The 54,973-nt window shown below is 63.1% G+C and carries 57 protein-coding genes and 1 tRNA gene (1 of these 58 cut by a window edge); 34 read left to right on the top strand and 24 right to left on the bottom strand.

The genetic code is table 11. The features are described from left to right. Nucleotides 1-68: 68 nt before the first annotated feature. Nucleotides 69-641 carry a TetR/AcrR family transcriptional regulator gene (locus AC2FMN_RS09085; RefSeq protein WP_496687561.1) on the top strand — a complete coding sequence of 191 codons (573 nt, stop codon included), beginning with the start codon at nucleotides 69-71 and terminating at the stop codon, nucleotides 639-641. 125 nt (nucleotides 642-766) lie between these two features. Continuing rightward, complete coding sequence (gene gyrB, locus AC2FMN_RS09090) at nucleotides 767-3,184, top strand: DNA topoisomerase (ATP-hydrolyzing) subunit B (RefSeq protein WP_496687563.1); 2,418 nt, start codon at nucleotides 767-769, stop codon at nucleotides 3,182-3,184. A gap of 242 nt (nucleotides 3,185-3,426) precedes the next feature. Here gyrB and AC2FMN_RS09095 read toward each other — a convergent pair whose 3' ends face one another. The 5 genes from AC2FMN_RS09095 to AC2FMN_RS09115 are packed head-to-tail and all read right to left on the bottom strand — an operon-like array spanning nucleotide 3,427 to nucleotide 7,600. Beyond that, on the bottom strand, nucleotides 3,427-3,984 hold the full coding sequence (locus tag AC2FMN_RS09095) for a PqiC family protein (RefSeq protein ID WP_496687565.1): 558 nt from the start codon (nucleotides 3,982-3,984) through the stop codon (nucleotides 3,427-3,429). Between the two features lies 1 nt (nucleotide 3,985). Then, nucleotides 3,986-6,070: an MlaD family protein gene (locus AC2FMN_RS09100; RefSeq protein WP_496687567.1), complete on the bottom strand. Its 2,085-nt coding sequence runs from the start codon at nucleotides 6,068-6,070 to the stop codon at nucleotides 3,986-3,988. Beyond that, nucleotides 6,067-6,702 (bottom strand): paraquat-inducible protein A, encoded by a 636-nt coding sequence (locus tag AC2FMN_RS09105; RefSeq protein ID WP_496687568.1) that lies wholly within the window; start codon nucleotides 6,700-6,702, stop codon nucleotides 6,067-6,069. The genes AC2FMN_RS09100 and AC2FMN_RS09105 overlap by 4 nt, the downstream gene beginning before the upstream one ends. Further along, nucleotides 6,669-7,286, bottom strand: a complete 618-nt coding sequence (locus tag AC2FMN_RS09110; protein ID WP_496687569.1) for a paraquat-inducible protein A — start codon at nucleotides 7,284-7,286, stop codon at nucleotides 6,669-6,671. Before AC2FMN_RS09110 ends, AC2FMN_RS09105 begins: the two co-directional genes overlap by 34 nt. A 26-nt stretch (nucleotides 7,287-7,312) precedes the next feature. Continuing rightward, nucleotides 7,313-7,600 carry a hypothetical protein gene (locus AC2FMN_RS09115; RefSeq protein ID WP_496687571.1) on the bottom strand — a complete coding sequence of 96 codons (288 nt, stop codon included), beginning with the start codon at nucleotides 7,598-7,600 and terminating at the stop codon, nucleotides 7,313-7,315. An 82-nt stretch (nucleotides 7,601-7,682) separates the two neighbouring features. On the opposite strand from AC2FMN_RS09115, the gene mgtE reads away from it, so the two are divergent. From mgtE to AC2FMN_RS09135, 4 genes are read left to right on the top strand one after another with little or no spacing between them, the layout of a single operon-like run. Next, nucleotides 7,683-9,056, top strand: a complete 1,374-nt coding sequence (gene mgtE, locus AC2FMN_RS09120; protein ID WP_496687572.1) for a magnesium transporter — start codon at nucleotides 7,683-7,685, stop codon at nucleotides 9,054-9,056. A 3-nt stretch (nucleotides 9,057-9,059) separates the two neighbouring features. Next, nucleotides 9,060-9,545: an ATP-dependent zinc protease family protein gene (locus AC2FMN_RS09125; protein WP_496681863.1), complete on the top strand. Its 486-nt coding sequence runs from the start codon at nucleotides 9,060-9,062 to the stop codon at nucleotides 9,543-9,545. Then, entirely contained in the window at nucleotides 9,542-10,447 is a 906-nt protein-coding gene (gene rimK, locus AC2FMN_RS09130; RefSeq protein WP_496681862.1) for a 30S ribosomal protein S6--L-glutamate ligase, read from the top strand. The genes AC2FMN_RS09125 and rimK overlap by 4 nt, the downstream gene beginning before the upstream one ends. 3 nt (nucleotides 10,448-10,450) lie before the next feature. After that, nucleotides 10,451-11,494, top strand: a complete 1,044-nt coding sequence (locus tag AC2FMN_RS09135; protein WP_496687574.1) for a succinylglutamate desuccinylase/aspartoacylase family protein — start codon at nucleotides 10,451-10,453, stop codon at nucleotides 11,492-11,494. 292 nt (nucleotides 11,495-11,786) lie between these two features. Here the strand turns inward: AC2FMN_RS09135 and AC2FMN_RS09140 are convergent. Both AC2FMN_RS09140 and hemC read right to left on the bottom strand, forming a co-directional pair. Next, a tRNA-Ser gene (locus tag AC2FMN_RS09140) sits at nucleotides 11,787-11,876 on the bottom strand. 554 nt (nucleotides 11,877-12,430) lie between these two features. Next, entirely contained in the window at nucleotides 12,431-13,393 is a 963-nt protein-coding gene (gene hemC / locus AC2FMN_RS09145; protein ID WP_496687576.1) for a hydroxymethylbilane synthase, read from the bottom strand. 106 nt (nucleotides 13,394-13,499) lie between these two features. Here hemC and hemE point away from each other — a divergent pair, with 106 nt between their 5' ends. Beyond that, the gene (hemE, locus tag AC2FMN_RS09150) at nucleotides 13,500-14,534 is read left to right on the top strand and encodes a uroporphyrinogen decarboxylase (RefSeq protein WP_496687577.1); all 1,035 of its coding nucleotides are present in this window, start codon (nucleotides 13,500-13,502) and stop codon (nucleotides 14,532-14,534) included. 80 nt (nucleotides 14,535-14,614) lie between these two features. On the opposite strand, the gene AC2FMN_RS09155 is transcribed toward hemE, so the two are convergent. After that, nucleotides 14,615-15,709 (bottom strand): CaiB/BaiF CoA transferase family protein, encoded by a 1,095-nt coding sequence (locus AC2FMN_RS09155; RefSeq protein ID WP_496687579.1) that lies wholly within the window; start codon nucleotides 15,707-15,709, stop codon nucleotides 14,615-14,617. Between the two features lie 172 nt (nucleotides 15,710-15,881). Here AC2FMN_RS09155 and AC2FMN_RS09160 point away from each other — a divergent pair, with 172 nt between their 5' ends. The 8 genes from AC2FMN_RS09160 (at nucleotide 15,882) to uvrC (ending at nucleotide 24,538) form a co-directional block, all read left to right on the top strand. Continuing rightward, complete coding sequence (locus AC2FMN_RS09160; RefSeq protein WP_496687581.1) at nucleotides 15,882-17,174, top strand: TAXI family TRAP transporter solute-binding subunit; 1,293 nt, start codon at nucleotides 15,882-15,884, stop codon at nucleotides 17,172-17,174. A 74-nt stretch (nucleotides 17,175-17,248) separates the two neighbouring features. Further along, the gene (locus AC2FMN_RS09165) at nucleotides 17,249-17,773 is read left to right on the top strand and encodes an SRPBCC family protein (RefSeq protein WP_496687583.1); all 525 of its coding nucleotides are present in this window, start codon (nucleotides 17,249-17,251) and stop codon (nucleotides 17,771-17,773) included. Nucleotides 17,774-17,863: 90 nt separating this feature from the next. Further along, nucleotides 17,864-18,793, top strand: coding sequence for an ABC transporter ATP-binding protein (locus tag AC2FMN_RS09170; RefSeq protein ID WP_496687586.1), 930 nt, complete (start codon nucleotides 17,864-17,866; stop codon nucleotides 18,791-18,793). Continuing rightward, nucleotides 18,790-19,551: an ABC transporter permease gene (locus tag AC2FMN_RS09175; protein ID WP_496681845.1), complete on the top strand. Its 762-nt coding sequence runs from the start codon at nucleotides 18,790-18,792 to the stop codon at nucleotides 19,549-19,551. Before AC2FMN_RS09170 ends, AC2FMN_RS09175 begins: the two co-directional genes overlap by 4 nt. 104 nt (nucleotides 19,552-19,655) lie before the next feature. Then, nucleotides 19,656-20,453, top strand: coding sequence for a S49 family peptidase (locus AC2FMN_RS09180; protein WP_496687588.1), 798 nt, complete (start codon nucleotides 19,656-19,658; stop codon nucleotides 20,451-20,453). A gap of 168 nt (nucleotides 20,454-20,621) precedes the next feature. Continuing rightward, nucleotides 20,622-21,572: a calcium/sodium antiporter gene (locus AC2FMN_RS09185; RefSeq protein WP_496687591.1), complete on the top strand. Its 951-nt coding sequence runs from the start codon at nucleotides 20,622-20,624 to the stop codon at nucleotides 21,570-21,572. A 21-nt stretch (nucleotides 21,573-21,593) separates the two neighbouring features. Beyond that, nucleotides 21,594-22,373, top strand: coding sequence for an SDR family oxidoreductase (locus tag AC2FMN_RS09190; protein ID WP_496687593.1), 780 nt, complete (start codon nucleotides 21,594-21,596; stop codon nucleotides 22,371-22,373). A 290-nt stretch (nucleotides 22,374-22,663) separates the two neighbouring features. Further along, nucleotides 22,664-24,538, top strand: coding sequence for an excinuclease ABC subunit UvrC (uvrC, locus tag AC2FMN_RS09195; protein WP_496687595.1), 1,875 nt, complete (start codon nucleotides 22,664-22,666; stop codon nucleotides 24,536-24,538). On the opposite strand, the gene AC2FMN_RS09200 is transcribed toward uvrC, so the two are convergent. Continuing rightward, a complete protein-coding gene (locus AC2FMN_RS09200; protein WP_496687675.1) occupies nucleotides 24,523-25,422 on the bottom strand; it encodes a DMT family transporter in 900 nt (299 codons plus the stop codon). The genes uvrC and AC2FMN_RS09200 overlap by 16 nt on opposite strands. Before the next feature lie 190 nt (nucleotides 25,423-25,612). Between AC2FMN_RS09200 and pgsA the strand changes: the two genes are divergently transcribed. From pgsA to AC2FMN_RS09215, 3 genes are read left to right on the top strand one after another with little or no spacing between them, the layout of a single operon-like run. Further along, complete coding sequence (pgsA, locus tag AC2FMN_RS09205) at nucleotides 25,613-26,281, top strand: CDP-diacylglycerol--glycerol-3-phosphate 3-phosphatidyltransferase (RefSeq protein WP_093963574.1); 669 nt, start codon at nucleotides 25,613-25,615, stop codon at nucleotides 26,279-26,281. Nucleotides 26,282-26,284: 3 nt separating this feature from the next. After that, nucleotides 26,285-26,530 carry a molybdopterin converting factor subunit 1 gene (gene moaD, locus AC2FMN_RS09210; protein WP_496687597.1) on the top strand — a complete coding sequence of 82 codons (246 nt, stop codon included), beginning with the start codon at nucleotides 26,285-26,287 and terminating at the stop codon, nucleotides 26,528-26,530. Nucleotides 26,531-26,534: 4 nt separating this feature from the next. Continuing rightward, nucleotides 26,535-26,978 (top strand): molybdenum cofactor biosynthesis protein MoaE, encoded by a 444-nt coding sequence (locus AC2FMN_RS09215; RefSeq protein WP_170342340.1) that lies wholly within the window; start codon nucleotides 26,535-26,537, stop codon nucleotides 26,976-26,978. Nucleotides 26,979-26,982: 4 nt separating this feature from the next. Here the strand turns inward: AC2FMN_RS09215 and AC2FMN_RS09220 are convergent, their stop codons facing one another. From AC2FMN_RS09220 to ubiA, 3 genes are all read right to left on the bottom strand, one after another. Then, entirely contained in the window at nucleotides 26,983-27,303 is a 321-nt protein-coding gene (locus AC2FMN_RS09220) for a hypothetical protein (protein WP_496681830.1), read from the bottom strand. A gap of 1 nt (nucleotide 27,304) precedes the next feature. Then, the gene (locus AC2FMN_RS09225; protein ID WP_496687598.1) at nucleotides 27,305-29,236 is read right to left on the bottom strand and encodes an OmpA family protein; all 1,932 of its coding nucleotides are present in this window, start codon (nucleotides 29,234-29,236) and stop codon (nucleotides 27,305-27,307) included. Nucleotides 29,237-29,301: 65 nt separating this feature from the next. Beyond that, on the bottom strand, nucleotides 29,302-30,264 hold the full coding sequence (gene ubiA / locus AC2FMN_RS09230; RefSeq protein ID WP_496681826.1) for a 4-hydroxybenzoate octaprenyltransferase: 963 nt from the start codon (nucleotides 30,262-30,264) through the stop codon (nucleotides 29,302-29,304). A gap of 12 nt (nucleotides 30,265-30,276) precedes the next feature. Between ubiA and AC2FMN_RS09235 the strand changes: the two genes are divergently transcribed. From AC2FMN_RS09235 to pheT, 7 genes are all read left to right on the top strand, one after another. Further along, nucleotides 30,277-31,002 (top strand): 16S rRNA (uracil(1498)-N(3))-methyltransferase, encoded by a 726-nt coding sequence (locus AC2FMN_RS09235; RefSeq protein WP_496687600.1) that lies wholly within the window; start codon nucleotides 30,277-30,279, stop codon nucleotides 31,000-31,002. Between the two features lie 157 nt (nucleotides 31,003-31,159). Then, a complete protein-coding gene (locus AC2FMN_RS09240) occupies nucleotides 31,160-31,687 on the top strand; it encodes a hypothetical protein (RefSeq protein ID WP_496687601.1) in 528 nt (175 codons plus the stop codon). Nucleotides 31,688-31,764: 77 nt separating this feature from the next. Continuing rightward, on the top strand, nucleotides 31,765-33,135 hold the full coding sequence (locus AC2FMN_RS09245; RefSeq protein WP_496687603.1) for a glutamate--cysteine ligase: 1,371 nt from the start codon (nucleotides 31,765-31,767) through the stop codon (nucleotides 33,133-33,135). A 112-nt stretch (nucleotides 33,136-33,247) separates the two neighbouring features. After that, nucleotides 33,248-34,315: a Hint domain-containing protein gene (locus AC2FMN_RS09250; protein WP_496687605.1), complete on the top strand. Its 1,068-nt coding sequence runs from the start codon at nucleotides 33,248-33,250 to the stop codon at nucleotides 34,313-34,315. Between the two features lie 73 nt (nucleotides 34,316-34,388). Continuing rightward, nucleotides 34,389-35,462, top strand: coding sequence for a phenylalanine--tRNA ligase subunit alpha (gene pheS / locus AC2FMN_RS09255; protein WP_496687606.1), 1,074 nt, complete (start codon nucleotides 34,389-34,391; stop codon nucleotides 35,460-35,462). Continuing rightward, complete coding sequence (locus tag AC2FMN_RS09260) at nucleotides 35,459-35,962, top strand: hypothetical protein (RefSeq protein WP_496687608.1); 504 nt, start codon at nucleotides 35,459-35,461, stop codon at nucleotides 35,960-35,962. Before pheS ends, AC2FMN_RS09260 begins: the two co-directional genes overlap by 4 nt. Further along, nucleotides 35,963-38,359 (top strand): phenylalanine--tRNA ligase subunit beta, encoded by a 2,397-nt coding sequence (pheT, locus tag AC2FMN_RS09265; RefSeq protein WP_496687610.1) that lies wholly within the window; start codon nucleotides 35,963-35,965, stop codon nucleotides 38,357-38,359. 46 nt (nucleotides 38,360-38,405) lie between these two features. Here pheT and AC2FMN_RS09270 read toward each other — a convergent pair whose 3' ends face one another. Continuing rightward, entirely contained in the window at nucleotides 38,406-39,290 is an 885-nt protein-coding gene (locus tag AC2FMN_RS09270) for a LysR family transcriptional regulator (protein WP_496687612.1), read from the bottom strand. A gap of 84 nt (nucleotides 39,291-39,374) precedes the next feature. Here AC2FMN_RS09270 and AC2FMN_RS09275 point away from each other — a divergent pair, with 84 nt between their 5' ends. From AC2FMN_RS09275 to AC2FMN_RS09290, 4 genes are all read left to right on the top strand, one after another. Beyond that, nucleotides 39,375-40,007, top strand: a complete 633-nt coding sequence (locus tag AC2FMN_RS09275; protein ID WP_496687614.1) for a class I SAM-dependent methyltransferase — start codon at nucleotides 39,375-39,377, stop codon at nucleotides 40,005-40,007. Between the two features lie 89 nt (nucleotides 40,008-40,096). Continuing rightward, nucleotides 40,097-40,546 carry a YtoQ family protein gene (locus AC2FMN_RS09280; RefSeq protein ID WP_005979113.1) on the top strand — a complete coding sequence of 150 codons (450 nt, stop codon included), beginning with the start codon at nucleotides 40,097-40,099 and terminating at the stop codon, nucleotides 40,544-40,546. 261 nt (nucleotides 40,547-40,807) lie between these two features. Beyond that, the gene (gene mscL, locus AC2FMN_RS09285; protein WP_496687616.1) at nucleotides 40,808-41,236 is read left to right on the top strand and encodes a large conductance mechanosensitive channel protein MscL; all 429 of its coding nucleotides are present in this window, start codon (nucleotides 40,808-40,810) and stop codon (nucleotides 41,234-41,236) included. A gap of 57 nt (nucleotides 41,237-41,293) precedes the next feature. Continuing rightward, nucleotides 41,294-42,100, top strand: coding sequence for a mechanosensitive ion channel family protein (locus tag AC2FMN_RS09290; RefSeq protein ID WP_496687618.1), 807 nt, complete (start codon nucleotides 41,294-41,296; stop codon nucleotides 42,098-42,100). Nucleotides 42,101-42,199: 99 nt separating this feature from the next. On the opposite strand, the gene ald is transcribed toward AC2FMN_RS09290, so the two are convergent. Then, a complete protein-coding gene (ald, locus tag AC2FMN_RS09295; protein ID WP_496687620.1) occupies nucleotides 42,200-43,318 on the bottom strand; it encodes an alanine dehydrogenase in 1,119 nt (372 codons plus the stop codon). Between the two features lie 135 nt (nucleotides 43,319-43,453). On the opposite strand from ald, the gene AC2FMN_RS09300 reads away from it, so the two are divergent. Both AC2FMN_RS09300 and ppk2 read left to right on the top strand, forming a co-directional pair. Continuing rightward, on the top strand, nucleotides 43,454-43,912 hold the full coding sequence (locus AC2FMN_RS09300; protein ID WP_490359842.1) for an Lrp/AsnC ligand binding domain-containing protein: 459 nt from the start codon (nucleotides 43,454-43,456) through the stop codon (nucleotides 43,910-43,912). Nucleotides 43,913-44,045: 133 nt separating this feature from the next. Next, entirely contained in the window at nucleotides 44,046-45,008 is a 963-nt protein-coding gene (ppk2, locus tag AC2FMN_RS09305) for a polyphosphate kinase 2 (protein WP_496681800.1), read from the top strand. Nucleotides 45,009-45,044: 36 nt separating this feature from the next. Here the strand turns inward: ppk2 and AC2FMN_RS09310 are convergent, their stop codons facing one another. Both AC2FMN_RS09310 and rpsU read right to left on the bottom strand, forming a co-directional pair. Continuing rightward, nucleotides 45,045-46,199, bottom strand: a complete 1,155-nt coding sequence (locus AC2FMN_RS09310) for a CAP domain-containing protein (RefSeq protein WP_496687623.1) — start codon at nucleotides 46,197-46,199, stop codon at nucleotides 45,045-45,047. A 302-nt stretch (nucleotides 46,200-46,501) separates the two neighbouring features. Further along, entirely contained in the window at nucleotides 46,502-46,708 is a 207-nt protein-coding gene (rpsU, locus tag AC2FMN_RS09315; protein WP_007818122.1) for a 30S ribosomal protein S21, read from the bottom strand. 112 nt (nucleotides 46,709-46,820) lie between these two features. On the opposite strand from rpsU, the gene AC2FMN_RS09320 reads away from it, so the two are divergent. Then, a complete protein-coding gene (locus tag AC2FMN_RS09320; protein ID WP_496687625.1) occupies nucleotides 46,821-47,513 on the top strand; it encodes a COQ9 family protein in 693 nt (230 codons plus the stop codon). Between the two features lie 64 nt (nucleotides 47,514-47,577). Continuing rightward, complete coding sequence (locus tag AC2FMN_RS09325) at nucleotides 47,578-48,564, top strand: NAD(P)H-quinone oxidoreductase (protein ID WP_496687627.1); 987 nt, start codon at nucleotides 47,578-47,580, stop codon at nucleotides 48,562-48,564. Nucleotides 48,565-48,584: 20 nt separating this feature from the next. Here AC2FMN_RS09325 and AC2FMN_RS09330 read toward each other — a convergent pair whose 3' ends face one another. Then, complete coding sequence (locus tag AC2FMN_RS09330; RefSeq protein ID WP_496687630.1) at nucleotides 48,585-49,442, bottom strand: DUF2189 domain-containing protein; 858 nt, start codon at nucleotides 49,440-49,442, stop codon at nucleotides 48,585-48,587. 192 nt (nucleotides 49,443-49,634) lie between these two features. On the opposite strand from AC2FMN_RS09330, the gene AC2FMN_RS09335 reads away from it, so the two are divergent. Further along, the gene (locus AC2FMN_RS09335) at nucleotides 49,635-50,618 is read left to right on the top strand and encodes a quinone oxidoreductase family protein (RefSeq protein WP_496681786.1); all 984 of its coding nucleotides are present in this window, start codon (nucleotides 49,635-49,637) and stop codon (nucleotides 50,616-50,618) included. A gap of 47 nt (nucleotides 50,619-50,665) precedes the next feature. On the opposite strand, the gene AC2FMN_RS09340 is transcribed toward AC2FMN_RS09335, so the two are convergent. From AC2FMN_RS09340 to AC2FMN_RS09370, 7 genes are all read right to left on the bottom strand, one after another. Beyond that, nucleotides 50,666-51,187 (bottom strand): outer membrane protein, encoded by a 522-nt coding sequence (locus tag AC2FMN_RS09340; RefSeq protein ID WP_496687632.1) that lies wholly within the window; start codon nucleotides 51,185-51,187, stop codon nucleotides 50,666-50,668. A gap of 244 nt (nucleotides 51,188-51,431) precedes the next feature. Next, on the bottom strand, nucleotides 51,432-51,905 hold the full coding sequence (locus AC2FMN_RS09345) for a YHS domain-containing (seleno)protein (RefSeq protein ID WP_496687635.1): 474 nt from the start codon (nucleotides 51,903-51,905) through the stop codon (nucleotides 51,432-51,434). A 172-nt stretch (nucleotides 51,906-52,077) separates the two neighbouring features. Beyond that, a complete protein-coding gene (plsY, locus tag AC2FMN_RS09350; RefSeq protein ID WP_496687637.1) occupies nucleotides 52,078-52,683 on the bottom strand; it encodes a glycerol-3-phosphate 1-O-acyltransferase PlsY in 606 nt (201 codons plus the stop codon). Continuing rightward, a complete protein-coding gene (gene pyrC / locus AC2FMN_RS09355; protein ID WP_496687639.1) occupies nucleotides 52,683-53,963 on the bottom strand; it encodes a dihydroorotase in 1,281 nt (426 codons plus the stop codon). Before pyrC ends, plsY begins: the two co-directional genes overlap by 1 nt. Next, nucleotides 53,960-54,346 (bottom strand): hypothetical protein, encoded by a 387-nt coding sequence (locus tag AC2FMN_RS09360; protein WP_496684328.1) that lies wholly within the window; start codon nucleotides 54,344-54,346, stop codon nucleotides 53,960-53,962. Before AC2FMN_RS09360 ends, pyrC begins: the two co-directional genes overlap by 4 nt. Further along, nucleotides 54,331-54,849: a hypothetical protein gene (locus AC2FMN_RS09365; protein ID WP_496687641.1), complete on the bottom strand. Its 519-nt coding sequence runs from the start codon at nucleotides 54,847-54,849 to the stop codon at nucleotides 54,331-54,333. Before AC2FMN_RS09365 ends, AC2FMN_RS09360 begins: the two co-directional genes overlap by 16 nt. Beyond that, nucleotides 54,846-54,973, bottom strand: the 3' portion of a protein-coding gene (locus tag AC2FMN_RS09370) for an aspartate carbamoyltransferase catalytic subunit (protein ID WP_496687644.1). 808 nt of this gene lie beyond the right edge of the window; 128 of the gene's 936 nt are visible here — the last part of the coding sequence; the start codon falls outside the window, past its right edge — the gene reads right to left on this strand; it ends in the stop codon at nucleotides 54,846-54,848. Before AC2FMN_RS09370 ends, AC2FMN_RS09365 begins: the two co-directional genes overlap by 4 nt.

Genomic DNA, 54,973 nt, shown 5'->3' on the forward strand with positions numbered 1-54,973 from the left:
CGAAATAGGCTTTATTGAGCGATCACTCAAGTATATATTTGAGTAATCGTTCAAAAATTGGTGATCACATGCCCCGCAAACCTGCCTATGACCGTGACGCGCTGATCGCGCAGGCCCGAGACCTGTTCTGGCGTCAGGGCTGGGCGGGCACATCCCTGAAGGATCTCGAGCGTGCGTTGAAGTTGAAGCCAGGCAGCTTTTACGCCGCCTTCGGGTCAAAGGATGCCTTGTATGCCCTGACGCTGGAGCGCTATGCGGATGAAGGTATTGCCCGGCTTGACGCCCTGGCCCGGGAGCTAGGGCCGCTGGGTGCGCTCAAAACCCAGCCGCTTTTGGTCGTCGAGGCCGCGAATGCGCCCGCAAAGGCCTGCATGCTGGCCAAGACCTATGCCGAGTTGAGCGCAAAGGACCACGATCTGGCGAAACTGGCCGCAACCCATCTGTCGCGAATGAAAGCCTGTTTCGTCGATCTGTTCCGGCAGGCGCAGGCGGAAGGGCAGATCGGAGCCGACCATGATCCCGAACGGCTGGCGGCGCGCTATCAATCCGACCTTTTGGGCCTGCGCCTTTCGGCCGAGCGCGGCGATGTCGATGCCCGCCAAATCGCCGCTGACATCGCCGCCGATCTGGATCGGTTGTGACCGTCTGAGGTCGGCAAATCAGCTTGGTCCGCGCCCGAAAGAACCGGCACAAAATCTGGGGGGATGACGTGACATTCCCCACCAGAGAACGTATAAGTTACCAAAATAATATAGGTACTGACGGCATGTCCGAAGACGCACAGGCAAATCAGGAATACGGCGCGGAATCTATCAAGGTTCTCAAGGGGTTGGAGGCTGTCCGCAAACGCCCCGGGATGTATATCGGCGACACCGACGACGGCTCGGGCCTGCACCACATGGTGTACGAGGTCGTGGACAACGGCATCGACGAGGCTCTGGCCGGTCACGCCGACCATGTGACGGTCAAGATTCACGCCGATTCCAGCGTCTCGGTCAGCGATAATGGCCGCGGGATTCCGGTGGACATCCACCCCGAAGAAGGCGTCTCGGCGGCCGAGGTCATCATGACCCAGCTGCACGCCGGCGGGAAATTCGACTCGAACTCCTACAAGGTGTCGGGCGGCCTGCACGGCGTGGGCGTGTCGGTGGTAAACGCCCTGTCCGACTGGCTGGAGTTGCGCATCTGGCGCAACGGCAAGGAACATTTCGCCCGGTTCGAACGCGGCGAGACCGCCGAGCACCTGAAGGTGGTTGGCGAATGTGGCGACCGGACCGGAACCGAGGTGCGGTTCCTGGCCTCGACCGACACGTTCTCGAACCTCGACTATTCCTTCGAGACGCTGGAAAAGCGACTGCGCGAGTTGGCCTTCCTGAATTCGGGCGTGCGGATCATTTTGATCGACGAGCGCCCGGCCGAGCGGCTGGAGACCGAGCTGTTCTACGAGGGTGGCGTCAAGGAGTTCGTGAAGTATCTCGACCGCTCGAAGACGCCGATGATGCCCGAGCCCATCTATATCACGGGCGAGCGCGACGAGATCGGCGTCGAGATCGCGATGTGGTGGAACGACAGCTATCACGAGACGGTCCTGCCCTTCACCAACAACATCCCGCAGCGGGATGGCGGCACCCATGTGGCCGGTTTCCGCGCCGCCCTGACGCGCACGATCAACAACTATGCCCAATCCAGCGGGATCGCGAAGAAAGAAAAGGTCAACTTTACCGGCGATGACGCGCGCGAAGGTCTGACCTGCGTGCTGTCGGTCAAGGTGCCCGACCCGAAATTCTCGAGCCAGACCAAGGACAAGCTGGTCAGCTCCGAGGTGCGCCCTGCGGTCGAAGGGCTGATGAACGAGAAACTGGCCGAGTGGTTCGAGGAAAACCCCAACGAGGCCAAGACCATCGTCAGCAAGATCATCGAGGCCGCGCTGGCGCGCGAGGCCGCCCGCAAGGCGCGCGAACTGACACGCCGCAAGACGGCGATGGACGTGAACTATCTGGCCGGCAAGCTCAAGGATTGTTCCGAGAAGGATCCGTCCAAGACCGAACTGTTCCTGGTCGAGGGCGACTCGGCCGGTGGTTCGGCCCAGACCGGCCGCGATCGTCTGACGCAGGCGGTTCTGCCCCTGCGCGGCAAGATCCTGAACGTGGAGCGCGCGCGCTTCGACCGGATGCTGTCCAGCCAAGAGATCGGCAACCTGGTGATGGCGCTGGGCACCGGGATCGGGCGGGACGAATTCGACATTTCGAAGCTGCGCTACCACAAGATCGTCATCATGACCGATGCCGACGTTGACGGCGCGCATATCCGCACCCTGCTTTTGACCTTCTTCTATCGGCAGATGCCCGAGTTGATCGAAGGCGGCTATCTCTATATTGCGCAGCCGCCGCTCTACAAGGTTTCGCGTGGCAAGTCCGAGGTCTACCTGAAGGATCAGGCCGCTCTGGACGACTATCTGATCAACCAGGGGATCGAGGGCGCGGTGCTCAGGCTGGGGTCGGGCGAAGAAATCGTGGGGCAGGATCTGGCCCGCGTGGTCGACGAGGCCCGGCAACTCAAACGCGTGCTGGATGCATTCCCGACGCACTACCCGCGGCATATCCTGGAACAGGCCGCGGTTGCGGGAGCCTTCGTACCGGGCGCGGTGGATGCCGACCTTCAGGGCGTGGCCGACAAGGTCGCCGCGCGGCTGGATCTGATCGCGCTGGAATACGAGCGCGGCTGGCAGGGCCGGATCACGCAGGATCACGGGATCCGCCTGGCCCGCATCCTGCGCGGCGTCGAGGAAGTGCGGACGCTGGATGGCCCGATGCTGCGATCCGGCGAGGCGCGCAAGACCGGCAGCTTCACCCAGAGCCTGCAAGAGGTCTATAGCCTGCCTGCAACGTTGGTCCGACGGGATCGGGTACAGGTGATCCACGGCCCGCTGGACCTGTTGCGCGCGATCCTGGAAGAGGGTGAAAAGGGTCTGTCGCTGCAGCGGTACAAGGGCTTGGGTGAGATGAATCCCGATCAGCTTTGGGAAACCACGCTGGACCCCGACGCGCGGACGCTGTTGCAGGTGCGTGTCGATGACATGGTCGAGGCAGATGATTTGTTCACCAAGCTGATGGGCGACGTTGTTGAGCCGCGCCGCGAGTTCATCCAGAAAAACGCGCTGAGCGTCGAGAACCTGGATTTCTGAGGTGATGTATGGCCGCCCATAAGCTTGCGCTCGCCGCATAAGCTTGCGCGATTTGCTCAAAAGTCTGCGCGTGGCGTCGTACTCGAGCGCCATGCCAGTTCTTTGGGAGATTTCTGGAAGCCGACACTCATCCCCCGCGAGGGTTTGTAGATCCCACGCATCATGGTGCGCCGTGGCTATCGTGCGCCAGGAACTTCTGGATCGCGGTAGCCGCTCCGAAGCCCGTCGGCGGCCGCTTCCCCTCACATCGCTTGCGATATTTGCCGGGACAGTTCGGCCAGCGCTCGGCCCAACGCATTGGCAGTGGCCGGCGCGCCTGATCCGACAATCGGCGTCACGATATCGAAATGCCGCACGAACTCGCGAACGGTTCCTTCAGGTGATGAGACCGCGTATTGGCCCGACAATTCGAAATTGCCGTCGGCGCGGGCATAGGCCTGATCGACACGCACATCCAGCCGGACATCCGGACCGGTATTCAGCGGCCAGGGCTCGGCCGCGACCGCTGCGCCAGTTCGTTCGCTCAGGCCGCGTGCCAGGGCCGAGGTCATGCCACGCGCCGGATCATCGGCCCATTGCGCCCGATCTTGCGTGAACAGTGCCCCACCTTCGCCTTGCGCCACGATATCCGATCCTGCGGCGTAGGCCGGCAGCGAGACCTGCCTCACCTCGATCGTGCGTGACCGCAGGTTGGCGGTGCGCTCCCCAGGAGGTGCCGCAATCAAGTAGCGCGGATCGTTTGCGCCTGAACAGGCCGACAAAAGGGCAATCGGCAAAAGCAGTATCGCAGCTTTTTTCATGTCATTTTCCAAAAACCAGGGAATTCGGGTTCCGTTCGATCTTGCGGGCCAGCAAAGACACCGCCTGCGCGGCGGCCTTGACCTCGCGCAGAACGCTCAGCGCCTCGGTGTTGAACGTCGAGTTGTCCCCGTAAGCGGCCAGCAGGGCTTCGGACTGGGCAAGCAGGCGCTCCAGCCGGGCGGTTAGGGACGGCAGATCCTCGGTCGCCGCCGAAACGGCTTCGGCGGCGCTGCGGGCCGAGGCCATCGTGGCGTTGGCGTTGTCCACCAGTTCGCCCTCGCGCAGGCTGGTCAGGGTCGCCCGCACCTCGTCGAGCGCCTCAACCATCGCCCCGGGGAGCGCACGGGCGTCATCGGTTCCGATCAAAGCGTCGGCACTGGACATCAACTGATTGGCGGCCCGGATCAACTCTTCGGCTTCCAGCGCGTTGGCCTTGGCAGCGAGCGTGCGGAATTCATCGACCAGGGCGGGCAGTTCTTCCGAGGTCGCGGCCAGATTCGCCGTGATCTTGCTGCCCTGTTCCAGCGCAGAGGCCAGATTGGCGACCGCCTGACCCCGCTCCAGTTCGGCCATTATGGACCGCAGGTCGGCAATCGCCGCCCGCAGCTCGGCCGGCAAGGCCTGCGTCTCTGGATCCGACACGAGCGCGCGGGTGTCCTGCAACAGCGCCACCGCCGCCTGTGGGGCCTGGCGGATGTTTTCATCCGAAACCAGCGCCTCGATGCCGGCCAAGGTGTCGACGGCCTGTGAAATCAACTCCTCGATCGGCAGGTTGCTGATCCGCTCCAACGCCCCTTCTGCGGTGGCCGTGAAATCCGGCAAATCCGACGGGGCGCTTGGCAGCAGCGGGAACGGCTCGGCATCGCGCTGGAATTCCGCCGGGTCAGCATCCTCCAGCGTCGCCAGTTCGACGAACAACTCGGAACTGAACAACCCGGACGAGGCAAGACGAGCCCGCATGCCGTTGATGACGGCCTGTTCGAGAAAATCGAAAACCTCCTCTCCGCCCGCACCTTGCGGCAGTCCCATCAGCGCGGGGTCAAGCAACAGCTTCACGACCAGCCGCACCTCGGCTTCGTCGCTTTCGTTCTCGATTACGGCGTTGACACTGCCAACCTCGCCTACCGTAACCCCGCCCAGCTTGACGGCGGCGCTATTGGTCAGGCCGGCAACGGAGTCATCGAAGGCAACGGCAACCTCGACCCCGCCGGATCGCGACCGGGCGAACGCCGTGCGTCGGGCAGACGCTTCGTCGGGGTAGATGTCGAAGACCGCGCCGGAACTGACCGGCCTGCCGCCCTCGAACACCGTGTCGAATTCGATGCCGCCTGCAACCAGCGAGGCGATGCTGTCCACGTCCAGCGACAGCCCACCTGCCCCGATTGAGACCGAAAACCCGGACGAATCCCAGAACCGCGTTGCCGAGTTGATGCGGCGGTCATGCGGGGCCTCGATGAAGGCGTCGACCACGATGCTGTCGCCACTGACCGTCAGACGCGGGCGTTCCAGCCGTCCGACCTCGATCCCGCGAAACAAGACCGGGGCGCCTTCGGAGACCATGCGGCCATCCTCGGTGCGCAGCGTGATCCGCCGGCCGGCCCGACCGGGATGGGCCAGGGGTGGGCTGTCCGCACCTTCGAACCGGGTGCGCGCCTTGCCGGTGGTCTGATCCCAGGCGCCTTCGATGTAAACGCCAGACAAGACGGTGCTGAGGCCGGACACGCCGCGCGCGCTGACCTCGGGGCGCACGACCCAAAAGGTCGCGTCCTCGTCAAGGTAGGGTGCAATCTCCTTGTCGATGCGGGCCCAGACGGACACGCGTGACAGGTCATCGGCAAATCCCACATCCTCGACCTTGCCGATCACCACGTCCCGATAGCGGACGGTTGTGTCATCCGGGGTGATCCCCGAGGCGTTTTCGAAAGTGATCTCGATCAGAATGCCGCGATCGGCATAGGATTTCCACGCCACGCCCAGCGAAACCAGCAAGGCCACCAGCGGCACAAGCCAGATCGGCGACAGGTTGCGCCACATCGACGGGCGCGGTTCCGCAACATCTAGATCGGCAGGTTCAGGGGGGGTCATTCAGCGCTCCGGCTGTTGGCGGCCCAAATTAGCCGCGGATCAAAACTCTGGGCCGCCAGCATGGTAAAAGCAACCGACAATGCGAAACTTACCGCGGCAATACCGGGGCTGATGCTGGCTGCAAAGTCAAGCTGGACCAGCGCGGTCAGGATCGCCACGACAAACACGTCGATCATCGACCAGCGGCCGATGAACTCGACAATCTCGAACAGAACCAGCCGGCTGTGGCTGTCCAGAGTCGACGGGCGGCGCACCGAAATCGCCAGATATCCGATGGCCACGAATTTTGCGATCGGGATGAAGATGCTGGCGAAAAACACGATGAAACCGACCCCGAAAGCGCCATGGGCAAACAGTTCGACAATGCCGCCGATCAGCGTGCTTTCCGAACTGTGCCCCAGCGTGGTCGTGCGCAGCATCGGGTAGACATTGGCCGGGACATAGGCAATCAGCCCGGCAGCCAGCCAGGCCCAAACGGCTTGCAAGCTGGCCGGATCCGGCGGCGCAATCGCGCTGCCGCACAGGGTGCAAACCCCGGAGCCCCCGGGATTGACGGCCCCGCACATCCGGCAGCCTATGAACCCTGCGCGGCTGGCGGTCAGGAATCGCTGCGCGTTTTCAGTGTTTTCCATACCGTCATCCTGCAGATTGCGCTGTCGGTCATCACCGTGACCACCAGCAGCGCCGCAAAGGACCAAAACGCCGGCCCCAAATCGACCCGGGCCAGGCCCGACACTTTGACCAGCGCAACCGCCACCCCGATTATGAAGATCTCGGCCATGGCCCAGGGCTTGATCCATTCCGCCCAGCGATAGACTTCCACCGCGTGTTTGGCGGGACGCCACCCCAAGGCCATCGGCGCCAGCGTGTAGATCAGCGCACAGAACCGCGCCGCCGGCAGCAACACGATCAGGAAGGCCGTGGCAAAAGACAAAATGGCCATCGGCCCCTGCGAGAATGCCAGAACGGCATCGTACACCGACGCGCGATGCGACAGCCCCTGCGCGTTGAGTTCAAGAAACGGAAAGCCTGCCGCGGCCACAAGCAGTATCAACGCGGTCACCGACAGCATGGTGACACGTGTCATCGCACCCGATTTGGGCGCGGCCAGCACCGAGCCGCAGCACGCGCATCTGGCGATCCGGTACTTTGGCACGTCCCGGTCACGGTGCAGCACATCGCACACGGGACAGGCAATCAGGTCATCAGTGTTCATCGTTCCGTCCTGAAACGGTTGCGCCGTCATTCGGGTGGAACCGATCCGTGCAACACGTCCTTGCCCACCCGCCTGTAGTTGACAAACGAATTCGCACTCATGACCACGAAAAAGCTGTCCATATCAATCAGTACATAACCCTTCTCGAGCAATGCGCGAGACAACGCCGTCACGTCGTCCTCGTAAAGACGTCGACGCCCGCACAACTCCCGCAGCAGTTTTTGCGGAATCCGGTATCGACCCGAAGATTTTCCGCCGAATTCCCGCCCATAGAGTTCAGCTAGCTTTTCTGCGACCTGTTCCAGTTCCTGCATGCCATTTAGCCATAAATTTTTGCCTATAGACAAAAAATTATCACCAATATACATCGGGCGCAACAGGCGAGGCAACGAGACGATGACCGATTCAACAGAAACCGTTCTGGAACCCGAAGATCTGTCCCAGCGGATCAAGGCCGCGGCGGATGAAGCGCGCGCCGAAGATCTTGTTGCCTTGCTGGACCCGCTGACCAGCAGCGAGGCGCTGCGCGAGCTGTTGCAGTTGACGCCGGTGGAGCGGGATACGGTTCTGCAGATCCTACCGGTCGAACTGGCAGCCGACCTGATCGAGGAAGCCCCCAACGAGATGGCCGTCGAACTGGTCGAACGGCTGGAACCGGATCGTGCGGCCGAGATCATCGAGCAGCTGGATTCCGACATCCAGGCCGACGTGATCGGCGAACTGGAAGAAGAGGACGCCGAGGCCATCCTGTCCGAAATGGACGAGGAAGAGGCCGCCGATGTCCGTCGCCTGAGCGCCTATGACGACGACACCGCGGGCGGCCTCATGATGTCCGAGGTGTTCAAGTTCCGCGACGATCAGACCGTCGGCAACGTTCTGCGCCAGTTGGCATCGGACGATGAGGATTTCGAGCGGTATCGTGGTCAGCACCCATATATCGTCGATGCGGATGGGCGCGCGGTCGGTGTGGTCTCGCTGCGCAGCCTGCTGACGGCGAAGCGAAGCGACAAGCTGACCACGATCATGGTGCCGCCCTTGACGGTTCCTTTGGATGCACCGCTGGACCAGCTTGAGGACGTGTTTGACGAGCACCCGTTCCTGGGCGTGCCGGTCGTCGATGAAAACGGCGTCCTGGTCGGGGTGGTGTCGCGGACGGCGGTAGCCGACGCGATCCGCGAACGGTCGGAAAGCGAAAGCCTGAAGCGTCAGGGTGTGGTGGGCGACGAGCTGCGCTCGATGCCGCTGATGCTGCGGTCGCGCCGCCGTCTGGCATGGCTGACCGCGAATATCGGGCTGAACATCATCGCGGCCAGCGTGATCTCAGCCTACGAGGAAACCCTGGCGGCCGTCATCGCGCTGGCCATCTTCCTGCCGATGGTCTCGGACATGAGCGGCTGTTCCGGCAACCAGGCGGTGGGCGTCACCATGCGCGAACTCAGCCTTGGCCTGGTGCGCCCGATGGATGCATTCAGGGTCTGGGTCAAGGAGATCTCGGTCGGGGTCATCAACGGAATCGCGCTGGGTATCCTGATCGGGGTGGTCGCGTGGCTTTGGAAGGGCAACCCGGCGCTGGGGATCGTGATCGGCGTCGCGCTGGCCCTGAACACAATGCTGGCCGTGTCGATCGGCGGCGTGGTCCCGTTGCTGCTCAAGCGTCTGGGTCAGGACCCGGCTGCCGCCAGCGGGCCGCTGCTGACCACGATCACCGACATGGCCGGGTTCTTCTTCGTGCTCAGCCTGGCGACATTGCTGATGCCGTGGTTGGTGTGACACATGAAACAGAAACAGGACGGGACCATGGACAATACGACGCGGATCATAGGTTGGATGGAATACGTCGATCTACCCGACCTGCCGCTGAACAACATCAAGGCCAAGATCGACACCGGGGCGCTGACCTCGGCCCTGCACGCGATGGAGATCAAACGGTTTCTGCGCGACGGCCATCAATGGGTGTCGTTTCTGACCGAGGACACGGCTGGCGACGGCCTCGTAAAGATCGAAGCGCCCATCAAGGAAAGGAGGGACATCAAGAACACAAGCGGGGTGCCCGAGAACCGGATCGTCATCCGGACGACCATCAGGGTCGGCGATGAAACCTGGCCGCTGGACGTGTCTTTGACTGACCGCAGCAACATGAAGTTTCAAATGATCGTCGGCCGCGCGGCGCTGAAACAACATTCCATCGCCGTGCACACCAATCGCGCGCACCTGCTGCGCAAGAAACCCAGGAAACGCAGAGTAAAGGTAAGCCAATGAAAATTGCCATGCTGGCGCGCAATGCCAAACTGTATACCCACCAGCGCCTGAAGGCCGCCGCCGAAGAGCGTGGGCACGAGCTGGACATCATCGACACGCTGCGATGCTACATGAACATCGCCAGCCGCCGCCCCGAGATCTACTACAACGGGCAGAAGCTCACGGGCTATGACGCGGTGATCCCGCGGATCGGGGCCTCGGTCACGTTCTACGGCACGGCCGTGCTGCGTCAGTTCGAGATGATGGGCGTCTACCCGCTGAACGAAAGCGTGGCGATCGGACGGTCGCGGGACAAACTGCGCTCGATGCAGCTGCTGGCGCGCGACGGTATCGGCCTGCCTGTCACCACCTTCGCCCATGACCCGAAACAGACGGAAGAGGTGCTGAAGCTGGCCGGCGGCGCGCCGATCGTGATCAAGCTGCTGGAAGGCACCCAAGGCATCGGCGTAGTTCTGGCCGACACCAACCGCTCGGCGAAATCCGTGGTCGAGGCGTTTCGCGGCGCCGGCGTGAACATCATGCTGCAGGAATTCATCAAAGAGGCCGGCGGAACTGATATTCGCGCCATCGTGATCGGTGGCAAGGTGGTGGCCGCCATGAAGCGCACCGGGGCCGAGGGCGACTTCCGCTCGAACCTGCACCGAGGCGGATCGGCGCAGGTGGTCAAGCTGACACCCGAGGAACGCGCCACGGCCGTGCGCGCCGCCAAGACCATGGGTCTGAACGCCTGCGGCGTGGACATGCTGCGCGCCAATCACGGCCCGGTGGTGATGGAGGTCAACTCGTCGCCCGGTCTGGAGGGCGTTGAAAAGGCGACCGGCCTGGACATCGCCGGCAAGATGATCGAGTTCCTAGAGAAGAACGCCAAGGCCGGGGCGACCAAGACCAAAGGCAAAGGTTGATCCATGAAGACGCGGCCTCATTTCACGATCGGAAAAACCAAGGTGGCGCCGGGGTCCCGGCTCACCGTGGATCTGCCGGTCAGCGTGCTGTCGGATCACACGCCGGTCACCATGTCGGCCCATGTCGTGCATGGCCGGCATGATGGCCCGACGCTGTTCGTCAGCGGCGGCGTGCATGGCGATGAGGTGATCGGCGTCGAGATCATTCGCCGTCTGTTGCGCGCGCCCAACCTGTCCACGCTCAAGGGCACGCTGATCGCGGTACCGATCGTCAACACATTCGGGTTCATCAGCCATTCCCGCTACCTGCCCGACCGGCGTGACTTGAACCGCGTCTTTCCAGGCAGCGAACACGGATCGCTTGCGTCCCGGCTGGCGCATCTTTTCATGACCGAGATCGTGGCGCGATCCGATCTGGGGATCGACCTGCACTCGGCCGCGATCCATCGGACGAATTACCCGCAGATCCGGATCTCGCCGGACAACCCACACACCAAGGAACTGGCCGAGGTTTTCGGTGCGCCAATCGTCATGAAATCACCGTTGCGCGATGGTTCACTGCGCGCCGCCGCCAAGGACGCCGGAACGGATGTTCTGCTCTACGAGGCCGGCGAAGGCCTGCGGTTCGACGAGCTGTCGATACGGGCGGGGCTCGCGGGTATCCTGCGCGTGATGCGGCACATGAAGATGGTTCCTGTAAAAGGCATCTCAAAACCCAAGGCCAAGCCGCATTTCTGCAACTCCAGCAAATGGCTGCGCGCACCGATGGGGGGCGTCCTTCGCGTCTACAAAGCCGACGGTGAACTGGTGCGCAAGGGCGACCTGATGGGGTCGGTCTCGGACCCGTTCGGAGAGCAGGAGATGGAAATACTTGCCCCGTTCGACGGGCTGGTTGTCGGCCGGGCAGTGATGCCCGTGGTCAACGAAGGCGACGCCGTGTTCCACCTTGGCCGTGTTGAGTCAGTTGAGCAGGCCGGCGAGTCGGTAGAAGACCTCAGCGCGCAATTGGAAGACGACCCGATGTTCGATGAGGATGAAATTCTCTGACACGGACGTAACGGGGAGAACCTCAGCAAGACAATGCTTCGTTGAAACAGAAAACCTTGGTTTGAACTTACTGTAAAAACGCTTTTCCAGTTGCTAGTACCCCTTTGTATAGAGAAGGCTTTTTTCCCTGGTTTTGATAGCCATTGTCACTTCACTGCCTGGCAAGCAATGTAAAGAAAAATGTAAAGCGATTTGTATAGCAGAATTGGCCAAAGTAGAGCGGGCTACTTTGCGGAATGGCAAAAAAACACTCAAAGACAAAGGCTTGAGAAAATCTCAATGTGAGGATGGGTGGCGGAGACGAAGGGATTCGAACCCTCGAGACGGTTTCCCGCCTACTCCCTTAGCAGGGGAGCGCCTTCGACCACTCGGCCACGTCTCCGTTGGCGGGTATATCCTTGCCCGACACCCGGATACAAGGCGATTTTCCAGCAAAGATCCATTTTTTGTGAACGGTAGAAACTCGACGGGATGACTCGTGTCATCTCATTGGCTTGTTCGGGATGAGTCGCGAACAGAAACAGTTGCTGAGAGGTTGCGAGCACGATGTCTGTTTCCGCGATTGCTCCAACCAAAAGGCGGACGGAACCAGGACAAGCTGCACGCAATGGCAAAACGTTCCTCCGCAAAGTTCAACCACGTCAAACACAGGCGCGACGGATGAGGTCGATTCGGCCCAGGTTTCCCGTCTGCGACCAGTTACCAATTTGGTCGTACCTTTGGTGCGGTCGTCGACGGACCGCTGCCAGCATTTTGGCAACGGTCCGTCTCGATCAGGCCGTCAATCCGGTCTCGCCCCCTCGAATACCAACTACAAAGAATACGAAATAAAATCTTCGATACATTCGAGACCAGCGACTTGCCCGATCCGGTATACCAGTTATGCCGGGGATCAACATCCGCGACAGTGAAGCAGTTCACATTCCCGAAATTTTTCTAAATTTTGCGCCAATCGAAAAAGCCCGGCCCTGCTTGCCCAAGCAATCTGGTTGCCATGGCGCGGCCCATCTCTAACGCGTCTTCGATGGCGCCGGTCAAAGTATCGGAGATCGATTCGGAGCCGTCGGGGCGCAGGACTTCGCCGCGCAGACGCAGCTGGCCATCCGCTATCTCGGCCAAGCCGGCGATCGGCGTTTCGCAGGACCCGTCCAGGGCGGCCAGCAAGGCGCGTTCCGCCGTCAGGCGTTGGGCGGTTTCCGCGTGATGGATGGCCTCCAGCATTGCGGCGGCCCGGCTGTCGTCCGCGCGGCGTTCGATGCCGATCGTGCCTTGCGCGATGGCCGGCAGCATGTCATCCGGCGAGATCGCGGTGGCAGGCACGTCCTGCATGTTCAGGCGGCGGAGGCCGGCCATGGCCAGGAAGGTGCATTGGGCCACACCATCGGCCAGCTTCTTCAGCCGGGTCTGCACGTTGCCCCGGAATTCGACCACGTTCAGATCGGGGCGGCGGTGCAGCAATTGTGCCCGCCGCCGCAGCGACGAGGTGCCGACGACCGCGCCCTCGGGCAGGTCAAGGATCGAGCTGAGGCGAGGCGAGATGAAGGCATCGCGCACGTCCTCGCGCGGCAGGAACGTGTCTAGCACCAGCCCCTGCGGCTGTTCGACGGGCATGTCCTTGGTCGAGTGCACGGCGATGTCGATGTCCCCACCCAGCATCGCCTCTTCGATTTCCTTGGTGAACAGGCCCTTGTTTCCGATCTCTTTCAATGGGCGATCCGCGTCGATCATGGCGCGGTTGTCGCCAGTGGTCTTGATCACCACGATCTCGAATGCCTGTTCGGGCAGGTCGAAGGCATCGCACAGCCGCTGACGGGTTTCATGGGCCTGGGCCAGCGCCAGCGGCGAACCACGGGTGCCGATCTTCAGCGGCGATGCGGGGGTGGGCAGGGTCAAAGTCATGGGCACAGCTTTAGTCGCGTCACATTGCCCTGACAATGGGGGCCACGCTTGACATTTTGCCGCTGAAGGCGGACCCGTTGCGCGAACCGGAATAGTGGGGGCTGACATGGCCGAGAACAAGAAACTGCTGCGGGCGCTGGCGGGCGAGGTACTGGACACGCCGCCGATCTGGATGATGCGACAGGCCGGACGCTATCTGCCCGAATACCGCGCGACGCGGGAACAGGCGGGCGATTTCCTGTCGCTGTGCTACACCCCCGATCTGGCGGCCGAGGTGACGCTGCAGCCGATCCGCCGCTATGGGTTCGATGCCGCGATCCTTTTTGCCGACATCCTTCTGGTGCCGCAGGCGCTGGGCGCCGATCTTTGGTTCGTCACCGGTGAAGGGCCGCGCCTGTCGACGATCACGCAGCAATCGGATTTCGACGCCTTGAAACCCGTTGATACGATCCACGAAACCCTGTCGCCCGTCTATGAAACCGTGCGTATCCTGTCGCGCGAACTGCCGTCCGAGACGACGCTGATCGGCTTTGCCGGCGCCCCGTGGACCGTTGCGACCTATATGATCGCCGGGCGTGGCACCCCTGACCAGGGCCCCGCCCACGCCCTGCGTGAGGAAAACACTGCGCTGTTCGAGGCGTTGATGGACCGGATCACGGCGGCCACGATCGAATATCTTTCGGCTCAGATCGAAGCGGGGGCCGAAGTGGTCAAGATTTTCGACAGCTGGGCCGGGTCGCTGAAAGGTGAGGCTTTCACCAAATATGCGGTCGAGCCGTGCCGGATCATCACCGAGGCGCTCAAGGAACGCCACCCGGGCATTCCGGTTATCGGTTTCCCGCGTGAGGCGGGCGAGGGTTATGTCGGTTTCGCGAAGGCCACCGGCGTCGATTGCGTGGCGCTGGACAACTCGGTTGCGCCGGAATGGGCGGCCGAACAGGTGCAGGTAGATGGCTGCGTGCAAGGCAACCTGGCCTCGTCGCACATGGTCACCGGCGGGCAGGCGCTGGTGGATGAGACCCGTCGCATTGTGCGCGCCTTTTCCAAGGGGCCGCATATTTTCAACCTGGGTCACGGGATAACACCGGATGCCGACCCGGAAAACGTGCAGTTGATGATCGACACGGTGCGCAGCGGGTAGGCAGCGTGCGAGGGGGCCAGCCCCCTCTTGGCCGTTGGCCAATTCACCCCCGGGATACTTTCGGCCAGATGAAGGGTGTGTCAGGTCCTTTTGGAGCCTTGGAGTTCGATCAGGATTTCGGTCGTGTGTTGGCCGCGGGCCGGGCTGGGTTTCGGCTGCCATTGATGGGTGGAGAAGCGCGGGGCGGCGGCGGCCTGCAAGGTGCCGTCTGCCGCGCGCCAGGTTTGGCGGGCAGTATTCATCGGATGGGTTGCGGCCTCGTCGGGGCTGAGCACCGGGGCGACACAGGCGTCTGAGCCTTCAAACAGTTTGGCCCAATGGTCGCGCGGTTTGGTTGCGAAGATTTCCGCCAGATGCCGGGTCAGGTCTGGCCAGCGTGTGCTGTCGTATTGTTGCTGGAATGCTGGGTCGTGGGACAGGCCCAGGATTTCCAGGAATTGGGCATAGAATTTCGGTTCGAGACATTGGACCGAAACAAAGCCGCCATCCGCGCAGGTGTAGGTGCGGCTCCAATGCGGGCCGTCCAACAGGCTCTGGCCGCGCGTGTCGGACAGGTTGCCGGTCTGGCCCAGGCTCATCAGCAGGTTCATCATATGCGCGGACCCGTCGTAGATGGCGGCGTCGACGACCGTGCCCGTGCCGGTTGCGCGCGCGTTCAGCAGCCCGGCCAGTATGCCGGTGACCAGATACATCGCGCCGCCGCCGATGTCGCCGACCAGCGTGGCCGGGGTCATCGGTTCGGTGCCGGGTGGAGAGCCGTACCAGAGTGCCCCCGACAGGGCGATGTAGTTCAGATCATGTCCTGCGGTGTCGGAAAGCGGGCTGTCCTGGCCCCAGCCGGTCATGCGGCCATAGACCAGCGCCGGGTTCAGAGCGTGGCAGGTATCGGGCCCCAAGCCCAGCTTCTCCATCACGCCGGGCCGGAAGCCCTCGATCAACGCGTCGGCGGATGCGATCAGGCGCCGGGCGGTTTCGAGGTCGTCGGGGTCCTTGAGGTCGAGCGCGATCGAGCGTTTGCCCCGGTCCAGCACGGATCGGTCCGGCATGCCCGGTGTGACGGCACCCCCCTTGCGGTGGATGGTCACGACATCGGCCCCCAGATCCGCCAGCAGCATGGCGGCGAACGGGCCGGGGCCAAGCCCCTCGATTTCGACGACGCGGAATCCGTTGAGCATATGTATCCTCCCGGTTCGCGATGCTTTCGGCTTGGCCATGCGAATGCAAGGGCTGGGTGCCGAAAACGTGGCGTCGGGTGAAAAAACCGATGAACGGCCCGGTCTTCGGGGCGCTTGCAAGCCAGGGTCGGCTGGCCTAGCGTTTTCGGCGGGATGTGGAGCGAGGGCTGGAATGCGGCTTTGGATCATGATCGGCGCGGCGCTGGTGGCGGCGGCATTGACCGCGATCGTCCTGCATCTGCACCCTCCGGGCAGCCTGCGGATGGCCGGAGGCCCGAGCGGCGGGGCCTATGAGCAGATCGCGCAGGACTATGCCGAGATTCTGGCGCGTGACGAGATCCGGGTGGACATTCTGGAAACTGCAGGTTCGGTCGAGAATGCCCGTCTGATCGAAAGCGGCGAGGCAAATGCCGCGCTGCTGCAAGGCGGCATCGTGGTCGATCCCGACAAGGTCGAAGCAATCGGAACGGTTTTCTACGAACCGATGATATTCATGACGCGCGCGGATGCCAGTATTCCCAGCAACCCGGCGCTTTGGCGAGACCTTAGTATCAACCGTGGCGCGGACGGGTCGGGCACGGCCGATGCATTTCGCGATTTTGAGCGTGTAGTCGGCCTGTCCGAGGCGGACAACATCCATGTGTCGCTCGATTATGATCAGGCTGCCGAGGCCTTGCTGGACAACAGGTTGGATATCGCGGTCTTCGTTGCCCCGATCGAGGCGCCCTACCTGCTGGCGGCCTATCAGGAGCCAGGGCTGAAGGTGCTTGAACTGGAGCATGTCGAGGCGATCTCGCGCCGGTTGTCCTATGCGACGGTGGTCACGGTTCCGGCCGGCGGAATGTCACTGGATCCGGTCCTGCCGCCGCGGCCGGTCAAGTTGATCGCGCTGCAAGCGCGATTGGTCGTGCAGGCCGACATTCATCCCGCCCAGGTCAACCGTCTGACGATGGCCGCGATCGAGTTGCATCGGGCGCGGGGCATCATCACCGATGCAGGAGAATTTCCGGGAGTCGAGGGAACGGGCCTGCCGGTCAGCAGTGCCGCGCGAAGGTTGATCGACGAAGGCCCCAGCACGTGGCACAACCTTCTGCCCTATTGGATCGCGGCCCAGGTCAACCGCGTGTTGCTGCTGTTCCTGCCATTCTTTTTCATCGTGGTGCCTTTGGTGCGTGTACTGCCCAAGGCCTATGCCTATCTGCAACGGTGGCGTGTCTGGCAGCATTACCCCGAAATCCGGCAGATCGAGCTTGAGCTTGCCGCCGACCCGTCGCCGGATCAGCTTGGGGACATGCAGGCGCGTTTGCACGAACTGGATGAACGGCTGGCCGAGCTTCGATTGCCGGCCGCTTACCGGCAGGGCCAGTATGACGCGCGGCTGCATGTCGATCTGGTCCAGAAGCGGGTTGCCGAATTGCAGGCACAGGTCGACCTGCGGCAGGCGCACCGCGCCACCCGCGCATGATGGCTGTTGCAAGCTACCGTCTTTCGGGGCTAGGTCTTTTGGGAACCATGCCAGGCAAGAAAGGGGGCGCACCCATGCAGATGAGTGACACGCGCGAGATTCAGGCGGCGCCTGCGGATGTCTTTGCGGCTCTGCTGGACCCCGAGGTCCTGAAAGCCTGCGTCCCCGGCGCGCAAGAGGTCACCGGCAATCCGTCCGACGGGTACGAGGCCACCGTGGTGCAGAAGGTCGGCCCGGTGAAGGCGACGTTCAAGGGGACGGTGACCATGTCGGACATGGTCGAGGGTCAGCGCCTGACCATCGAGGGGGAAGGCAAGGGCGGGGCCGCGGGCTTTGCCAAGGGCGGCGCCACGGTGACCTTCGCCCCCAGCGACAGCGGCGGAACCGTTCTGTCCTATGACGTCGAGGCCAAGGTTGGCGGCAAGCTGGCGCAACTGGGCAGCCGCTTGATCGACGGCTTTGCCAAGAAGATGGCCGACCAGTTCTTTGCCAACCTGCAGGAGCATTTCGAAGGCCCCGCCCAGCCGGACGAGAGTGCCGACCCCGAGGCGAAACCCGAAAAGAAAGGGTGGTTGGGCCGCCTGACCGGGCGCGACTAGGTCTGCACGGATGCGCATGCCCTTGTGCGGATTTGGCCTGTTCCGGGCAGGATCGGCGCGCTAGGGTCTGCGCCGGAACGGGAAAGACGCATGACGACCATTCTTTCGATCAAGGATCTGCGCAAAACCTACGATGACGGTTTCGAGGCGCTCAAAGGCGTGTCGCTGGACATCCGGCAGGGCGAGATACTGGCCCTTCTGGGGCCCAACGGCGCCGGCAAGACCACGCTGATCTCGACCATCTGCGGGATCACCACGCCGACCTCTGGCACCGTCACCGTGGGCGGGCACGACATTCAGGCCGATTTCCGGGCCGCGCGTCGGATGATCGGCCTTGTGCCGCAGGAAATCGCGCTGGAGCCGTTCGAGAAGGTCTGGAACACCGTGCGCTTTTCCCGCGGGTTGTTCGGCCTGGGCCAAGACAGCGCCCGGATCGAGGAGATCCTGCGCAAGCTGTCGCTGTGGGACAAGCGCAAGAACGCGATCAAGGAACTATCGGGCGGCATGAAGCGGCGGGTGCTCATCGCCAAGGCGCTGGCGCACGAGCCGCGAGTGTTGTTTCTGGATGAACCCACTGCCGGCGTGGATGTCGAGCTGCGCAAGGACATGTGGGCCATCGTCGACGAGCTGAAGGCCGCCGGCGTCACCATCATCCTGACCACGCACTACATCGAAGAGGCGGAGGCCATCGCCGACCGCGTGGGCGTGATCGACAAGGGTGAGCTGCTGCTGGTTCAGGACAAGAAGACGTTGATGGCGCAGATGGGCAAGAAGCAGATCGAGGTCATGCTGACCTGCACGATCCCGTCCATTCCCGACAGCTTGGCCCATCACAACCTGGTGCTGAACGGGCAGGGGGATGCGCTGATCTATACCTATGACACCAATGCCGAACGGACCGGCATCACCACCCTGTTGAACGACGTGGCCGAGGCCGGGCTGATACTTCGCGACGTGCAGACCCGGCAATCGAGCCTCGAGGAGATATTCGTCACGCTCGTGTCCGGAGACGTCGCATGAACTGGACTGCCATCGCCGCCATCTACCGGTTCGAAATGGCCCGGTTCTTCCGCACCCTCGCGCAGAGCTTTCTGTCGCCGGTCCTGTCCACCTCGCTCTATTTCGTGGTGTTCGGAACCGCCATCGGCAGCCGGATCCAGGAGATCGAGGGCGTATCCTACGGCGCCTTCATCGTGCCGGGGCTGATCATGCTGTCGGTGGTGATGCTGTCGATCTCGAACGCGTCCTTTGGCATCTATTTTCCCAAGTTCCTGGGCACGATCTATGAATTGCTTTCGGCCCCTGTGAATTTCATCGAGATCGTGATCGGCTATGTCGGCGCGGCGGCCACCAAGGCGCTGTTCGTGGGGTTGGTGATCCTGGTCACGGCGACCTTCTTCGTGGATATCCGCATTGAACACCCCTTTGCCATGGCCGCTTTCCTGATCCTGTCCTGCCTCAGCTTTTCGCTGCTGGGTTTCATCGTGGGTATCTGGGCCAGCAATTTCGAACAGATGTCGCTGGTGCCGCAGCTGGTGGTGACGCCGCTGATCTTTCTGGGCGGCACGTTCTACTCGATCTCGATGCTGCCGCCGGTGTGGCAGACGATCTCGCTGTTCAATCCGGTGGTCTATTTGATTTCGGGTTTTCGCTGGTCGTTCTACGGGCTGTCTGACGTGCCCATCCTGCTTAGCCTGCTGGCGATCCTTGCCTTTACCGGCATCTGCCTTGCGGTGATCGGCTGGATCTTCAAAACCGGATGGCGCATCCGCAGCTAGGGCGTTGCATTTTTGCCGATCACGGCCGCGAATTTCAGTCACGTCGCGTTTCCGCCGGTTCCGGTCCCTTGTTTACGGGTTGAGCGCACTCTACATCGGCACCCATGAAACTCAGCCTGCCGTTTCTGAAAAAGCACCCCGTCGTTGCCGTGGTCCGTCTGTCGGGCGCCATCGGCATGGCCGGTCGCGCCTCGATGAGCGATACCTTGCTGGCGCCGGTTCTTGAAAAGGCATTCCGCAAGGGCAAGCCTGCCGCCGTCGCGCTCGAGATCAACTCGCCCGGCGGATCTCCGGTGCAAAGTTCTCTGATCGGCGCGCGAATCCGTCGGCTCGCCGACGAGCTGAACGTGCCCGTGCATGCCTTCGTCGAGGACGTGGCGGCCTCGGGCGGCTATTGGCTGGCGGCCTCGGCGGACCGGATCTGGGCCGACGACAGCTCGGTTCTGGGGTCGATCGGGGTGATTTCCTCGGGGTTCGGTGCGCATGTCTTCATCGCGCGTCAGGGCATCGAGCGGCGCGTACATACGGCGGGTCAGTCGAAATCCATGCTGGACCCTTTCGCCCCGGAAAAGCCCGAGGATGTCGCGCGGCTGAAGGGGCTGCTCGAGGATATCCATCACAACTTTATCGCGCATGTCAAAGCCCGGCGGGGCGGTCGGCTGGACGAAACGGCCGATCTGTTCACCGGCGAGGTCTGGCTGGCGCGGCGCGCGCAGGATCTGGGCCTGATCGACGGCATCGCGCATCTGAAACCCAAGATGCAGGAGCTGTTCGGCGACAAGGTCCGGTTCCGCCGCTATGGCCTGCGCAGGCCGATCTGGTCGCGTTTCGGGGCGGAAATGGCCCAAGACGCGCTGGCTATGCTCGAGGAGCGCGCGGCCTTCGCGCGTTTCGGCATGTGACATGATCATCAAGGCTGTCACTCTTTTCCTGATCGCGATGGGTGTGCTGGCGATGTTCGGCAAGCTGCGCTTTCCCGGTCAGAGACGTCTGAGCTCGGCCAAATGCCCGCGGTGCGGGCGGTTCCGCATTGGTAAAGGCCCCTGTGCATGTGAAAAAGGAGGCCGTGGATGACGGCGTGGCTGCTTTCCGGCCTTGGTCTGTTGATCCTTTTGCTGGCGGGCGACGCGCTGGTGCGCGGCGCGGTGAACCTCAGCCTGCGGCTGGGCGTGCCGGCATTGATCGTCAGCCTGACGATCGTGGCCTTCGGTACCTCGGCGCCCGAATTGCTGATCGCGATCAAGGCGGTTCAGGAACATGCGCCCGGTATCGCGCTGGGCAATGTGGTGGGGTCGAACACGGCCAACATCCTGCTGGTCCTGGGCATTCCGGCGCTGTTGGCAACCATCCACAGCAGCGAATGCGACACCCGCAGGAACTTCATCTACATGATCCTGGCCTCGGTTCTTTTCATCGGGCTTGCTTTCTGCGGCGTGTTCACCCTGTTCAGCGGCGCGATTCTGCTGGCGGGGCTGGCCCTGATACTGCTGAACGCCTTCCGCGAGGCGCGGGCTCATCGAAACGCCTGCACCGCGCAGGAAGAGATTGAGCTTCTGGAAGAGGCCGACCCGGACATGCCCTATTGGAAGGTCGCGATGTTCCTGATCCTGGGACTGGTCGGCCTGCCTATGGGGGCGCATCTGCTGGTGGACAACGCCACGATCATTGCCCGCACCTATGGTATCAGCGAAACCGTGATCGGTCTGACATTGGTGGCCGTCGGCACATCGTTGCCGGAACTGGCGACGACGGTGATGGCGGCGTTGCGTCGGCAGGCGGATGTTGCGCTGGGCAACGTGATTGGGTCGAACATGTTCAATCTGCTGGCCATCGTCGGCATCGCTACGCTGTTCGGGCGCATCCCGGTCGATCCCGAATTTCTGCGCTTCGACTTGTGGGTCATGCTGGCTGCGTCGCTTCTGCTGGTTCCGTTCGTGTTTTTCAAGCGCGACATTACCCGCACCTGGGGCTTTATCTTGACGTTTCTTTATGCGGCCTATCTCGTGGCGCTGCTGGCGTGATCTGACCTGGGGAGGCTGCGTATGACCCGAGCATTGGTGACCGGTGCGGGTGCCCGCCTGGGGCGGGCGATGGCGCTTTATCTTGCGCAACGTGGCATAGATGTGGCCGTACATTACGCGACCTCGCAAGGGGCGGCGTCCGAGGTCGTGTCCCAGATCGAATCCCAGGGCCGCAAGTCGACAGCTTTGCAGGCCGATCTGCTGGAGGAGTCCCAGGTCGAGGCCCTGTTGCCGCGCGCGGCCGAGGCGCTGGGCGGGCCGATCACCTGCCTGGTCAACAACGCCTCGATTTTTGAATACGACAACATCCATACCGCAACGCGCCAAAGTTGGGACCGGCACATGGAGAGCAATCTGCGGGCCCCCTTCGTGCTGACACAGGCCATGGCGCGGCAGGGGCTCAAGCCCGCAATCGACGACAGTGGCGAGCCGGTGGCGACTGGTCTGGTCGTCAACATGATCGACATGCGGGTGCGCAAGCTGACGCCCGAATTCATGTCATACACCATTGCCAAGATGGGGTTGTGGGCCCTGACCCGCACCGCGGCGCAGGCGCTGACCCCGACGATCCGCGTCAATGCGATCGGGCCGGGTCCGACCTTGCAGGGCCACCGACAAAGCCCCGAACATTTTCAGGCGCAGCGCAGGAACACCATTCTGGAACGGGGGGCAAACCCGTCGGACATCACTGCCGCGCTCGGCTATTTCCTCGATGCGCATGCGGTCACGGGGCAGTTATTGTGCGTCGACGGCGGGCAGCATCTGGGCTGGCAGACGCCGGACGTTCTGGGCGTAGAATAAGTGAATCCGGTGCAAGTTTTGCACCGCTCGCGATCGTGTTACATGCCCGTTACAAAAAGGCCTTTTTTTTCATGCACTTGTACGCCGGTCAAAAAAATTTCATGCAAAAACAATAGCTTGATATTCCGCCTATTTTTTGTGCAAGGCGGAGAAAACGCAAGGATTCAAGGAAGAATTCCAGTTCAGGGAAACTTGTCCGCACAGTTATCCACAGGAATCGTGGATTTGTTTTCTCTTGATCTGGGGCGCGCAAGATTGCAGCCACGGGCAGAGAATCGTATCTGATGAGCATGACCGCGGACAACAGATCTCAAGCTGATCCTGAAATCACGGGTTACGCCTGCATCCAACGCTATGTGAAGACGTTGGACAGTTCGCCGGGTGTCTATCGGATGCTGGATGCAGACAGCCGGGTTCTGTATGTCGGCAAGGCGCGCAACCTGCGAGCGCGGGTGTCGAACTACACCCGCCCGGGACATTCGCCCCGGATCGAGCGGATGATCGCCTCGACCGCGTCGATGATGTTCCTGACCACTCGGACAGAGACCGAGGCGCTGCTGCTGGAGCAGAACCTGATCAAGCAGCTCAAGCCCAAGTACAACGTCCTGCTGCGTGACGACAAAAGCTTTCCCAACATACTCGTCGCCAAGAACCATCCGTTTCCGCAGATCAAGAAACATCGCGGGGCCAAGAAGGAAAAGGGCGCCTATTTCGGTCCCTTCGCCAGCGCGGGCGCGGTGAACCGCACGCTGAACCAGCTGCAAAAGGCGTTTCTGCTGCGCAACTGCTCGGATTCGATGTTCGACAGTCGCACCCGGCCCTGCCTGCTCTATCAGATCAAGCGCTGTTCGGGGCCGTGCGTGGGCATGATTTCGCAGGCCGACTATGCTGAAAGCGTGCGCGACGCCGAGCGGTTCCTGTCCGGACGCTCGACCCGTATCCAAGAGGAACTGGCCGCGCAGATGCAGGAGGCCTCCGACGCGATGGAGTTCGAGCGTGCCGCCGCCCTGCGCGACCGGATCCGCGCGCTGACGCAGGTACAGACGGCGCAGGGCATCAATCCACGCGGCGTGGCCGAGGCGGATGTGATCGGCCTCTACATGGACAGCGGTCAGGCCTGTGTTCAGGTGTTCTTCATCCGCGCCAACCAGAACTGGGGCAACCGCGATTTCTATCCAAGGGTCGGGCCCGACGTCTCCTCGGCCGAGGTGATGGAGGCCTTTCTGGGCCAGTTCTACGACAACAAGGAACCGCCGCGCCAACTGATCCTGTCGGACGGGATCGAAAACGCGGACCTGATGCAGCAGGCCCTGTCCGAAAAGGCCGGCCGCAAGGTCGAGATATTGGTGCCGCAGCGGGGCGAAAAGCTCGAGCTGGTCTCTGGCGCGCTGCGCAACGCGCGCGAGGCGCTGGCCCGCCGCATGTCGGAAAGCGCGACGCAGGCCAAGCTCCTGCGCGGTCTGGCCGAGGCCTTTGATCTGGACGCGCCGCCGAACCGGATCGAGGTCTATGACAACTCGCATATCCAAGGCACCAACGCGGTGGGTGCGATGATCGTGGCCGGTCCCGATGGGTTCATCAAGAATGCCTATCGCAAGTTCAACATTCGCGGCGACGACCTGACGCCGGGCGACGATTTCGGCATGATGAAAGAGGTGCTGACCCGCCGCTTCACCCGCCTGCTGAAAGAGGACCCCGACCGCGACAAGGGCATGTGGCCCGATCTGCTGCTGATCGACGGGGGCGCGGGGCAGGTGAGCGCCGTGCACGAGATCATGCAGGCGCATGGGGTCGAGGACATCCCAATGGTCGGTGTCGCCAAGGGCGTCGATCGCGACCATGGCAAGGAAGAGTTCCACCGCATCGGCCAGCGCCCCTTCGCCCTGAAGCGCAACGACCCGGTTCTGTATTTCATTCAGCGGCTACGGGACGAGGCGCACCGCTTTGCCATCGGCACCCATCGCGCCAAGCGCGCCAAGGCGATGGGAGCGACGCCGCTCGATGAAATCCCGGGCGTGGGCGCGGCCCGTAAACGCGCACTGCTGGCGCATTTCGGTAGCGCCAAGGCGGTCAGCCGCGCCAATCTGGCGGATCTGAAGGCGGTGGACGGGATCTCGGCCGGTCTGGCGCAGAAGGTCTATGATTTCTTTCACGAAAAAGGCTGAGTCCGCTGGCGCCCGCGCCACAGAATGTACAGCCCCGAGGCCACGATCAGCGCGCTGCCCAGCCACATGGCCTGGTCCAGACGTTCGTCAAAGATCAGCACGCCCAGCCCGATGCCGAACAGAAGGCGGGTATAGCGAAACGGGGTCACGGCCGACACTTCACCCGTCCGCATGGCCAGCATTAGCGAAGCATAGGCCACCGCCCCCATCACCACGGCTCCGGTCAGATGCAGGGCGGTTTGGGCGACCACCGGCACCGCGGCGGCGCCCTCGAAAACCCGGTACAGACCACCGGCAACGACAATTGACAGAAAGCCGTAAAACCCAAGAACGGCGGTACCCAGCGTGGCAGGGGCGGCGCGGCTGGCCAGATCGCGGCCGGCAAAGCCCAGCATTCCCAGCACCGCAAGAATGGACAGGGCCGAGAAACTGTCTCCGGTTGGCTGGATGATGATCACCACTCCGATCAGTCCGACCATGATGGCGCTCCAGCGTCGCCAGCCGACGGTTTCCCCGAAGAACAACGCGGCACCCGCCACCACGACCAGCGGCGTGGCCTGCAGGATCACCGTGGCCGAGGACAGCGGCGTCAGGGCGATGGCCAACACATAGAACAGGCGACCGATGACTTCGAACAGCACTCGGATCTTCATCGGCTTGGACAGGACATCGGGGTGCAGCAACCGCCGCCCCTGTAGCAACGCGACCCCGGCGAAAATCAGCGCCCCGCCCAGCCCGAACAGCACCAGAACCTGCCAGATGGGCAGCACTTTGGCTGTACTTTTCAACAGCGCGTCCTCCAGGGCGAACCCAGCCATGGCCGCGATCATCCAGGCGCTGCCGATCAGGTTGGCGCGCGCATCGGTTCTGATATGTGAGGTCACGGGGCGGATCTTTCCTGGCTGCCGATACCCGCGCAACCTGACCCGTTCTTCGCGCCGCGCCAAGGGGGAAACGGTCATCGATCGGCGGCCTGCGACGGAATGATCTGCCGTGGCCCAAACACCTGCGTTCTTGGCAGTTTTTTGTCGTGCCGTCTTTTCTGTTCCCGGCCATGGTTGTAGGGTCCGGCGCATGAAGTGGAACCTGCCGAATATTCTGACTTTGCTGCGCCTTCTGGCCGCGCCCGGCCTGGCGGTGATGTTTCTGTATTTCACGCGGCCCTATGCCGATTGGTTCGCACTGATCCTGTTCCTGTCGGCGGCCATAACCGATTGGTTCGACGGCTATCTGGCGCGCGCGTGGAAGCAGGAAACCAAGATGGGCGCGATGCTGGACCCGATCGCCGACAAGGCGATGGTGGTGATCGCGCTAATGATCCTGGTGGGCTATTCGACCGAGCACTGGACGCCCTGGCTGGTGCTGCCCGCCACCGTGATCCTGTTCCGCGAGGTCTTCGTCTCGGGCCTGCGTGAGTATCTGGGCGACGTGGCCGGAACTCTCAAGGTCACCAAGCTGGCCAAATGGAAGACGACCGCGCAGATGGTGGCGATCGCCGTGCTGTTTTCGCAAGGCATTTTCGAGCACTATTTCGTCATGTCTACCTATGGCATGGATACCGACCTGATCGACCAGATCCTGTCGGGCCAGGTCGAGGACATCTCGGGCCTGCAATGGAAGCTGGATGGCATGTTCTGGTCGGGCCGCATCGGGTTGTGGCTGCTGTGGGTCGCGGCGACGCTGACATTGATCACCGGCTACGACTACCTACGTAAAGCCATGCCCCATTTGAAGGAGGGCTGACGCATGGATGTCTTGTATTTCGCTTGGGTCCGCGAGCGGATCGGCGTGCCGAAGGAAAAGGTCGAAACCAGCGCCGCCACGGTGTCCGATCTGGTGGCGGAACTCAGCGCCCGCGAAGACCGCTATGCGGCGGCGTTTGCCGACCTGTCGGCCCTGAGGGTTGCGCTGGATCAGGAATTGTCGGATTTCGACGCGCCCCTGGCCGGTGTCCGCGAAGTGGCCTTTTTCCCACCCATGACCGGCGGGTAGGGCGATGCGGATTTCCGTCCAGCAAGAGCCGTTCGATCTGGGGGCCGAGGCCAATGCCTTTGCCGCGGGTGACACGGCGAATGGCGCCATCGTCACCTTTACCGGCGTCGTGCGTGATCTGGCGCAGACCGATCTGGCCTGCATGGAGATCGAGCACTATCCCGGGATGACCGAACGCGCCATCGCCAAGATCGCCGAGGAAGCCAAAAACCGGTGGTCGCTGGGTGATGTGCTGGTGATCCATCGCCATGGGCGGCTGGCTCCGGGCGACCGGATCATGATGGTCGCAACGGCAGCCCCGCACCGCAAGGATGCGTTCGAAGCCGCTGAATACCTGATGGATTACCTGAAATCCCGCGCCCCGTTCTGGAAGAAGGAAATCACTGCATCCGGGGCCGATTGGGTTGCCGCCAAGGACGAGGACGAGGACGCTCTGTCGCGCTGGTAGGCGCTCAGTCGGCGTTGTTGATCCGGCCGCGCAATTCCTCGGCTTCCTCACGTGCGGCGCGCAGCCCGTCCATGGCCGCGGCCAGCTCGGCCTCGGTCTGGGTCAGTTGGTTGGTCAGTTCCGCCTCGCGCTGCTGCAGATAGGTGATGGCCTGATCGCGCGCTTCTTCGGCCTCGTGCAACTCCTGGCTCATGCGGTCCAGATCAGCCACGTCGCTCTGCCGGACCCGGGTCAGACGATGCACCAGCCAGTTCGCGAACCAGCCCATGCAGAAGGCTGCGAACAGGATCAGGGCGGTGGCGATGATGAATTCGGTTCTGTTCAAGTCACTGGTCCTCTGCATCCGTGTCGGACACGTTTTCTTGTGCGTTGTCTTGCGCTTGCTCGGTTGCTTCCGCCCCGGCCGGAGTTTCCAGCGCCTCGAGCCCGGTTTCCTCGGGGGCGACCGGTTCGGGCCTGATCAGGAGAAACTCGATCCGGCGGTTCTCTTCGCGGCCTTCTTCGGTTCCGTTGTCTGCGATCGGCTGGGCTTCACCGTACCCCACGGCCGAAAAGCTCGAGGTCGGCACCCGCCGGGCGCGCAATTCGTTCAGAATGGACTGCGCGCGTGCCTGGCTGAGAGTCTGGTTCATTTCCTCGCGGCCCTGACTGTCGGTGTGGCCCTGGATTTCCATTCGGATCGGTCCGCATTCGCGCAGGATGTCGGCGATCCGGTTCAAACTGTCGCGTGAGTCGGCAGAGACCGTGGCCGAGCCCGGCTCGAATGTGATCTTTCGCTCGGACTGGACCTGGGCGATGCGGGCGATGCAGTCCTCGGGGTCGGGCAGGGCGTCTTCGGGCTCGGGGGCAGGTTCATAGGTGATCGACAGGTCGAAATCCTGCCCTTCGCCCAGTTTCTCGGACAGCAGGCCGGCGATCTGGGCCCGTGTAGTCTCATCATGGCTCATACCGGAAATCGCCACCGTGTCTGGCGTTACTGTAAGAACGCCATTGTTCAGCCAGGACAGGGCTTCAAGCCCGGCCAGGACCCGTACGGGCCAGGATTGGGGCAGGCCGTCGACAACGCGGGCGGCGGCATGAACCACGTCGGATCCGAACGCAGCGCGGGCATAGCTGTCGATCATCTCGCGTTGCAGTTCGTCACCAAGGCGCCCGCGCAGCTGCACCAAGCCTTCCGGGCTGCGCGTCGCGGTGAATTCGACCGGGCCGTCCTGCTTGTCGGTTTCGGGTTTCTGCAGCACTGCATGCAGGGCGAAAACCTCGGGCAGGGCGTTTTCCAATTCGCCCACGACCCTCTCGAACAAGGCCGGATCGGTGCTGGGTTCGGCGATCAACGAGATGTCGGCATCCGACAGCGTCACCGAGCCGCGCCCGATTTCGGCCAGCGCCTTGATGCTCAGCGCGGCGGCGGTGGCCCAACGGGGTGAAGGCACGCCCAGCCCGATCGTGCAGGAATAGGGCCCGGTCAGCCCGGCCTGTTGCGCGGCGGCGATGATGGCATCGCGGGCCTGTTCATCCTGCGCCGAACAGGCATCGAACCGCCCGCCCTCGTCCGTGACCAGATAGCGCAGGGTAAACGGCGTGATTACCGGACGCGGCGCCGAGATCGCCAGCCCGATGCGCAGGCCGGGCGGTGCGGCGCGGGTCAGTTCCTGTTCCAGCGTTTCCTTTTCTTTCCGGCTGTTGGCAATGGCCGTGATCTTGACCAGTTCGGGGCTGGCCGAGATCTTGGCCCGCGGGAGCCTCGACAGGGCCAGTACGGCATAGTCGATGGCGGCATCCCAGCCTTTGGGTTTGGGGTAGTCGGCGGTTTCCATCAGGTCCGATACCGAAACGCTTGTGTCCAGCCTTTGCAGCCGCTGCACCAATGCGTTTCGGTCCACGCTGGCCGGGATCAGGCCGATCACCGAAATGCCGCTGTCATTGCGCAGGATTTCGGCCGAGAAGCGCGGCGGCGCGAGGTCGGCGGTGGGCGCCACGTCCATCTCGTCGATGACGCGCGAAGTATCCACCTCGGATCCTGCGGCGGTCAGTGCGGCAAAGCGGGTGGCCTCGTCGGGCGCCGTGCCGGTCAGAGCGACGCGCAGCCCGTCGGCCTCGACCTCGGCCCATTCGTGACCTTGCAGGCTCAGCGCCCTGCGTACGGCCAATTCCGAGTCTTCCTCGACCCGGGTCACGGCGAAACTGGCGGCCAGCAGGCAGAGGGCGGCCGACAGGGCAAAGACCACGGCTGATGTCAGGAAGTAGGGCAGGCGCATGGACGGGCTTCGATCTTCTCGGGCGATTGAGGTCGGGTTTTACAGGCTGCGGTACAGCGGTGCAATCACAGCAGCAATGCGACGCAAAGGAAGATGAGCGGAATCAGGCCGGTATCCCGGTTGGCGCGAAACAGTTGCAACAGTTTCGCGTTGTCTTCGATGTCCAGCCCGCGCAGTTGCCACGCCATGTGCCACCCCATCGCCCACGGCCCGCCGATGGCCACGACCAGTGCCAGGAAACTGGCATCGGGCAGGGCGGCCTCGACGATGGCCAGCCCCATCAGCGCCACGGTCGCCACAAGGAAATACTTCAGCCATTTCGCGGTGTCGGTCCCGAACAGGCGCGCGGTGGACTTGATGCCGATCAGCTCGTCATCCTCGGCGTCCTGGTGGGCATAGATCGTGTCGTAGAACAGCGTCCAGGCGATGCCGGACAGGTACAGCAGGATCGCGGGCCATTCGACCGTGCCGCGATGCGCCGCCCAGGCCAGCAGGGCGCCCCAGTTGAAGGCCAGCCCCAGAAATACCTGCGGCCACCACGTGAAGCGCTTGGCATAAGGATAGATCGTCACCGGCAGCAGCGACAGGACGCCCATCGCGATGGCCGCCTGGTTGAAGGTCAGCAGGATTGCCAGTGCCAGAAGGCACTGGATGCCCATCCAGATCACGGCCTGCCGCACGCTGACCTGACCCGAGGGGATGGGCCGCGAGCGCGTGCGGGCGACCTGTGCGTCGAACTTGCGGTCGGTGATGTCGTTCCAGGTGCAACCCGCGCCACGCATCAGAAAGGCCCCGGCCGCGCACCCCGCGGCAATCCAGAGGTCGCCCCACCGCGGCTGACCGTCATGCAGGATCGCCAGCGCCAGGCCCCACCAGCACGGTATCAGCAGCAGCCACGTCCCGATCGGCCGGTCCGCGCGCGACAGCCGCAGATAGGGGCGGGCGAAGGACGGGGCGCGGGTATCGACCCAGTTGCCAGTAACAGCGTCGGCGACCTGACCGTCTGGTGTTGGGGCATTGCCTTGCATATGTAGGGTCTCATGAGTGCGAAGATCAGGCTGTATGTAGATCACCCTTTGGGTGCGGGGCAATCGGTTCCTTTGACGCGCGAGCAGGCCCATTACCTGTTCGGCGTGATGCGTCTGGCCGTGGGTGGGCAGGTGGCCCTGTTCAACGGCCGCGATGGCGAGTGGCTGGCGCAGGTGGCCGAGGCGGGCAAACGCGGCGGTACTCTGCGCTGTCTTGAACAGACCCGACCACTGCAACTGCCGCCGGACCTGTGGCTGCTGTTTGCTCCGATCAAGAAGGCGCGCACCGATTTCATCGTCGAAAAGGCGGCCGAGATGGGGGCCGCGAAGATCATGCCGGTCCAGACCGCCTTCACCAATTCCGAACGCATCCGCCAGGACCGTCTGCAGGCCCACGCGGTCGAGGCGGCCGAGCAATGCGGCGGCACCTTCGTGCCCGAGGTCTGCGACCTACAGCGGCTGGACAAGCTTTTGGACAACTGGCCCGACGGCCGCCAGCTGATGTTCTGCGACGAGGCCGAGGCCGGGTCGGCCCTGCGCTTGGCCGCGCAGGACAAGGGTCGGCCCTGGGCCATCCTGATCGGCCCCGAGGGCGGGTTTTCCGATGCCGAGCGCCAGCGGCTGAAGGATCTGCCGTTCACGCATGTGGTCAGCCTGGGGCCGCGAATCCTGCGGGCCGATACGGCGGCGGTGGCCGCGATGACCCTTTGGCAGCAGTCGCTGGGGGATTGGTCCTGATGCGGCGCCCGGCGCGGCTACGCGAACCCGCTGACGTCCGAAGGGCCGTATTGTTTTTGGCTTCAAAAGCCGCCGCGCGTGCTTATGTTGCGATTGGGTTTGCCCCTGCCGGGACCTTTTCACTGGTCCTGTTCAGCGATCAGATGGAGGCCGCGTCATGAGTTTCATCCGACACGAAGCCAAACTGGCCCTGTGGCGCTGGCGCGAGGTGCTGGCCGCCGGGTTCGTTCTGATCCTTGGCCTCAGCTGGATCGGCGGTCCGGGCGGGTTGCTGGGCTGGTTGGGCTGGGTGCTTGTGGTGGTCTCGGTCGCGCTGGCCGTGATCGGCATACAGCGCGCGCGGTTCCGGCTGGGCGCGGGCGGGCCTGGTGTGGTGTCTGTGGATGAAGGGCAGATTGCCTATCTGGGGCCGTTGGACGGCGGCATCGTCGCCACCCGCGAAATCGAGAGCCTGACGCTGGACCCCACCGCCAGCCCCGCGCATTGGGTGCTGCAGCAGCCCGGCCAGCCGCCGCTTCACATTCCCGTGAATGCCGAGGGGGCCGAGGCGCTGTTCGACGTGTTCTCGGCCCTGCCGGGGCTGCGGACCGAGCGGATGCTGTCGGAACTGAGGGCCGGGGCGTCGCATCCGGTGGTGATCTGGGAACGCCACCCCTCGCGTCCGGCACACATTCGATTGAACTGAGGATGCATTGACACCGGGGGAGATTGCGACCACCACTGACCCCCACGACTCGACACATCAGGATCGGAGCACGGTTCATGTCCATCCCTCAGTCCGGCGGCGGGCCGATCGAACGCCACGAACAACTGGCCGAATACCTGGCCGATGGCTGCAAACCCAAAAGCGAATGGCGCATCGGGACCGAGCACGAGAAATTTGGCTATTGCAAGGACACGCTGAAGCCGCTGCCCTATGAAGGCGAACGCTCGATCCTGGCGGTGCTGGAGGGGCTGCGCGACGGGCATGGCTGGACCCCGGTGGAAGAGGCGGGCAAGCTGATCGGGCTGGAAAAGGATGGTGCCAATGTCTCGCTGGAACCGGGCGGGCAGCTGGAACTGTCGGGCGCGCCACTTGAGACCATCCACGAGACCTGCGACGAGGTGAACGCGCATCTGCGCGACGTGAAGGACATCGCCGACAAGATCGGCGTGGGCTTCATCGGGCTGGGCGCCGCACCGATCTGGAAGCACGAGGACATGCCGCTGATGCCCAAGGGCCGGTATGTCCTGATGAACGACTACATGGAAAAGGTCGGCGACATGGGCCGCGCCATGATGCGCCGGACCTGCACGGTTCAGGTCAACATCGATTTCGGCTCCGAGGCGGACATGGTGCAGAAGCTGCGCGTGGCGCTGGCTCTGCAGCCGGTGGCGACCGCGCTGTTTGCCAACTCGCCCTTCTTCGAGGGCAAGCCCAATGGCCACAAAAGCTGGCGCAGCTATATCTGGCGGCATTTGGATGACGCGCGCACCGGCATGCTGCCCTTCGTGTTCGAGGACGGCTTCGGGTTCGAGCGCTACGTGGAATATGCCTTGGATGTGCCGATGTATTTCGTCTATCGCGACGGCAAGTATATCGACGCGCTGGGCCTGTCGTTCCGCGATTTCCTGCAGGGCAAGCTGCCCGCGCTGCCGGGCGAGACGCCGACGCTTTCGGATTGGGCCGACCACCTGACCACCGCCTTCCCCGAGGCGCGGATCAAGAAGTTCATGGAAATGCGCGGGGCTGACGGCGGCCCGTGGCGCCGCCTGTGCGCGCTGCCCGCCTTCTGGGTGGGGCTGACCTATGACCAGTCCGCGCTGGATGCCGCATGGGATCTGGTCAAGGGCTGGGACGCCGAAACCCGCGAGGGGCTGCGCGTGGCCGCGGCCCGGGACGGGCTGCAGGCGCAGGTCGGCGGCATCAACATGCACGATCTGGCGCGCGAGGTGTTGGCCATTGCCGAGTCCGGCCTGAAGGCGCGGGCGCGGCCGGGTGCGGGTGGGCTTGTCCCGGACGAGACGCATTTCCTGAACGCGCTGAAGGAAAGCATCCAGTCCGGCAAAGTACCGGCCGACGAACTGCTCGAGCATTACCACGGCGACTGGCAGGGCGATCTGACGCGGATCTACCCCGAATACAGCTACTGACCGCGACCTGTTGCAATTAGGGGCCTGTTAGCCACTTTCCCGCATCGCGCCTTGTTCGGCGGCGGCGTTTGCGCGATATATTCGGGTCAGGTTTTCCGAGCGTGGTACTGACATGGCGCGTATCAGTGAGCTGCACTATTCCAATGCCTATGCCGCGAGTTCGGGCGTGTCCGAGTTCCTGGAGGTGTCACTTCGCCCGGACGAAGACCCGGCGGATTTCACCGTGTCCTTCTATCAGGCCAACGGGCAGGTCGGGATCGAAATTCCGCTGGACGATCCGGCCATTCAAGTCACCGTGGACCCGGACAACAACGAGATCGTCTATGTCATCTCGGCCGATGATTTCCCGATCCTCTTGACCGACCCGAATGGCGGCGGCCCCAACAATTACGAAGCCTATGCGCTGACCAACACCGCCACGGGTGAGGTGATCGATTTCTACGACATCGGTGGCGGCACGCAGAACATCATCGCGGTCGATGGGCTGGCGGCCGGGGAAACCTCGGTCAACCTGCCGGTGCTGGTCGGGCCGAACCAGACCACGACGACCCTGCAGTTCAACCAGCCCGATCCTGACACGCTGACATATGGCCCCTTATCGCCCGGGGATACTGGGGCCGCCTGTTTCACGGCAGGAACCTTGGTGGATACCCCCGAGGGGCCCCGCCGGATCGAGACGCTGCAGCCCGGCGACACGGTCCTGACCGTCGATGACGGCCCCTGCCGGGTGCGTTGGATCGGTGGCCGCACGGTGCGCGGTGTCGGCCGGTTCGCGCCGGTGCGCATCCGCGCGGGTGTTCTGGGCGCCACGACAGACATTATGGTCTCGCCCCAGCACCGCATTCTTTTCGGCGGCTGGCAAGCCCAACTTCTGTTCGGCGAGGATGAGGTTCTGGTTCCGGCCAAGTCGCTGGTCAACGGCGATACCGTCACCGTGCAGCCCTGCGACATCGTCCGCTATGTCCACCTGTTCTTCGACCGGCACCAGCTGGTGACCACTTCGGGCCTTGTGTCCGAGAGCTTCTTTCCGGGGCAGGAGGCGCTCTCAGGGCTGGAACAGGAGGCCGCAAGCGAACTGTTTGCGCTGTTCCCCGAACTTCGGACCCATCCGCAGGGCTATGGCCCCACGATCCGCCCGGTCCGGTGTGATCGACAGGCAGCGGTTCTGCGCGCGACCTGATCGCGCGGCCCGGCCCTCTTGCTTTCGCGCGCTGCTGTGATAGCAGGACAGCAACAGAATTCAGGGGACCGTCATGGACGATCTTAAGGCAAAATACCTGGGTCAGATCGCTGACGCAGGCGACGAAAGCACGCTGGAAGCGATCCGCGTGGCCGCGGTGGGCAAAAAGGGCGAAGTGGCGCTGAAGATGCGCGAACTGGGCAAGATGACGCCCGAGGAACGCCAGGTCGCCGGCCCCGCGCTGAACGCGCTGAAGGACGAGATCAACGCGGCGCTGGCCGCCAAGAAGGCCGCATTGGCCGATGCCGCGCTGGACGAACGTCTGCGGACCGAGTGGCTGGACGTGACCATGCCCGCGCGCCCGCGCCGCCAGGGCTCGATCCACCCGGTCAGCCAGGCCACCGAGGAGCTGACCGCGATCTTTGCCGAGCTGGGCTTTTCCGTCGCCGAAGGCCCCCGGATCGAGACCGACTGGTACAATTTCGACGCGCTGAACATCCCCGGCCACCACCCTGCGCGGGCCGAGATGGACACGTTCTACATGCACCGCGCGCCGGGCGACAATCGCCCGCCGCATGTGCTGCGCACCCATACCTCGCCGGTGCAAATCCGCTCGATGGAGAAGCAGGGCGCTCCGATCCGCGTGATCTGCCCGGGCGGCGTCTATCGCGCCGACTATGACCAGACCCACACGCCGATGTTCCACCAGGTCGAAGGCCTGGCCATCGACAAGGATATCTCGATGGCGAACCTGAAATGGGTTCTGGAGGAATTCGTCAAGGCGTTCTTCGAGGTTGACGACGTCGAACTGCGCTTCCGCGCTTCGCACTTCCCGTTCACCGAACCCTCGGCCGAGGTCGATATCCGCTGTTCGTGGGACAACGGCCAGCTGAAGATCGGCGAGGGCGACGACTGGATGGAGATCCTGGGCAGCGGCATGGTCCACCCCAAGGTGATCGCCGCCGGCGGGATCGACCCCGAGGTCTATCAGGGCTTTGCCTTCGGCATCGGCATCGACCGTCTGGCGATGCTGAAATACGGCATCCCGGATCTGCGGGCGTTCTTTGACAGCGATCTGCGCTGGCTGCGGCACTATGGATTTGCCGCGCTGGATATGCCGACCCTGCACGGGGGGCTTAGTCGGTGACTGTCGGACAATTCTTTCTGGGATTGGTTGGAATATTCATCGCGACGCTGGTTTACCGTTGGCAAAAGTCAATCGATCGACAGTCTGCGGTGTTGTCTGAGCAACGAGAGGTTTACGCAAAATACCTCGCGAGTTCAAAACAGTTGTACCTTTCTCAGCCTTACAAAGATGTGGGCTACTCGCCAGAAGAGCTAAACGACTGGAAAAAGCTGTCAGATGCTGAAATTGAGAATTACTCACTGCGAGATCAGATCTCGATTCTCGCACCGGAAAGCGTCGTAAAGGTCGTGCAAGAGCACGACGAATGTCTGAAGGCTTGGAAAATTGCTTTTACATCTTCCTTGCCGCGATTTGAGGGTGAGAACCCGGACCTCTGCGAACTAAAAAAGCGCGACACTGATCTGCGCGAAGCTTATTTTGCGATGAAAGAGGCTATGAGGAACGAGCTCACTGCTCATTCAAACACATCCTTCTGGGCCCAGTTGCGAGGAGCAAAATAAATGAAATTCACCCTCTCCTGGCTGAAAGACCACCTGGACACCGACGCCTCGGTTGATGAGATCGCCGAGGCGCTGACCGATCTCGGGCTCGAGGTCGAAGAGGTCATCAACCCGGCCGACAAGCTCAAGGATTTTACCCTGGGCTATGTGAAACATGCCGAGAAACACCCCGATGCCGACAAGCTGCGCGTCTGCAAGGTGGACACCGACGAGGGCGAGTTTCAGATCATCTGCGGTGCGCCCAACGCGCGCGAGGGCATTACCGTCGTGGTCTGCAAGCCGGGCACCTACATCCCCGGCCTCGACACCACCATCAGCGTCGGCAAGATCCGCGGCGTCGAAAGCTTTGGCATGATGGCGTCCGAGCGCGAGCTGGAACTGTCGGACGAGCACGACGGCATCATCGAGCTGCCCTCGGGCGAGGTGGGCCAGCGGTTCGTCGACTGGCTGGCCGAGAACGACCCCGCCAAGATCGACCCGGTGATCGAGATCGCCATCACCCCCAACCGCCCCGATGCGCTGGGCGTTGCGGGCATCGCGCGCGATCTGGCGGCGCGGGGTCTGGGCAAGTTGAAGCAGCGCGACTATGCCCCGGTGCCGGGGGATTTCGAAAGCCCGATCAAGGTGACGATCGAAGACGACACGCTGGATGGCTGCCCGCATTTCACCGGCCGCCTGATCCGCGGCGTCAAGAACGGCCCCAGCCCGCAATGGCTGCAGGATCAGCTGAAGGCGATCGGCCTGCGTCCGATCTCGGCCTTGGTGGACATCACCAACTACATGACCTTCGACAGCAACCGCCCGCTGCACGTCTTTGACGCCGACAAGGTCAAGGGCAACCTGCGGGTGCACCGCGCCAAGGGCGGTGAGAAGCTGGTGGCGCTGGATGAAAAGGAATACACGCTGCAGCCCGGCATGATGGTGATTTCCGACGACAACGGCCCGGAATCCATCGCTGGCATCATGGGCGGGCAAGAGACCGGCTGTACCGAAGACACGGTGAACGTGTTCCTGGAAAGCGCCTTTTGGGATCATGTCCAGATCGCGCTGGCGGGGCGCGCGCTCAAGATCAACTCGGACGCGCGGTACCGGTTCGAACGCGGAGTCGATCCGGCATACACGCTGGAAGGGTTGGAGCACGCGACCCAGATGATCCTGGATATCTGCGGCGGCGAGGTTTCGAAGGTGGTCGAAGCCGGCAAGGCGCCGGACCATTCGCGCGCCTATCGGCTGGATGCGGCGCGGGTGCAGTCGCTGGTGGGCATGGACATCCCCGAAAGCGAGCAGCGCCAGACCCTGACGCGGCTGGGCTTCCGGCTGGAAGGCGATATGGCCCATGTGCCCAGTTGGCGCCCCGACATCCAAGGCGAGGCCGATCTGGTCGAGGAGGTTGCCCGCATCGCTTCGCTGACCAAGCTGCAGGGCAAGCCGCTGCCGCGCGTCACGGACGGTATTCCCAAGCCGGTCATGACTCCGGCCCAGCGGCGTCAGTCGATGGCGCGGCGCACTTGCGCGGCGCTGGGGTACAATGAATGCGTCAGCTATACCTTCATCGATCGGGCCTCGGCCGCGCTGTTCGGCGGCGGCGATGACGCGACAATGCTGGAAAACCCGATCTCGTCCGAAATGAGCCACATGCGCCCGGACCTGCTGCCCGGCCTGCTGCAGGCTGCGGCCCGCAACCAGGCGCGCGGCTTTGCCGATTTGGCCTTGTTCGAGGTCGGCCCCGTCTTTTTCGGCGGTGAACCCGGCGAGGAACGCACCCAGATCGCGGGCCTTCTGGTCGGACGGACCGGACCCAAGGATGTGCATGGCACCACCCGCGCGGTCGACGTGTTCGACGCCAAGGCCGATGCCGAGGCTGTGCTGGCCGCCATCGGTGCCCCGGCCAAGGTGCAGATCCTGCGCGATGGCGATGCCTGGTGGCATCCGGGCCGTCACGGCAAGATCTGCCTGGGCCCCAAAAAGGTGCTGGGCGTGTTCGGGGAACTTCATCCACGCGTGCTGCAGCAGTTGGATATCAAGGGTCCGGCCGTGGCCTTCACCATCTGGCCGGACGAGGTGCCGCTGCCGCGCAAATCCGGCACCACCCGCTCGGCGCTGGAACTGCGCGACCTGCAGGCGGTCGAGCGTGACTTTGCCTTTGTCGTCGATGCCGATGTCGAGGCGCTGACGCTTGTGAATGCCGCTGCCGGAGCCGACAAGGCGCTGATCGAAGAGGTGCGCGTGTTCGATGAGTTCATCGGCGGCAGCTTGGGTGAGGGCAAGAAATCTCTGGCCATCACCGTTCGTCTGCAGCCGACGGAAAAGACTCTGAAGGAAAAAGACATCGAGACGGTGGCGGAAAAGATCATCGCCAAGGTCACCAAGGCCACCGGCGGCGTTCTGCGCGGCTGAGGTGGCGTGAACCCGAAGTGACACGCGCGCCCGTGGCGCGCGTGTTTCATTTTGCGAAGAACTCCGCCAGAAGGTCAAAGACCAGCCGGATGCGGCGGCTTGTATGCAGTTCGCGATGGGTGGTCAGCCAGATCGGGAACCGCAGCGGCTCCATGTCGGGAAGCACACGCTCCATACCCGGTGTGACATCTCCCACCGACACGGACATGGGCGCGATGCCGAAACCCTGCCGGGCAAACTCCCACGCGACGATGCCGTTCTGTGACCCCAGCCGGAAGTTTTCTTCCGTGAGGTGCAGGCCGATCGGTTCGAAATAGGCGATCATCTGGGCTGTGTCGCCGAAACTGATGAACTCGTGCCGGGACAAGTCTGACAGTGATTTGGGACGTCCAGCGCGGTTCAGGTAGGCGGAGGCGGCATAGAAATGCCCGTCAGCCTCTTGTACCAGTTTTGCGATCAGGTCTGGCTGGTCGGGGCGGACATGGCGGATGGCGATATCCGCCTCGCGCCGCATCAGATCGCGGATGTCGTTCGCGGCGATCACGTCGATCCGCAGTTTCGGAGCCTGCGCGCGGATCTTGCGCAGCAGATCCGGCAAGATATAGGCCGACATCACGTCGCTTGCGGTGATCCGCACCTGCCCCTCGATCGACTGCGCCTGACCGGACGCCGCCAGCGCAATGCGATCTGCAGCTGCGCCCATGGTCCGTGTGTGCTCCAACAGCTCGATCCCGGCGGTGGTGATCTGAAGTGACCGGCCGACCCGTTCGAACAGCATCACGCCCAGGTCGGATTCAAGCGCGGCGATCTGGCGGCTGAGGGTCGGTTGTGTCTGGTCCAATCGTCGTGCCGCCGCCGAAAGCGAGCCGGTCTCGGCCGTGGCCAGAAAGGCGCGGATATGGTTCCAGTCGAATTTGCGCGGATCATCCATGCATGAATGTATAAAGATTCTGCGAATTTCGGCAATTCACCTTTGAAACGCGTATCACTACCTTGCGCTCAAAGGAGAGCCGACATGACCGCCACAGCCAAATTCTGGGATGGTATCGCCGAGAAATACGCGAAATCCCCGATCCGGGACATGGAGGCCTACGAGCACACGTTGCAACGCACGGTGTCCTATTTGAAGCCGACCGATCAGGTGCTGGAACTGGGCTGCGGAACGGGGCGCACCGCGCTCCGGCTGTCCCGCCATGCGGCTACGATCACGGCGAGCGATGTCTCTCCAGGCATGTTGGCCGTGGGTCAGAGGCTGGCCCAAGAGGAGCAGATCGAAAACGTCGTCTTTGTCGAGGCAGACGCGAACCGCCCCCCGAATGGGACTTTTGATGTGGTAATGGCGTTCAATCTTCTACACCTGATCCGGGATCTCGACGCGACGCTGGCCGGGGTTCATGAGGTGTTGAAACCCGGCGGCCTGTTCATTTCAAAAACGCCGTGTCTTGCCCAAGGTGGTTTGGGGTTCAAGTTCGGCTTGCTGAAGCTGCTGCTGCCGGTCATGCAGCTTTTGGGCAAGGCGCCATTCGTCAGCCAGTTCGACATCAAGACGCTGGAAACGACCATTGAAAGGGCCGGGTTCGAGATCATCGAAAGCGGGAATTTCCCGGCGAAACCGCCCTCGCGCTATCTGGTGGCCCGCAAGCTGTGAAGCCAGCGCCGCATCGGCAGGCAACTTCCGCGTTGGGCTTTGCGGGATTGGGCAGTAAACAGGGCCAGAAGCAAAATGAGGAGGCTGCAATGGGATTGAATGTCTACCTGTCGGGCGAGATCCACACGGATTGGCGCGAACAGATCATCGAAGGCGCGCAAGGGCTGGACGTCACGTTCAACAGCCCAGTGACCGATCATGCGGCCAGCGACGATTGCGGAGTCGCCATTCTGGGGGCCGAGCCGAACAAGTACTGGCACGACCACAAAGGCGCGATGGTCAACGCGATCCGAACCCGCAAGGGGATCGCCGATGCCGATGTCGTCGTGGTGCGGTTCGGGGACAAGTACAAACAGTGGAACGCGGCTTTTGATGCGGGCTATGCTGCCGCCTTGGGCAAGTCGATCATCGTGCTGCACGGCCCCGAACATCAGCATGCGCTGAAAGAGGTCGATGCTGCCGCGTTGGCGGTGGCCGAAGAGCCGCGCCAGGTGGTCGAGATCCTGCGATATGTTCTGACCGGGAAGCTGCCCGGTTGACCGGAACAGAGGCTGCAGCCCGACACGTGTTCGGTATTTTTACAGGCTGGCCGCGGCGACAGTCGGCAGCCCGGGCTGCATCTCGGTCCGGAGGATTTTTTGGTTCTGCAATTCGGCCGTGCGCCCCAGGCATGAACGATGCCCAAAAGATGCATTTTGGGGAAAAGTTTGTGCTGTTTCCCATGAAATACTGCACAAGGTTCGTGGAAAAGAGATATCGAATGATGCGTATATGCGCGAATTGAAACGCACGGGGACGAAATGCTCGAGGAATTCAAATCATTCATTGCCAAAGGCAATGTCATGGATATGGCTGTCGGTATCATCATCGGGGCAGCCTTTACCGCAATCGTCACATCGCTGGTCGGCGATCTGATCAACCCGCTCATCGGGCTGTTCACGGGTGGCGTCGACTTTACCAACAACTATGCCGTTCTGGCCGGCGATGTTCCGGAAGGTGCCAGCCTCGCGGCCGCGAGGGAAACCGGCGCTTCGGTCTTTGCCTATGGAGCGTTCATCATGGCGGTCATCAACTTTTTGATCATCGCCTGGGTGGTCTTCCTTCTGGTCAAGATGGTAAACCGGGTCAAGGATGCCGCTGCGAAACAGGAAGAGGCAGCGGAAGAGGCGCCGGCAGGTCCCAGCGAGTTGGATATTCTCATGGAGATCCGCGACGCTTTGAAGAAATAAGTACGTTTACGGCAACCCGTTCGGGGTTGCCGTTCCGAAACAAAGGGGATGGGGCGGATGGATCAAGCAATGGATATGGCGGGCCAGGCGTGGCCGTTGATGATCAGCGCGGGCAAGGCGCTGATCGTTCTGGTTTTGGGGTGGATCGCGGCGGGGTCGATTTCGGGCGTTGTCCGAAATCGTATCAACCGGACCCCGCAGATAGATCCGACCCTTGGGAATTTCGCCGCCAGTACGGTCAAATGGGTGATCTTGGCCATTGTGCTGGTCGCCGTCCTTGGCATCTTCGGCATTCAGGCAACCAGCATCGTGGCCATTCTGGGCGCCGCCTCGCTGGCGATCGGTCTTGCGCTGCAAGGTACGCTCAGCGATCTTGCCGCCGGTGTGATGCTGGTCGTGTTCCGGCCTTACAAGCTGGGTCAGTTTGTCGATATCGGCGGGACGGCGGGAACGGTGAAAGACCTGAACCTGTTCACCACCGAACTGGTGACGCCGGACAACGTTCAGATCATCGTGCCGAACGGTCAGGCCTGGGGGTCGATCATCACCAACTACTCGGCCCATGACACGCGGCGCGTCGACCTGGTGTTCGGGATCGACTATGGCGACAGCGCCGACGAGGCGATGAAGATCATTCTGGATGTCGCAAAGGCGGATGGCCGCGTTCATGCCGACCCCGATCCCTGGGTGCGGGTGACCAACCTGGGCGACAGCTCGGTCGATCTGACCGCGCGCCTGTGGTGTGCCGCCGCCGACTATTGGGACGTCAAGTTCGATCTGACCAAGGCGGTGAAAGAGGCGTTTGATGCCAAGGGCATCTCGATCCCCTATCCGCATTCGGTGGAGATCCACAAAGAGGGCTGAGCGCTCCCGCCCGTCAGTCGGGCATTGGAAATGCCCTGTTTCGGTTGGGCGTGGCGCCGCGCGAAACGCGCGGCGCCGTTGTTTCTGGCCGAGGCGGGATCAGCCCTTGATCACGACCGACGGGGAAACCACGTCGATCCCCAGCGCCTTGCCGACGGCGTAGTAGGTCAACTGCCCGGCATGGACGTTCAGCCCGGCCAGCAGGTGCGGGTCGTCCTGGCAGGCCTGCCGCCAGCCTTTGTCGGCCAGCGCCAGCATGAAGGGCATGGTTGCGTTGCCAAGGGCGATGGTCGAGGTGCGGGCGACCGCGCCCGGCATGTTGGCCACGCAGTAGTGCATGATGCCGTCGACCTCGTAAATCGGGTCGGCATGGGTGGTGGGTTTCGATGTTTCGAAACACCCGCCCTGGTCGATGGCCACGTCCACAAGAACCGCGCCGGGCTTCATGGTCGACAGCTGAGCGCGGCTGATCAGCTTCGGCGCGGCCGCGCCCGGAATCAGAACCGCGCCGATCACCATGTCGGCATCGCGGATCAGCTCGGCCGTGGCGCCGGCGGTCGAGTACTGGTTCTTGAACTGGCCGCGGAACACATCGTCCAGATACCGCAGCCGCGGCAGCGAGCGGTCCAGAACCGTGACATCCGCGCCCATCCCGGCAGCGATGCGGGCCGCGTGGGTGCCGACCACCCCGCCGCCGATCACCACGACCTTGGCCGGCCCCACGCCGGGCACGCCGCCCATCAACACGCCGCGCCCGCCATTGGCCTTTTGCAGCGTCCACGCGCCGACCTGCGGGGCCAGGCGCCCGGCGACTTCGGACATCGGCGCCAAGAGAGGCAGCCCGCCATTGGCATCGGTCACGGTTTCATAGGCGATCGCGGTGCAGCCCGACGCCAGCAGATCCTTGGTCTGTTCGGGGTCGGGGGCGAGGTGCAGATAGGTGAAGAGCACCTGGCCTTCGCGCAGCATCTTGCGTTCGACCGCCTGGGGTTCCTTGACCTTGACGATCATCTCGGCGGTGGCGAAGACCTCGGCGGCAGTGTCCACGATGCGGGCACCGGCGGCGACATAGGCATCGTCGTCAAACCCCGCCCCCAGGCCGGCGCCGCGTTCGATGATGACCTCATGCCCGCGCGCGACGGCCTCCTGCGCGGCGTTCGGGGTCATGCCGACGCGGAACTCCTGCGGTTTGATTTCTTTTGGGCAACCGATTTTCATTGGGCTCTCCGTTCACAAGCTGCACAAATTATGTGCAGTTTGTGGCGCAATTTTTGTGAAACTCGATGCGCATTCGAACTAAAATGCGGGACAATATTCGATAGACTTAGACAAACTTGCAAAGAAAGTGCGTTAATGAGCCTGGATGCGACCGACCGAAAGATTCTGGCTGCTCTGCAGCGCAAGGGGCGGATGTCGAATGCGGAACTGTCCGAACAGGTCAACCTGTCGCCCTCGGCCTGTCACCGTCGGGTGCAGCGGCTGGAGGCCGACGGCTATATCCGCGACTATGTCGCCCTGCTGGACGCGCGCAAGCTGGGCGTTCCGACGACCGTGTTCGTCGAAATCACCCTGCAGGGTCAGGCGGAAGAGGTTCTGGAGGCTTTCGAGAAGGCGGTGCGGCGCATCCCCGACGTGCTGGAGTGCCACCTGATGGCAGGAACCGCCGACTATGTGCTGAAGGTCGTGGCCGAAAACACCGAGGATTTCGCGCGCATCCACCGCCAGTATCTGTCTCGGTTGCCGGGCGTGGCGCAGATGCAAAGTTCGTTCGCGTTGCGAACGGTGTTCAAGACCACGGCTTTGCCGGTCTAAGCGCGGCCGGCGGCGGTTGTATCCGCCGGGCGGCCGGGCCAAGATCGGGGTCCGGCGGTAGCGGTCGCCGCGTCATGTCCCGGTTACACGGGATGGCTAAGACCCGCAGCCACGAAAGACAAGGAGCAGCCCAATGGCCGAAGAAGAACAACAAACCCCGTTGGCCGACCAGAATGAAAACGGCCGCGACGCCGACGACGACACCCCCGACTGGCTGGAGGCCGAGCTTCAGGACACGCTGGACGAGGATATCGAGATCGAGTTCAGCGAGCCGATGCTGTCGATGGAGGTGCGCAAGATCTACCGCGAGCAGCACCCCGACATGCTGGATCGCCGGGTCTATTTTCGCAACCTGCTGCGCCTTCAGGCCGAGCTGATCAAGGTACAAGACTGGGTTCAGCATACCGGCGCCAAGGTCTGCATTCTGTTCGAAGGCCGCGATGCGGCGGGCAAGGGGGGTGTGATCAAGCGAATCACCCAGCGCCTGAACCCCCGCGTCGCACGGGTCGTCGCGCTGCCGGCCCCCAGCCGGCGCGAACAGAGCCAATGGTATTTCCAGCGCTATGTGCCGCACCTGCCGGCCGCGGGCGAGATCGTGCTGTTCGACCGGTCCTGGTACAACCGCGCCGGGGTCGAGCGGGTGATGGGCTTTGCCACTGAAGACCAGGTGGAACAGTTCTTTCAGGACGTTCCGGAATTCGAGCGCATGCTGGTCCGGTCCGGCATCATCCTGCTGAAATATTGGTTCTCGATCACCGACGAGGAACAGCAGCTGCGGTTCCTGATGCGGATCCACGACCCGATGAAGCAATGGAAACTGTCGCCGATGGACCTCGAATCGCGCATCCGCTGGGAGGACTATACCAAGGCCAAGGAGGACATGCTGTTCCGTACCAACATCCCCGAGGCGCCCTGGTACATCGTCGAAGGCAACGACAAGAAGCGCGAGCGCCTGAACTGCATGGAGCACATTCTGACCAAGATCCCCTATGAGGACGTCCCGCACGAAAAGGTCACGCTGCCCGACCGCAAATACAACCCCGAATACGAGCGCCGTGTGCTGCCCGACGAGTTGTACGTGCCCAAAATCTATTGATGGACCGCCCCGATCCGGGGCGCGCCTCTCACGGGATCAAAACAGGAAATCGCCGCGTCCGAGGTCGGCCAGAAGGATGTCTTCCAATATCATCTGGTGGCCCAGACCATCGTCGATCATCACGTCGTTGCCTGACTGAACGGCGTGGTTGTTCATAAGATCGGCATAGTTGGCGATTGCGTCGCTGCCGCGCAGATCGACAAGATCGGCGGCGCCAAAATCGATGACCCGGTCGATGCCGCTGGAAAAGACGAACTGATCGGCTCCGCCACCGCCGACCAGGGTGTTAGCCCCTCCGCCGCCGACCAGCCTGTCATTGCCACTGCTTCCGACCAGCCGGTCGTCTCCGGTCGCGCCGAGCAGCAGATCATTGCCCGCGCCGCCATGCAGAAGGTCATTCCCGCCGCCACCCAGCAGGCGATCGGTGCCGGCCGCGCCGACCAGCCGGTCGTTGTCGCCGTGTCCTTTGAGCACGTCATTGCCGTCGCCGCCGTTGATCCGGTCGTCGCCGAATCCGCCCGCGATCAGGTCGTTGCCGCCACGCCCGTTCAGCGTGTCCGCCCCGTTGCGCCCAATCAGGACATCGCGCCCGGATTGCCCGATCACTATGTCGTCGCCGGCGCCGCCATCGATGCGTCCGGAATCTCCGGCTTGCAGAACCAGCCAGTCGTCGCCGTCGCTGCCCACCGTCCCCGCGGCGACGATCTGACGCTGTGGGTCCGTCGGGGCGGGCGGTGTTGGGGCGGTACCGGTATCCAGTTGGACAGGCGCCGCGGTGCGCGCAAAATTTTGCGTCACCATGACCGCGTCATAGTTGACGCCATTGTGCAGGTACTTGCCCAGTTCGATGCCGATTCCGACAACCGTGACATTGGGGTCCAGAATATTCGCCCTATGTCCGGGGCTGTTCATCAAGGCGGTATGCAGGTCCTGCACGTCGTCGCTCAGCCCGGGGGCTCCGCGCACGCTTTGCCATGCAATATTTTCGGTCGCGCGCCAACTGCCCGAAAACGAAAACCCGGCGCTGGCCATCCTGTCCCACGGGTCCGACCCGCCGGCGCCGGTGTGGCTGAACTGGTCCACATGCAGCATCCAGCGGCTGTGGTCTTCGGCCGCGTCATTCAGGCGCAGCTCGAGTTGGACAGGAGCAAGGCCTCGACTGCTGCGTTCGGCATTGATGAGGTCCAGCATCTGCCGTTCAAGGTTGCTCGCGACTGACAAAGTTCCGTCTCCAGTGACTCGGGCCTATTCTGGCCGGACCATAGTGGCGACAATTTGACGATGGAACGCAGAAAGCCTGCTGAAATCGCCGCTGGGCAGATCACCACTCAGACATGCGCGGCAATGTGCGGCAATCTGCCTATGCGCGTTGCCCGGCTGTTGCACCGGGCATGACAAGGAATGCGGTCAGATTCGGCAATCGCAAACGACAAACCCCCGGGCAAGGCCTCGGGGGTCGTCAATAGTGTCATCCAAAGCTGGAGGAGGTTTGCTCAGAGCAGACCTTCGCGCTGGGCTTTCTTGCGTGCCAGTTTGCGGGCACGGCGGATCGCTTCAGCTTTCTCGCGCGCTTTTTTCTCGGACGGTTTCTCGAAATGCTGCCTCAGCTTCATTTCACGGAACACGCCTTCGCGCTGCAGCTTTTTCTTCAGGGCACGGAGCGCCTGATCGACATTGTTGTCGCGAACACTAACCTGCATGTGGTTGTCACCACCTTTCTAAGTTCGAGTTGCAAGGAAATTGCAGGAATTGGCCGTATAGCAAAGCGGACCTAACTTGTCTAGTACTATGCCAGACAGTTGGAGAGCCGCCATGACCGTGATCTATGAAGACGCCAAGCAGCAGTTGCTGGACGCCATCCTGACCCATGTGCCCTTTGACGGATGGTCGGACACCAGTTTTCGCGCGGCGATTGCCGACTGTGGCCTGGACGAGGGGCTGGCGCGCGCGATCTGTCCGCGCGGTGCGGTCGATCTGGCCTTGGCCTTTCACGACCGGGGCGATGCGGCGATGCTGGAACGGCTGAAATCCGAGGATCTGAGCGATCTGAAGTTTCGCGACCGGATCGCGGCGGCGGTTCGGTTCCGCCTGCAGGCGGTTCCCGACAAAGAGGCCGTGCGCCGGGGCGTGGCCCTGTTTTCCCTGCCCATGTACGCCGGTGACGGCGCCAAGGCGGTCTGGGGCACCTGTGACCTGATCTGGGATGCGCTGGGCGACACGTCCGAAGACGTGAACTGGTACACTAAACGCGCGACGCTTTCGGGGGTATATTCCTCGACCGTGCTGTTCTGGCTGGGCGATGACAGCCCCGACCATCAGCGCACATGGGAATTTCTGGACCGTCGCATCGAAAACGTGATGCAGTTCGAAAAGCTCAAGGCGCAGGTGAACAAGAACCCGCTTCTCAAGCCGTTTCTGGCCGTTCCCAACTGGCTGGCGAGCCAGGTGCGGGCTCCGATCCGGATGCGCGCCGACCTGCCGGGCATGCTGCACCCGCGCAAGTAAGCGGCTGTTCCCGCTGGGCCTTTGCCGATTTGACTGATACCAGTTGCGCAAAGGAGATTTGCCGATGACCAAGATGATGCGCGCTGTCGAGATCACCTCGCCGGGCGGCCCGGATGTTCTGCAACTGACCGAACGCCCCATACCCGACCCCGGCCATGGTCAGGTGGTTCTGAAAGTGGCCTATGCCGGCGTCAACCGCCCTGATGCGTTGCAGCGGGCCGGGGCCTACGATCCGCCGCCGGGGGCCAGCGATCTTCCGGGGCTCGAGGCGTCGGGCGAGGTGGTCGCCATCGGCGCGGGGGTCTCGGGTCTGGCCCTGGGTGACAAGGTCTGCGCGCTGCTGCCCGGTGGCGGCTATGCCGAATATGTCGCCACGCCCGCTGCGCATTGTCTGCCGGTGCCCACCGGCATGGGCCTGAAAGAGGCCGCCTGCCTGCCCGAAACCTTCTTTACCGTTTGGTCCAACGTCTTCACCCGCGGCGGGCTCAAGGCGGGCGAGCGGTTCCTGGTGCATGGCGGCTCCAGCGGTATCGGCACCACCGCGATCCAGTTGGCCAACGCGTTCGGCGCCCGGGTCTTTGCCACCGCCGGGTCTGACGAGAAATGCGCAGCCTGCGTGGCGCTGGGGGCGGAAAAGGCGATAAACTACAAGACCGAGGATTTCGTGGCCGTCCTGCGGGCCGAGGGCGGGGCCGACCTGATCCTCGACATGGTGGGCGGCGACTATATCCCCCGCAACGTCAAGGCGCTGGCCGAGGATGGGCGGCTGGTCCAGATCGCCTTTCTGCAGGGGCCGGTGGCCGAATTGAACTTTGCCCTGATGATGGTCAAGCGTCTGACCCTGACCGGCAGCACCCTGCGTCCGCGAAGCGACCTGGCCAAGGCCCGGATCGCGCAGGACCTGCGCGAGGCGGTCTGGCCGCTGCTGGAGGCGGGCAAGGTTGCGCCGGTCATGGACAGCGAGTTCGATTTGGCCGAAGCGGCGGCCGCGCATGCGCGGATGGAAAGCTCGGGCCATATCGGCAAGATCGTTTTGAAGGTTTCGGGCTGAGGGCGGCAGCCCCGCGTGCTTCAGGCGACGGCCCGGCGGTACAGGTGCCAGGTTGCGTGACCCAGAACCGGGATCACCACGATCAGCCCCAGCATCAGCGGAAGCGCGCCAAGCACCAGAAATGCGGCCACGATGCACCCCCAGGTCAAAATGACCCGGGGGTTGCGCCGCAGTACCCGGACCGAGGTGACGACGGCCACCGGCAGGCCGACCTTCCTGTCCAGCAGCAGGGGAAAGCTGACCACGCTGATGGCCAGCGCAACCAGCGCAAAGCCAAAGCCCACCAGGGTACCGGCCAGGATCATGGTCCAGCCCGCGCTTGTGGTGACGGCCTGCGTCAGGAACGGGCCCAGCGCCGTTGGCGCTTGTGGCCCCATCGTGTGCAAGAAGATCGCATGCGCCGCCGCCAGCCACACCAGCAGCAACATCACCAGGTAGAAGCCCAGCGCCAGGATCGCGTCCAGTGACGGCGAGCGGAACACGCCGAACGCGTCCAGCCAATGCACCTCGTACCCCTGTTCGCGTCGGCGGCTGATTTCGTACAGGCCAAGGGCCGCCACCGGTCCGATCAGGGCAAAGCCCGCGATCAGCGGGGCCAGCAGCGGTACCATGTCGGCCTGCATGCCAAGCCCGAACATCACCAGCCCGGCGATCGGATAGATCAGGACGATGAAGATCGCGTCGGCGCGGCCCGCCTTGAAATCCTCGTACCCGGCCTTCAGGCAGGCTCGCAGGTCCTGCAGGGTCAGCCTGCGCACCTGCGGCAGGTGCCGGGTGTCCGCGCTGCCGATACCTGTGACGTTTTCCGCGATATGCTCGGTGGTCGCACCCAGATTGCGGGCGGCCCAACTGACTGGATTGCCGATCGTTTTTGCCATCTTGATCCCTTTCCTTGGCCCACACGCGCCGCGGAATGCATCCGGCATCGGGTTGCCCGTGGCCGGATGGCCCGGCAACGCCCTATTTCAATTTACCACATTCCGGCAGTCATGCACTTCACTGTTCCGAGATCGGGTGATTGCCCTGTGGCGCAGGCATGTTAGCTTGGCAGCAGTTTTCAGGAGGTGAGCATGCAGCAATCGGCGCGTAACGTAGTCATCCATGAAACCGGCGGCCCCGAGGTTCTGAAGATCGAGGACAGGCCTCTGCGCGATCCCGGGCCGGGGGAGGTTCTGATCCGGCACCATGCCTGCGGGTTGAATTTCATCGATGTCTACCAACGTTCGGGCCTGTATCCGCTAGACCTGCCGCATGCGCTGGGCATGGAGGGCGCCGGCGTCATCGAGGCCGTGGGCGAGGGGGTAACCCATTTGCAACCCGGCCAGCGCGCGGCCTATGCCGCCATGCCGCCGGGCGCCTATTGCGAGGCGCGGGTGATGCCGGCGGCCCAAGTCTGCCCGCTGCCGGGCGGGATTTCATTCGAGACGGCGGCGGCCATGATGCTCAAGGGGTTGACGGTCGAATATCTGTTCCACCGCACCACGCCGCTCAAGCGGGGCGACACGGTCCTGTTCCACGCCGCTGCCGGGGGCGTGGGCCTGATCGCCTGTCAGTGGGCCAAGTCCGAAGGCATCAAGCTGATCGGGACCGCGGGTACCGACGACAAGTGCCGGTTGGCGATGTTCAACGGTGCGACCCATTGCATCAACTATCGCACCGAAGATTTCGAATCCCGCGTGGCCGAAATCACCGGCGGCAAAGGTGTCGATGTGGTGATGGATTCGATCGGGGCCGACACGTTCAACGGGTCGCTGAACTGCCTCAAGCCGCTGGGTATGATGATCTCGTTCGGGAATGCCTCCGGCCCGGTGCCGCTATTCGACATCGGCATTCTGGCGAAGAAAGGATCTCTGAAGATCACCCGCCCAACGCTGTTCACCCACATCGCCGACCACGCGGTTTGTCAGGCAATGGCCCGCCGGTTGTTCAACAAGGTCACCGGCGCCGAGGTCAAGATCCACATCGACCAGCGGTTTGCGCTGGATGAAGTGGCCGAGGCGCATCGCGCGCTCGAGGCGCGCAAGACCACCGGCAGCACGATCCTGCTGCCATGAAAAAGGCCCGGCGCATCTGGCCGAGCCTTTCGATTTCGGGGGAGGGGTCAGAACCGGTAGGCCGCGCGGATCTGGAACGTCGTGGCGTCCACGTCCACGCCGGTCGAATTGAAATTGTCGAATTCGTGGTACAGGATTTCGCCCGCGATCGAGACGTTCGGAACGATGATCTGTTCATAGCCTGCGCCGATGAACCAGCCGTCGTCGCTGCCCAGTGTGTCAGTACTGGCCTCGGCGTAACCGGCCACGCCGTACAGCAGGCCCTGCGGGTTAACCTTATAGCCGGCACGGGCTTTCAGTCGCCAGACATCCTCGACCGTCGCGGCCCCCGACAGATCCACATCCGACCAGTCATAGTCGAAGCCGCCGCCGACGACCCAATCGCCCAGATCATAGTCGTAGCCCAGGATGATACCGCCGATCACGCCGTCGCCATCGACCCCGGACAGGCTGGTGCCAATATCGGCATAGCCGATCTGCGCGCCGCCGTAGAAACCGGTCCAATCGCCCGAGGATTGCGCCATCGCGGTGCTGGCAGCCAAGGTCGCAACCGTAGAAAGAAGTGCCAATTTTCCCGTCATCTTCGTTCCTTTCAGTCAAATGATGTGCCGCGGCCACAGGTCGCCGGCGGTCCGTGAAATCGTATACGGCCGGTCGCCGGCCGTGGATCAATCTGGTCCGACGCTCGGGCCATATGACGCCCCCTTTTGGGGAAGAAATGTGCTGGCTTCATTGAAAACAAATGGACCTGCGCACACGGCTTTCAAGCAACGCCCGGCGGCAGAGGCGAACTGCCGCCGGGGTGTCAGCGGATTATTGCTGCAGTGCGGCCGGATCCTTGTCGGCGATGGTTTCCCAGTTTGCGCTGGCTTTTTCGATAAAGCCGGGAATGTCACCTTCCCAGCGTTGCTGGATGTCTTCCGACAGGTTCAGGTACAGCTTGTTGTCGACGATCTTCCAATAGGTCGGATCCCCGTCGAACTTGAAGCCCATCGCGGCCCCGAATGCGCAATAGCCGCCATAGGCCGGCAGATATGCCTCGGGGTTGGCCTCGAAGGCTGCCTTGTGTTCCTCGGTCGCGAAGCGGTACAGCGCGTCATTGTGCAGGGCCGTGATCTTGTAGCTGCCCTTGGTCGCCTCACCTTCGGTGAAATAGGCCACCGGGTCATAGCCCTGCATGGCCAGACCGGTCGACGAGGCGTTGATTTCGACCCCGGCCGCCAGGGCCGAGCTTGCTATTGCGACCGACAGCGCCACGCCGCCCAACAGGGATTTGATCTTGTTCATGGTTCCACCTTTCCTGATCGGGCCAGCCCGGCATGTCCACGCGCGGGTGTTCCGGCTCCGAAATTGCGTATCGTGCGCCCGGTGATCGGGTGTCACGACACCTCAGGTGGGAAAGGCGCCGATCACGTTCAAAGCAATCAAACGTGATTGGGCCGTGGACGGGCAGACGGCGCTAGGATTTGCCGATTTTGGGTTCGGTTCCGGCCTTGATGCGGGCCAGGTTTTCACGGTGCCGCCAGTAGATCAACAGCGTCAGCACCGCGCCAAGGGCAAAGGTGGCGCCGTTGGTCAGCAGGGTGATCCAGATGGTCGACAGCGCCGCCGCCGCAAGGGCACCGATGGATGAAATCCGCCAGATCATCGCCGCCACCAGCCAAGTCAGGCAGCAAGCAACGCCGACCCGCCAGTCCAGCGCCAACCAAAGACCCAGAAAGGTGGCCACACCCTTGCCGCCCTTGAAGCCCAGCCAGACCGGGTAGCAATGGCCGACAAAAGCCGACAGCGCCGCGATCTGCGCTGCGTCCTCGCCAGCCAGCACCCGAGCCAGAAGAACCGCCAGCGCGCCTTTGCCCGCATCGAACAGCAGGGTCAGCGCGGCCGCCGCTTTGTTCCCGGTGCGCAGAACATTCGTGGCGCCGATATTGCCCGATCCGATCTTGCGCAGGTTGCCCAACCCCATCAGGCGCGCGACAAGCATACCGAAGGGGATGGACCCCATCAGGTATCCGATCGCGGCCCAGATGATCAGTTGGGTCGTCGTGCCGTCGAGAGGGGGCATCAGGGTCTCCGGTAGATTTCTTTGCCTGCAACGTAGGTTGCGGTGACCTTACCCTGCATCCGCTGCCCGTCAAACGGCGTGTTCTGCGATTTCGATTTCAGCGTGAACCGGTCCAGCACGAAGGGCACATCCGGGTTAAACAGCAACAGATCGGCCGGGGCGCCCGCGCTCAGGCGGCCGCAGTCCAGCCCCAGTCGTTTCGCCGGGTTCAGCGCCATGGCCCGGAACAGGGTCGGAAGGTCCAGTTGATCGGCATGATACAGGCGCAGCGCAGCCGGCAGCAGGGTTTCCAACGCCACCGCGCCCGAGGCCGCCTCTTCGAACGGCAACCGTTTGCTTTCTTCGTCCTGCGGCGTGTGCATCGAACTGATCGTGTCGATCAGGCCGGAGCGCACGGCCTCGATCACCGCCTGCCGGTCATCCTCGGAGCGCAGCGGCGGCTTGACCTTGAAGAAGGTGCGATAGTCCGCCACGTCCAGTTCGTTCAGTGTCAGGTGATGGATCGAGGTGCCGGCGGTGATGTCCAGCCCGTTGCGCTTGGCCCGCTCCAGCGCGGGCAGGGCGCGGGCCGTGGTGATCTGATCGGCGTGATAGGCGGCGCCGGTCATTTCCAGCAAGGCGATGTCGCGGTCCAGCCCCATGCGTTCGGCCATAGGCGAAACGGCTGGCAGACCGCGCAAGGCGGCGAACTTGCCGCTGGTGGCGGCGGCCCCGCGGCTCAGGCCAGGGTCCTGCGGGTGGGCGATGACCACCGCGCCGCAGGCCTTGGCATAGGTCAGCGCGCGGGAAAACACCTTGGTATCGGCCACCACATGGTCGCAGTCGGTAAAGGCCACCGCACCCGCATCCATCAGAAACCCGATCTCGGTCATTTCGCGCCCGTCGCGGCCCTTGGTCAGGGCGGCCATGGGCAGCACGTTGACGGGCGTGTCAGCCTGGGCGCGGCGGGTGACGAATTCGAGCGTTTCCGGCGTGTCGATCGCAGGCAGGGTGTCGGGTCGGGTGACCATTGTGGTCACGCCACCGGCCGCGGCGGCAAGGCCCGCGGATTTGTAGCTTTCCTTGTGTCGCTCGCCCGGCTCGCAGACCTTGACGCCGATATCGACGATGCCGGGGGCCAGACACTGACCGCCGCAATCGATCATCTGCGCGTCCGCTGCGGGCGCCGAACCGCCCCCGCTGACCACGATCCGTCCATCGGCCACGTGCAGCCAGCCCAGCGCGTCGGTTCCGGCTTCGGGGTCGATAAGGCGGGCGTTGGTGAAGATCAGGTTGGTCATGCCATTGCCCTTTCAATCGCAGCTTTGGTGGCGGCCGGGTCGGTCTGGTACTTGATCAGGTGCTTGTCGCCGCCCTTGGTGACGATCTGCACGAAGCTGCCCATGATATTCACGGCCGCGATCTGCTTCAGCGGCACGCTGCGTCCGCCGGGGCCGGTCAGGGTGGTGTTGGTCATCTGCCAGTTGGTCGCCAGTTCCTCCGACGCCAGGTACCACGCCCGGACGCCCACCGCCGCCAGACCGGCCGGGGCGCCGGTCCAGACATAGGGATTGCCGATCAGCCACAGCACGAACATCGCGCCCGCCATCGCGCCCGCGGCCAGCCAGGCGTTGGTGCGGACATAGGCGCCCTTGTCCGGCGCAAAGATCACAGGATCAGCCACAGAGCACCTCCGATGACCAGCAGTATGATCAGGGCAAGTATGGCCGATCCCGTCTGGCGGGGTTGCTCGCTCGAAACCGGGTTCGGCGCGGCCGAGTACGGCCTCGCGCTTTCGGTCGCGATAGTGCCGCCGGTCCAGTTCGTGGCCTCTTCGGTGTAAAGGCCGATCAGGCGCAGGCGCGGGTCGGGGTCCAATGTGACCGCGCGCCCACCCAGAGCGGCGCTGCGCAGCACCAGAACCCAGCCGTCGACCGACTCCAGCTTGGCCCGGTCCAGCTGGCCCTCGGAGACGCCGCAGCCCTCGCTGAGATAGCCGTAGAGGCCCAGATCCTCGAGGTCGGACACCGGAAAGACGTCGATCTGCTCGGGGTCCAGCCCCGAGACCCCAAGGACCTGATCCGCCGCGCCGGGTTCGCGCAGGAACTTCGCCTCTTCGGGGCGCATGTCCAGCGCGAACAGGCGGATCACGCCGCGCTCGCCAGCGGATAGGGTCAGATCGCTCATGCCGCCTCCTTTAAGTTGCGGGCCAGCAGTTCCATCGCGGCCATGCGCACGGCGACGCCCATCTCGACCTGTTCCTGGATGACCGAGCGGTTGATGTCATCGGCCAGCGTCCCGTCGATTTCGA

It is taken from the genome of Ruegeria sp. BHSC037 (genome assembly GCF_059613045.1).

Bases quoted from the DNA above. Each gene is read 5' to 3' on its own strand.
- AC2FMN_RS09085 (WP_496687561.1), top strand. From the start codon at position 69: ATGCCCCGCAAACCTGCCTATGACCGTGACGCGCTGATCGCGCAGGCC.
- gyrB (WP_496687563.1), top strand. From the start codon at position 767: ATGTCCGAAGACGCACAGGCAAATCAGGAATACGGCGCGGAATCTATC.
- AC2FMN_RS09095 (WP_496687565.1), bottom strand. From the start codon at position 3,984: ATGAAAAAAGCTGCGATACTGCTTTTGCCGATTGCCCTTTTGTCGGCC.
- AC2FMN_RS09100 (WP_496687567.1), bottom strand. From the start codon at position 6,070: ATGACCCCCCCTGAACCTGCCGATCTAGATGTTGCGGAACCGCGCCCG.
- AC2FMN_RS09105 (WP_496687568.1), bottom strand. From the start codon at position 6,702: ATGGAAAACACTGAAAACGCGCAGCGATTCCTGACCGCCAGCCGCGCA.
- AC2FMN_RS09110 (WP_496687569.1), bottom strand. From the start codon at position 7,286: ATGAACACTGATGACCTGATTGCCTGTCCCGTGTGCGATGTGCTGCAC.
- AC2FMN_RS09115 (WP_496687571.1), bottom strand. From the start codon at position 7,600: ATGCAGGAACTGGAACAGGTCGCAGAAAAGCTAGCTGAACTCTATGGG.
- mgtE (WP_496687572.1), top strand. From the start codon at position 7,683: ATGACCGATTCAACAGAAACCGTTCTGGAACCCGAAGATCTGTCCCAG.
- AC2FMN_RS09125 (WP_496681863.1), top strand. From the start codon at position 9,060: ATGAAACAGAAACAGGACGGGACCATGGACAATACGACGCGGATCATA.
- rimK (WP_496681862.1), top strand. From the start codon at position 9,542: ATGAAAATTGCCATGCTGGCGCGCAATGCCAAACTGTATACCCACCAG.
- AC2FMN_RS09135 (WP_496687574.1), top strand. From the start codon at position 10,451: ATGAAGACGCGGCCTCATTTCACGATCGGAAAAACCAAGGTGGCGCCG.
- hemC (WP_496687576.1), bottom strand. From the start codon at position 13,393: ATGACTTTGACCCTGCCCACCCCCGCATCGCCGCTGAAGATCGGCACC.
- hemE (WP_496687577.1), top strand. From the start codon at position 13,500: ATGGCCGAGAACAAGAAACTGCTGCGGGCGCTGGCGGGCGAGGTACTG.
- AC2FMN_RS09155 (WP_496687579.1), bottom strand. From the start codon at position 15,709: ATGCTCAACGGATTCCGCGTCGTCGAAATCGAGGGGCTTGGCCCCGGC.
- AC2FMN_RS09160 (WP_496687581.1), top strand. From the start codon at position 15,882: ATGCGGCTTTGGATCATGATCGGCGCGGCGCTGGTGGCGGCGGCATTG.
- AC2FMN_RS09165 (WP_496687583.1), top strand. From the start codon at position 17,249: ATGCAGATGAGTGACACGCGCGAGATTCAGGCGGCGCCTGCGGATGTC.
- AC2FMN_RS09170 (WP_496687586.1), top strand. From the start codon at position 17,864: ATGACGACCATTCTTTCGATCAAGGATCTGCGCAAAACCTACGATGAC.
- AC2FMN_RS09175 (WP_496681845.1), top strand. From the start codon at position 18,790: ATGAACTGGACTGCCATCGCCGCCATCTACCGGTTCGAAATGGCCCGG.
- AC2FMN_RS09180 (WP_496687588.1), top strand. From the start codon at position 19,656: ATGAAACTCAGCCTGCCGTTTCTGAAAAAGCACCCCGTCGTTGCCGTG.
- AC2FMN_RS09185 (WP_496687591.1), top strand. From the start codon at position 20,622: ATGACGGCGTGGCTGCTTTCCGGCCTTGGTCTGTTGATCCTTTTGCTG.
- AC2FMN_RS09190 (WP_496687593.1), top strand. From the start codon at position 21,594: ATGACCCGAGCATTGGTGACCGGTGCGGGTGCCCGCCTGGGGCGGGCG.
- uvrC (WP_496687595.1), top strand. From the start codon at position 22,664: ATGACCGCGGACAACAGATCTCAAGCTGATCCTGAAATCACGGGTTAC.
- pgsA (WP_093963574.1), top strand. From the start codon at position 25,613: ATGAAGTGGAACCTGCCGAATATTCTGACTTTGCTGCGCCTTCTGGCC.
- moaD (WP_496687597.1), top strand. From the start codon at position 26,285: ATGGATGTCTTGTATTTCGCTTGGGTCCGCGAGCGGATCGGCGTGCCG.
- AC2FMN_RS09215 (WP_170342340.1), top strand. From the start codon at position 26,535: ATGCGGATTTCCGTCCAGCAAGAGCCGTTCGATCTGGGGGCCGAGGCC.
- AC2FMN_RS09225 (WP_496687598.1), bottom strand. From the start codon at position 29,236: ATGCGCCTGCCCTACTTCCTGACATCAGCCGTGGTCTTTGCCCTGTCG.
- ubiA (WP_496681826.1), bottom strand. From the start codon at position 30,264: ATGCAAGGCAATGCCCCAACACCAGACGGTCAGGTCGCCGACGCTGTT.
- AC2FMN_RS09235 (WP_496687600.1), top strand. From the start codon at position 30,277: ATGAGTGCGAAGATCAGGCTGTATGTAGATCACCCTTTGGGTGCGGGG.
- AC2FMN_RS09240 (WP_496687601.1), top strand. From the start codon at position 31,160: ATGAGTTTCATCCGACACGAAGCCAAACTGGCCCTGTGGCGCTGGCGC.
- AC2FMN_RS09245 (WP_496687603.1), top strand. From the start codon at position 31,765: ATGTCCATCCCTCAGTCCGGCGGCGGGCCGATCGAACGCCACGAACAA.
- AC2FMN_RS09250 (WP_496687605.1), top strand. From the start codon at position 33,248: ATGGCGCGTATCAGTGAGCTGCACTATTCCAATGCCTATGCCGCGAGT.
- pheS (WP_496687606.1), top strand. From the start codon at position 34,389: ATGGACGATCTTAAGGCAAAATACCTGGGTCAGATCGCTGACGCAGGC.
- pheT (WP_496687610.1), top strand. From the start codon at position 35,963: ATGAAATTCACCCTCTCCTGGCTGAAAGACCACCTGGACACCGACGCC.
- AC2FMN_RS09270 (WP_496687612.1), bottom strand. From the start codon at position 39,290: ATGGATGATCCGCGCAAATTCGACTGGAACCATATCCGCGCCTTTCTG.
- AC2FMN_RS09275 (WP_496687614.1), top strand. From the start codon at position 39,375: ATGACCGCCACAGCCAAATTCTGGGATGGTATCGCCGAGAAATACGCG.
- AC2FMN_RS09280 (WP_005979113.1), top strand. From the start codon at position 40,097: ATGGGATTGAATGTCTACCTGTCGGGCGAGATCCACACGGATTGGCGC.
- mscL (WP_496687616.1), top strand. From the start codon at position 40,808: ATGCTCGAGGAATTCAAATCATTCATTGCCAAAGGCAATGTCATGGAT.
- AC2FMN_RS09290 (WP_496687618.1), top strand. From the start codon at position 41,294: ATGGATCAAGCAATGGATATGGCGGGCCAGGCGTGGCCGTTGATGATC.
- ald (WP_496687620.1), bottom strand. From the start codon at position 43,318: ATGAAAATCGGTTGCCCAAAAGAAATCAAACCGCAGGAGTTCCGCGTC.
- AC2FMN_RS09300 (WP_490359842.1), top strand. From the start codon at position 43,454: ATGAGCCTGGATGCGACCGACCGAAAGATTCTGGCTGCTCTGCAGCGC.
- ppk2 (WP_496681800.1), top strand. From the start codon at position 44,046: ATGGCCGAAGAAGAACAACAAACCCCGTTGGCCGACCAGAATGAAAAC.
- AC2FMN_RS09310 (WP_496687623.1), bottom strand. From the start codon at position 46,199: ATGCTGGACCTCATCAATGCCGAACGCAGCAGTCGAGGCCTTGCTCCT.
- rpsU (WP_007818122.1), bottom strand. From the start codon at position 46,708: ATGCAGGTTAGTGTTCGCGACAACAATGTCGATCAGGCGCTCCGTGCC.
- AC2FMN_RS09320 (WP_496687625.1), top strand. From the start codon at position 46,821: ATGACCGTGATCTATGAAGACGCCAAGCAGCAGTTGCTGGACGCCATC.
- AC2FMN_RS09325 (WP_496687627.1), top strand. From the start codon at position 47,578: ATGACCAAGATGATGCGCGCTGTCGAGATCACCTCGCCGGGCGGCCCG.
- AC2FMN_RS09330 (WP_496687630.1), bottom strand. From the start codon at position 49,442: ATGGCAAAAACGATCGGCAATCCAGTCAGTTGGGCCGCCCGCAATCTG.
- AC2FMN_RS09335 (WP_496681786.1), top strand. From the start codon at position 49,635: ATGCAGCAATCGGCGCGTAACGTAGTCATCCATGAAACCGGCGGCCCC.
- AC2FMN_RS09345 (WP_496687635.1), bottom strand. From the start codon at position 51,905: ATGAACAAGATCAAATCCCTGTTGGGCGGCGTGGCGCTGTCGGTCGCA.
- plsY (WP_496687637.1), bottom strand. From the start codon at position 52,683: ATGCCCCCTCTCGACGGCACGACGACCCAACTGATCATCTGGGCCGCG.
- pyrC (WP_496687639.1), bottom strand. From the start codon at position 53,963: ATGACCAACCTGATCTTCACCAACGCCCGCCTTATCGACCCCGAAGCC.
- AC2FMN_RS09365 (WP_496687641.1), bottom strand. From the start codon at position 54,849: ATGAGCGATCTGACCCTATCCGCTGGCGAGCGCGGCGTGATCCGCCTG.